General features: G+C 69.3%; 45 protein-coding genes (2 of these 45 running past the window's edge). 21 read left to right on the top strand and 24 right to left on the bottom strand.

Annotated features, from left to right (window positions below):
* On the top strand, nt 1–1428 hold the 3' portion of the coding sequence (locus tag PZE19_RS21550; RefSeq protein ID WP_277862665.1) for a hypothetical protein. 141 nt of this gene lie to the left of the window's left edge; the window shows 1428 of its 1569 coding nt (coding positions 142–1569); its start codon lies off the left edge, out of view; it ends in the stop codon at nt 1426–1428.
* A 33-nt stretch (nt 1429–1461) separates the two neighbouring features.
* On the opposite strand, the gene PZE19_RS21545 is transcribed toward PZE19_RS21550, so the two are convergent.
* The 3 genes from PZE19_RS21545 to PZE19_RS21535 form a co-directional block, all read right to left on the bottom strand.
* Nucleotides 1462–1680, bottom strand: a complete 219-nt coding sequence (locus PZE19_RS21545) for a hypothetical protein (RefSeq protein WP_277862664.1) — start codon at nt 1678–1680, stop codon at nt 1462–1464.
* Nucleotides 1681–1835: 155 nt separating this feature from the next.
* Nucleotides 1836–2513 carry a DUF4253 domain-containing protein gene (locus tag PZE19_RS21540; protein ID WP_277862663.1) on the bottom strand — a complete coding sequence of 226 codons (678 nt, stop codon included), beginning with the start codon at nt 2511–2513 and terminating at the stop codon, nt 1836–1838.
* A 112-nt stretch (nt 2514–2625) separates the two neighbouring features.
* Complete coding sequence (locus PZE19_RS21535; protein WP_277862662.1) at nt 2626–2898, bottom strand: hypothetical protein; 273 nt, start codon at nt 2896–2898, stop codon at nt 2626–2628.
* A gap of 174 nt (nt 2899–3072) precedes the next feature.
* Between PZE19_RS21535 and ybaK the strand changes: the two genes are divergently transcribed.
* Nucleotides 3073–3555, top strand: a complete 483-nt coding sequence (gene ybaK, locus PZE19_RS21530; RefSeq protein ID WP_277862661.1) for a Cys-tRNA(Pro) deacylase — start codon at nt 3073–3075, stop codon at nt 3553–3555.
* 8 nt (nt 3556–3563) lie between these two features.
* Here ybaK and PZE19_RS21525 read toward each other — a convergent pair whose 3' ends face one another.
* The 3 genes from PZE19_RS21525 to PZE19_RS21515 are packed head-to-tail and all read right to left on the bottom strand — an operon-like array spanning nt 3564 to nt 6694.
* Nucleotides 3564–4808: an NAD(P)/FAD-dependent oxidoreductase gene (locus tag PZE19_RS21525; protein WP_277862660.1), complete on the bottom strand. Its 1245-nt coding sequence runs from the start codon at nt 4806–4808 to the stop codon at nt 3564–3566.
* Nucleotides 4805–5761: a 4-hydroxyproline epimerase gene (locus PZE19_RS21520; RefSeq protein ID WP_277862659.1), complete on the bottom strand. Its 957-nt coding sequence runs from the start codon at nt 5759–5761 to the stop codon at nt 4805–4807. Before PZE19_RS21520 ends, PZE19_RS21525 begins: the two co-directional genes overlap by 4 nt.
* Before the next feature lie 24 nt (nt 5762–5785).
* Complete coding sequence (locus tag PZE19_RS21515; RefSeq protein WP_277862658.1) at nt 5786–6694, bottom strand: dihydrodipicolinate synthase family protein; 909 nt, start codon at nt 6692–6694, stop codon at nt 5786–5788.
* A 142-nt stretch (nt 6695–6836) separates the two neighbouring features.
* Here PZE19_RS21515 and PZE19_RS21510 point away from each other — a divergent pair, with 142 nt between their 5' ends.
* Nucleotides 6837–9113 carry a S9 family peptidase gene (locus tag PZE19_RS21510; protein ID WP_277862657.1) on the top strand — a complete coding sequence of 759 codons (2277 nt, stop codon included), beginning with the start codon at nt 6837–6839 and terminating at the stop codon, nt 9111–9113.
* A gap of 9 nt (nt 9114–9122) precedes the next feature.
* Here PZE19_RS21510 and PZE19_RS21505 read toward each other — a convergent pair whose 3' ends face one another.
* From PZE19_RS21505 to PZE19_RS21445, 13 genes are all read right to left on the bottom strand, one after another.
* On the bottom strand, nt 9123–9812 hold the full coding sequence (locus tag PZE19_RS21505) for a hypothetical protein (protein ID WP_277862656.1): 690 nt from the start codon (nt 9810–9812) through the stop codon (nt 9123–9125).
* A 30-nt stretch (nt 9813–9842) separates the two neighbouring features.
* Entirely contained in the window at nt 9843–10646 is an 804-nt protein-coding gene (locus PZE19_RS21500; RefSeq protein ID WP_277862655.1) for a hypothetical protein, read from the bottom strand.
* Between the two features lie 121 nt (nt 10647–10767).
* Complete coding sequence (locus PZE19_RS21495) at nt 10768–14904, bottom strand: HEAT repeat domain-containing protein (RefSeq protein WP_277862654.1); 4137 nt, start codon at nt 14902–14904, stop codon at nt 10768–10770.
* A 55-nt stretch (nt 14905–14959) separates the two neighbouring features.
* A complete protein-coding gene (locus tag PZE19_RS21490; RefSeq protein ID WP_277862653.1) occupies nt 14960–16471 on the bottom strand; it encodes an amino acid permease in 1512 nt (503 codons plus the stop codon).
* Nucleotides 16472–16618: 147 nt separating this feature from the next.
* Nucleotides 16619–17695 (bottom strand): lysylphosphatidylglycerol synthase transmembrane domain-containing protein, encoded by a 1077-nt coding sequence (locus tag PZE19_RS21485; protein WP_277862652.1) that lies wholly within the window; start codon nt 17693–17695, stop codon nt 16619–16621.
* 48 nt (nt 17696–17743) lie between these two features.
* Complete coding sequence (gene hisB / locus PZE19_RS21480) at nt 17744–18340, bottom strand: imidazoleglycerol-phosphate dehydratase HisB (protein WP_277862651.1); 597 nt, start codon at nt 18338–18340, stop codon at nt 17744–17746.
* 75 nt (nt 18341–18415) lie between these two features.
* On the bottom strand, nt 18416–19477 hold the full coding sequence (gene hisC, locus PZE19_RS21475) for a histidinol-phosphate transaminase (protein ID WP_277862650.1): 1062 nt from the start codon (nt 19475–19477) through the stop codon (nt 18416–18418).
* Between the two features lie 23 nt (nt 19478–19500).
* Nucleotides 19501–20025 carry a GNAT family N-acetyltransferase gene (locus PZE19_RS21470; RefSeq protein WP_277862649.1) on the bottom strand — a complete coding sequence of 175 codons (525 nt, stop codon included), beginning with the start codon at nt 20023–20025 and terminating at the stop codon, nt 19501–19503.
* Nucleotides 20026–20100: 75 nt separating this feature from the next.
* Nucleotides 20101–21468 carry a histidinol dehydrogenase gene (gene hisD, locus PZE19_RS21465; RefSeq protein ID WP_277862648.1) on the bottom strand — a complete coding sequence of 456 codons (1368 nt, stop codon included), beginning with the start codon at nt 21466–21468 and terminating at the stop codon, nt 20101–20103.
* Between the two features lie 104 nt (nt 21469–21572).
* Nucleotides 21573–22448, bottom strand: coding sequence for a hypothetical protein (locus PZE19_RS21460; protein ID WP_277862647.1), 876 nt, complete (start codon nt 22446–22448; stop codon nt 21573–21575).
* Nucleotides 22426–23871, bottom strand: coding sequence for a multiheme c-type cytochrome (locus tag PZE19_RS21455; protein WP_277862646.1), 1446 nt, complete (start codon nt 23869–23871; stop codon nt 22426–22428). The genes PZE19_RS21460 and PZE19_RS21455 overlap by 23 nt, the downstream gene beginning before the upstream one ends.
* Nucleotides 23872–24208: 337 nt before the next feature.
* Nucleotides 24209–25252, bottom strand: a complete 1044-nt coding sequence (locus PZE19_RS21450) for a collagen-binding domain-containing protein (protein ID WP_277862645.1) — start codon at nt 25250–25252, stop codon at nt 24209–24211.
* Nucleotides 25253–25593: 341 nt separating this feature from the next.
* The gene (locus PZE19_RS21445; RefSeq protein ID WP_277862644.1) at nt 25594–26598 is read right to left on the bottom strand and encodes a choice-of-anchor A family protein; all 1005 of its coding nucleotides are present in this window, start codon (nt 26596–26598) and stop codon (nt 25594–25596) included.
* Nucleotides 26599–26968: 370 nt separating this feature from the next.
* Here PZE19_RS21445 and PZE19_RS21440 point away from each other — a divergent pair, with 370 nt between their 5' ends.
* From PZE19_RS21440 to PZE19_RS21410, 7 genes are all read left to right on the top strand, one after another.
* Nucleotides 26969–29821 carry a TPM domain-containing protein gene (locus tag PZE19_RS21440; RefSeq protein WP_277862643.1) on the top strand — a complete coding sequence of 951 codons (2853 nt, stop codon included), beginning with the start codon at nt 26969–26971 and terminating at the stop codon, nt 29819–29821.
* Nucleotides 29822–29940: 119 nt separating this feature from the next.
* Nucleotides 29941–30705: a PspA/IM30 family protein gene (locus PZE19_RS21435; RefSeq protein WP_277862642.1), complete on the top strand. Its 765-nt coding sequence runs from the start codon at nt 29941–29943 to the stop codon at nt 30703–30705.
* Between the two features lie 63 nt (nt 30706–30768).
* On the top strand, nt 30769–32574 hold the full coding sequence (locus PZE19_RS33150) for an ATP-binding protein (protein WP_277862641.1): 1806 nt from the start codon (nt 30769–30771) through the stop codon (nt 32572–32574).
* Between the two features lie 20 nt (nt 32575–32594).
* The gene (locus PZE19_RS21425) at nt 32595–32900 is read left to right on the top strand and encodes a hypothetical protein (RefSeq protein WP_277862640.1); all 306 of its coding nucleotides are present in this window, start codon (nt 32595–32597) and stop codon (nt 32898–32900) included.
* A 792-nt stretch (nt 32901–33692) separates the two neighbouring features.
* Nucleotides 33693–33914 carry a hypothetical protein gene (locus PZE19_RS21420; RefSeq protein ID WP_277862639.1) on the top strand — a complete coding sequence of 74 codons (222 nt, stop codon included), beginning with the start codon at nt 33693–33695 and terminating at the stop codon, nt 33912–33914.
* Nucleotides 33915–34099: 185 nt separating this feature from the next.
* Nucleotides 34100–35149 (top strand): DUF1559 family PulG-like putative transporter, encoded by a 1050-nt coding sequence (locus PZE19_RS21415; protein ID WP_277862638.1) that lies wholly within the window; start codon nt 34100–34102, stop codon nt 35147–35149.
* Between the two features lie 130 nt (nt 35150–35279).
* Nucleotides 35280–36179 (top strand): SGNH/GDSL hydrolase family protein, encoded by a 900-nt coding sequence (locus tag PZE19_RS21410; protein ID WP_277862637.1) that lies wholly within the window; start codon nt 35280–35282, stop codon nt 36177–36179.
* A gap of 16 nt (nt 36180–36195) precedes the next feature.
* Here the strand turns inward: PZE19_RS21410 and PZE19_RS21405 are convergent, their stop codons facing one another.
* Nucleotides 36196–38181, bottom strand: a complete 1986-nt coding sequence (locus PZE19_RS21405; RefSeq protein ID WP_277862636.1) for an alpha/beta hydrolase — start codon at nt 38179–38181, stop codon at nt 36196–36198.
* A gap of 14 nt (nt 38182–38195) precedes the next feature.
* Nucleotides 38196–40370, bottom strand: a complete 2175-nt coding sequence (locus tag PZE19_RS21400) for a beta-galactosidase trimerization domain-containing protein (RefSeq protein WP_277862635.1) — start codon at nt 40368–40370, stop codon at nt 38196–38198.
* A 386-nt stretch (nt 40371–40756) separates the two neighbouring features.
* Between PZE19_RS21400 and PZE19_RS21395 the strand changes: the two genes are divergently transcribed.
* From PZE19_RS21395 to PZE19_RS21370, 7 genes are all read left to right on the top strand, one after another.
* Nucleotides 40757–41755, top strand: a complete 999-nt coding sequence (locus tag PZE19_RS21395; RefSeq protein WP_277862634.1) for a heme-binding protein — start codon at nt 40757–40759, stop codon at nt 41753–41755.
* A gap of 64 nt (nt 41756–41819) precedes the next feature.
* On the top strand, nt 41820–42056 hold the full coding sequence (locus tag PZE19_RS21390; protein ID WP_277862633.1) for a hypothetical protein: 237 nt from the start codon (nt 41820–41822) through the stop codon (nt 42054–42056).
* Nucleotides 42057–42117: 61 nt separating this feature from the next.
* Nucleotides 42118–43545, top strand: a complete 1428-nt coding sequence (locus PZE19_RS21385) for an L-lactate MFS transporter (protein ID WP_277862632.1) — start codon at nt 42118–42120, stop codon at nt 43543–43545.
* Between the two features lie 34 nt (nt 43546–43579).
* On the top strand, nt 43580–43690 hold the full coding sequence (locus tag PZE19_RS33375; RefSeq protein WP_438269982.1) for an MFS transporter small subunit: 111 nt from the start codon (nt 43580–43582) through the stop codon (nt 43688–43690).
* Nucleotides 43691–43857: 167 nt separating this feature from the next.
* The gene (locus PZE19_RS21380) at nt 43858–45555 is read left to right on the top strand and encodes a M28 family metallopeptidase (protein ID WP_277862631.1); all 1698 of its coding nucleotides are present in this window, start codon (nt 43858–43860) and stop codon (nt 45553–45555) included.
* On the top strand, nt 45555–47426 hold the full coding sequence (locus PZE19_RS21375) for an ArnT family glycosyltransferase (RefSeq protein WP_277862630.1): 1872 nt from the start codon (nt 45555–45557) through the stop codon (nt 47424–47426). The genes PZE19_RS21380 and PZE19_RS21375 overlap by 1 nt, the downstream gene beginning before the upstream one ends.
* 13 nt (nt 47427–47439) lie before the next feature.
* Nucleotides 47440–49137, top strand: coding sequence for an ArnT family glycosyltransferase (locus PZE19_RS21370; RefSeq protein WP_277862629.1), 1698 nt, complete (start codon nt 47440–47442; stop codon nt 49135–49137).
* Here PZE19_RS21370 and PZE19_RS21365 read toward each other — a convergent pair.
* The gene (locus PZE19_RS21365) at nt 49088–50248 is read right to left on the bottom strand and encodes a glycosyltransferase family 4 protein (protein WP_277862628.1); all 1161 of its coding nucleotides are present in this window, start codon (nt 50246–50248) and stop codon (nt 49088–49090) included. The two genes, PZE19_RS21370 and PZE19_RS21365, sit on opposite strands and share 50 nt — an antisense overlap.
* A gap of 67 nt (nt 50249–50315) precedes the next feature.
* Nucleotides 50316–51614: an NADP-dependent isocitrate dehydrogenase gene (gene icd, locus PZE19_RS21360; RefSeq protein ID WP_277862627.1), complete on the bottom strand. Its 1299-nt coding sequence runs from the start codon at nt 51612–51614 to the stop codon at nt 50316–50318.
* 258 nt (nt 51615–51872) lie between these two features.
* Between icd and PZE19_RS21355 the strand changes: the two genes are divergently transcribed.
* Entirely contained in the window at nt 51873–52214 is a 342-nt protein-coding gene (locus tag PZE19_RS21355) for a hypothetical protein (RefSeq protein ID WP_277862626.1), read from the top strand.
* A gap of 18 nt (nt 52215–52232) precedes the next feature.
* On the opposite strand, the gene PZE19_RS21350 is transcribed toward PZE19_RS21355, so the two are convergent.
* A complete protein-coding gene (locus PZE19_RS21350) occupies nt 52233–53411 on the bottom strand; it encodes an FIST signal transduction protein (RefSeq protein ID WP_277862625.1) in 1179 nt (392 codons plus the stop codon).
* A gap of 356 nt (nt 53412–53767) precedes the next feature.
* Between PZE19_RS21350 and lepA the strand changes: the two genes are divergently transcribed.
* The 3 genes from lepA to lepB (PZE19_RS21335) form a co-directional block, all read left to right on the top strand.
* Nucleotides 53768–55573 (top strand): translation elongation factor 4, encoded by a 1806-nt coding sequence (lepA, locus tag PZE19_RS21345; protein ID WP_277862624.1) that lies wholly within the window; start codon nt 53768–53770, stop codon nt 55571–55573.
* 81 nt (nt 55574–55654) lie between these two features.
* Nucleotides 55655–57115 (top strand): signal peptidase I, encoded by a 1461-nt coding sequence (gene lepB / locus PZE19_RS21340; protein WP_277862623.1) that lies wholly within the window; start codon nt 55655–55657, stop codon nt 57113–57115.
* A gap of 66 nt (nt 57116–57181) precedes the next feature.
* A protein-coding gene (gene lepB / locus PZE19_RS21335; RefSeq protein ID WP_277862622.1) for a signal peptidase I crosses the window boundary here: on the top strand, nt 57182–57671 show its 5' portion. The gene runs 1256 nt beyond the window's last position; the window shows 490 of its 1746 coding nt (coding positions 1–490); it begins with the start codon at nt 57182–57184; the stop codon falls past the right edge of the window.

Genomic DNA, 57671 nt, shown 5'->3' with positions numbered 1-57671 from the left:
TTCGGCGATCTGGAACCCCTCGTCGGCTTGATGCAGGACACGTCGATCGACCGGATCTTGCCGGCCCTCGTCGAGAAGCTCAACGCCGGGACCGACCTGAAGCAGCTCGTGGCGGCCGCGGCGCTCGCCAACGCGCGGACGTTCGGCGGCGAGGACTACATCGGCTTTCATACTTTGATGGCCCTGGCACCCGCCTATCACATGGCGCGCGAGCTTCCCGAGGACCGTCGCGCGCTGCCCGTGCTCAAGGTGCTCTACCGCAACACGAACCGCATCCAGGAGCACGGCGGCCGGGCGTCCGAGGTCCTGCACGCCGTCAAGCCGGGCGTCCTGTCGGCGGGTCACGACCCGGCCGAGGCCCTGCGCGACGCGGTCCGTCGCCGCGACGTGGACGAGGCCGAGGGGACCTTCGCCGCGATCGCCGCCGGCTCGCCCGACGACGCGTTCAACAGCCTGCTCATGACTGTCGAGGACCATACCGAGGTGCACCGCGTCGTCCTCCCCTATCGCGCGTGGGAGCTGCTCGACGTCGTCGGCCGGGAGCAGGCCCACACGATGCTCCGGCAGTCGGTCCGCTACTGCGTCAAGAACGAGCGTGACGCCGCCCACGCCGCGCAGAGCGACGAGTCCCGCGTTCTGCTGCCGGCGCTCTTCGACCGGCACCACCTGCCGCGGACGTCCCCCGGGACGAAGCGGCCCGGCGACGAATGGGTCGCCGCAATGTGCAAGACGATCTTCGAATCGAGCCCGCCGACCGCCGCCGAGGCCGTGGCCGCGGCGCTGGCCGAGGGGATCGACCCGGCGGACGTCGGCGAGGCGATCGCGCTGGCCGCGAATCAGCTCGTCCTGCGCGACGGCGGCCGCCTGGAACGCTGGGCGCAGCCGGGCAAGCCTCCGGGGAGCGTCCACGGCGACTCGATCGGCGTCCACGCCAGCGACGCGGTCAACGCCTGGCGAAACATGGCGCGCGTGGTCAACCCCCGCAACGCCGCCGCCTGCCTGATCCTCGCCGGCTTCGAGGTCGCCCGCGACCGCCAGTCTCGCGAGGCAGAGTTCCGCACGTGGGCCCCCCGCCCGCTCGCCGAGTACCTCGACGGAATCACGGCGACCGACGCGAAAGTCCTGCTGGCCGAGACCGAATCCGCAATCAAGGCGAATAAGCAGGAGATCGCGTCCGCGTTCGTGGGCCGATACGGCGGCCTCGGCCTCGACCCCGCGCCGGTCTTCGCGCTCATGCTGAAATACGCGGTGAGCGAGGACGGCGCCCTGCACGCCGAGAAGTATTACAACACGGTCCGCGAGGAGTTCGCCTCGACCCGGCCCGCCTTCCGCTGGCGGCAGCTCGTCGCCCTCGCCCGCGTCACCGCCAGCGAATGCGGCCGCCCCGCGCCCGGCATGGCCCAGGCGAGGGACCTGCTCAAGGTCTGATCGACGCCGGCTCGGGACCGCCGGCCTCGCGCCTCACTCGTGCAACCGGCTGAGGCGTTTGACGTCGGTCCCGAGCAAGCCCGCGATGCGCGGGGAGACGGCGTGAAACTTGGCGCAGACCTCGTTGCCCGTGATCGGGTAGGCGTGGTAGCCGCCCGTTCCGTCGTCTCGGAAGGCATAGATCTTGCCCTCGCGGACCCCGATGAAGACCCCCTTGTCCGGGACTTCCAGGCAATGGACCGGATCGTTCAACAGGCGTTCCGCCTCGATCGGCGTCAGGTCGAGGCGGGAGTCTTTCCGCCCGGGCTCGCCAGGGGATTTATGCTTCGGGTTCGGATTGTACTATCGAATGGATCGAAGCCCTTCCGGAGTTGGACGGGATCGGCCCCGCGTGGTCAAGGCCTCGGTCAGTCCCACCAGAAGTACCAGACCGGCGCGTCGAGTAGGGTCGCGGCCAGGTTGGCGATGGTCCCGCAGCCCTGGTCGACGATGTCCGAGCAATACCAGTACTGTTCCCAGGCCAGGTCCATCGCCGCGTCCTGGGTCTGAGGCGGCCGGGCGACCAGGCATTCCACGACGTCGTGGGACGCGCCGACGATCTCCGCGCCGTACCGCCGGAACCACGCGCGGTGGAACGCAGCGTGGACTTCCGGGAACGGACAGTCGTTCCAGCCGCCGTAATTCAGGACCGCCGGGAGCTGCCAGGGCTCGTCGATCGTGACGAGGCCCAGGTAGACCTCGGGCTTGATCTTGCCGGTCATGAGGTCGATGTGGAGGCCGATCCCCGACTTCTCGATCTCGCCTTCCGGCCATTCCCCGATCAGTTCGTCGTCGAGCGCGACGCCGTCGTCTTCGACCTGACCCTTGCGCCCGGCGATCCAGGCGGCGGGATCGACGTCGAGCGACGCCCGGATGATCGCGGCCGGGTCGCGGCCGTCGGATTCAGCGGCTTCCTCGAGGTATTCCAGCTCCTCGGCGCCCCCGATCAGGAACGGATATACGCGACTCGTCGGATACTTCGCGCGGTACTCTTCGAGGCGCCGCAACGCGTCGACCCCGGCGACCTTGAACGTGGTGAACTCCATCCGTCGTCTCCGCCGCCCGGTGGGCCCGAGGTCGCAGCGCCAGCCGCGCGACCTCGACCCCCAATCGTACCACCGCGGCGACCGAGCGGGAGCCGGTCTGGGCGTTTCGACCTCAAGTGCGGGACGGCTCCAGGCAGACGAGCACGTTCGCGGCGGCGACGGTCAACGTGCAGAGGGCTCCGTAGAAGGCGCGGAAGAGCCAGGCGCCGGGGGCGTCGGTCGGATGGATGAAGCCCAGGGCGAAGAAGACCGCCCCCAGGGCCAGGGCGACGACGGCCGGCGTGCGGTAGCTGCGGGTCGAGCGGCCCTCCTCGGGCGACGCGAGCAGCACGCTCAGCGGGAGGATCAGGGCGATCAGCAGGGCGTAGACGAAAATCGTTCCCATCGGTCGATCTCCCGGGCGTAACGACGTGACCCCTTCCGCCCGATGGATGAGCGACGGCCCTCGCGGCGTGCCACGGATTTCCGAGAGGCCTCGGTTGGCCGGGACGCGGGCTTCCCGGTAAGCTCGCAAACCGTAAATTCGATACAATTTTCCACGCGGCGGAGGGCCGATGAGGTGGCGATCGCGAAGACCAACGCCGTCCGGCTGCTGGATCGGCTGGGGGTGGCGTACGAGCTGCGGGAGTACGAGGTCGACCCCGACGACCTCGTGGCCGAATCGGTCGCGCGGAAGATCGGCCTGCCCCCCGAGCAGGTCTTCAAGACGCTGGTGGCGCGAGGCGATAAGCACGGCGTCTGCCTGGCCGTCGTCCCCGCCGACTGCGAGCTGGATCTCAAGGCGATGGCGAAGGCGACGGGCGACAAGAAGGTCGACACCGTCGCCCTGAAGGAGGTCGAGCCGCTCACGGGCTACATCCGCGGCGGCGTGACGGCGATGGCCTGCAAGAAGGCGTACCCCGTCTATCTGGAAGAGACGGCCGAGCTGTTCGAGGTGATCTCGGTCTCGGCCGGCGTGCGGGGCGTCCAGGTGCTCCTGGCGCCCGACGACTACGTCCGGGCCGTCGACGCCCGGGTTGCGGGCATCGCCAAGGCCAGGTAGAGCCGAGGTCAGAATCGGGTCGCTCGGTAGGGGCGGGGATCGAGCGAGGGCGGCTCGCCGTCGAGCAATTCGGCGACGAGCTTGCCGGTGCCGGTGGCCATGGACAGGCCCAGCATGTTGTGACCGGCGGCGATCATCACGTTGCCGAGCGCCGGGGCGCGGTCGATGATCGGCAGGCCGTCGTAGGTCATCGGCCGCCAGCCGAACCAGGTCTGCTGGATGGGCTCGGCCTCGGGCTCCTGCAAAAACGGCGCTGCGCCGTCGCGGAGGAGCTGGAGCCGGGCGGGGGCGATGGTCTCGTCGTAGCCGGCGAACTCCATCGTCGAGCCCAGCCGGTAGCCCGCGTCGAACGGGGTGACGGCCACGCGGGTCTCGGGGAAGATCATCGGCACGCTCGGGCAGATCGACGGCCGGGGCATGGTGAGGCTGTAGCCCTTGCCGGGCTGGATCGGGATCTTGCAGCCCAGGTCGTCGTTGAGCCTCGGCGTCCAGGCGCCGGCCGCCAGGACGAAGGCGTCGGCCTGGATCGGGCCCTGGACCGTCTTGACCGCCGTCGCCGAGCCGTTGCGGCGCTCGAAGCCTTCGAAGGCGCAATTCTCTCGGAACGATCCGCCCGACGCCTCGACGTTCGAACGCCAGGCTCGCATCAACTTGTCCGGTCGGAGGTGGGCGTCTTCGCGGTAGTGCCAGCCGCCCGCGAGGCCCGGCTTGAGGGCCGGCTCGACATCCAGCACGGCGTCGCCGTCGTGGCGTTCGGCCCGGCAGTGGAACGCGCCGCCGAGCAATTCGTCGGTCGGGGCGTAGGCCTCGAACGCCTTCCGGTCCTTGTAGACGAAGAAGAGCCCGCGCTCGCGCCACTCGCAATCGAGACCCTCGTCGCGGATCAACTGCTGGTACAGGGCCAGCGAGGCGTCGAGGATCGGCTGGATCCCGCGGGCGGCTTCGAGCATGTCGCGCTCGTTGCAGCGACGGGCGAAATGGAGCAGCCACGACCAGAGGGCCGGGTCGAGGCGCGGCTTGATCTTGAACGCCGAGTTCGGCCTGAAGAGCGACGCCAGCCCCTTGGCGACCATGCCCGGCTCGGTGAGCGGCAGGACGTGGCTGGGGCAGACGAACCCGCAGTTGCCCGCCGAGCTGCCGCCGCCGATCGCTCCCCGGTCGATGACCGTGACGTCCCAGCCGGCCCTGTTCAGGTAATACGCGCACGAGGTCCCCACGACCCCGCCGCCGATCACGACCACGCGCTTGCTCATGTGCGGATGCCCGAACCGAAGGGATCGCGGGGGTCGACCAGCAGCGTCGACTCGGCCGTGATATAAGCCTTGCCGCGGATCCGGGGGCGGACGCCCCCCTCGATGATCCGCGCGGAGCCCTCGAAGACGCTGCCGACGATGCTCTCCTGCCGCCAGACGCGGCCCTCGGCGAGCTTGCCGTCGGCGACCAGGCAGGCGAGCTTGGCGCTCGTGCCGGTGCCGCAGGGCGAGCGGTCGTAGGCCTTGCCGGGGCAGAGGACGAAGTTGCGGCTGTCGGCGACCTCCGGCGACGACGGCGGGCCGAACAGCTCGACGTGATCGATCTCGCGACCGTCGTCGGTGTGCACGCCCTGCGCCTCGAGGGCCTGGCGGATCCGCCACGAGACCTCGGTCAGCCGCTCGACGTTCGCCAGGTCCAGCCGCTCGCCGTGGTCCTGCACGAGGAAGAACCAGTTGCCGCCCCAGGCGAGGTCGCCCGTGACGCGGCCCAGGCCCGGGACGTCGACCTCGACGTCCTTGAGGGCGCGGCGGCTGACGACGTTCTCGACGGCCACCGTGCCGTCAGGATCGAGTTCCATGGTGACGTCGCCGACCGGCGTTTCGACCCGGTGGACGCCGGGGCCGATCCGGCCCATGTGGGCGAGCGTCGCCCCCAGTCCGATCGTGCCGTGGCCGCACATTCCGATATAGCCGACGTTGTTGAAGTAGATCACGCCCGCCGCCGACTCGGGGTTCACCGGCTCGCAGAGCAGGGCGCCCACCACGACGTCGGACCCGCGGGGCTCGTTGACCACGCACGACCGGAAGTCGTCGAAGCGGTCGCGGAAGATCTCCACCCGCTCCGACATCGGCCCCCGACCCAGGTCGGGTCCGCCGGACACCACCACGCGGGTCGGCTCGCCGCCGGTATGCGAATCGATCACCTGGATCCGCCGCATCGTGACCTGCGACATGGCCCAACCTCCTTTCCGATCGAGTCAGGCCGTCGCCGGGATCCGGGGCCGATCGGCGATCCCCTTGCGGATGATCGCCAGGATCCGCTCGCGTTCCTCGCCTTCGAGCGTCAGCCGGGGGGCGCGGACCATCTCCGAGCCGTAGCCGCACTCCTGGACCGCCAGCTTGATGTACTGCACGAGCTTGGGGAAGGTGTCGAGGTGCAGCAAAGGCATGTACCAGCGGTAGACCTCGAGCGCCTCGTCCCAGCGGCCGGCCTCGGCCAGGTCCCAGAGCAGCCGGTTCTCGGCCGGGAAGGCGTTGACCAGCCCCGAGACCCAGCCCTCGGCGCCGAGCATCAGGCTCTCCAGCACCAGGTCGTCGACGCCGGCGAGCAGCGTGTAGCGGTCGCCGCAGGCGTTCTTCAGGTCGGTGATCCGGCGCACGTTCTCGGACGACTCCTTGATCGCGACCAGCGTGGGCTGGTCGGCCAGCTCCTGGAACATCTCGGGCGTGAGGTCGACGCCGTAGGTCACCGGGTTGTTGTAGACCATGATCGGCAGGTCGGTGGCCGACGCGACCGTCCGGAAGTGGGCGATCGTCTCCCGGGGCGCGGTCTTGTAGACCATCGGCGGAAGGACCATCAGGCCGTCGACGCCGATCGCCTTGGCGTCGGCCGCGTACCGGCAGGCCAGCTTCGTCGTATACTCGGCCACGCCGGTGAGGACCGGCACCCGGCCGGCGACGTGGTCCACCGTCGCCCGCAGGACTTCGAGCTTCTCCGGCTGCTCCAGGGAATAATTCTCGCCGACCGTCCCCAGCATGATCAGGCCGTGCAGCCCGGCGTCGATCATGACGTCGACGTGGGCCAGCGTGGACTTGAGGTTGAGCGACTGATCCTTGTTGAACTGCGTCGTCGCCGCGGCGAAGACGCCCCGCCATGAACTCGACATCCTCTGAACCTCTCGCGTGTCGGAATCGTCCGCGACGGCCTGTTCCCCCGGGCCGTCGATCAACGTCATACTATCCGATCATTCGACTTTCCACGACCGCCCACCGGTCTGGATTCGAGAGTCCCGGAGCCGCGACCCGCCCATGCACCCCACCCAATCCCGACCGATGCGTCTACCCGCCGCCGCCTTCGCCGCCCTGCTACTCGCCCTGGGAGGCCCCTCGCTCGCGGGGGACGAGGGCTCGAAAGCCGCCTATGCGCGGGCCGACGGCCTGGCGAAAGCGACACGCGACAAGGTCTTCAAGGCCAGGGTCCGCGCCAACTGGCTGGGGAAGAGTCATCGGTTCTGGTACCGCAACGACCTCGCCGACGCCGCCCGAGAGTACATCCTCGTGGACGCCGAGAAGTCGGAGCGCCGGCCGGCGTTCGACCACGCCAAGCTGGCCGAGGCCCTGGAGAAGGCCGTCGGCAAGCCCCAGAAGGCGACGCACCTGGCGCTCGACCAGTTCACGGTCGCCGACGACGGCGCCGTCCATTTCGGGTTCGAAGGCAAAACCTACCGCTTCGACCCGGCCGGCGAGCTGAAGGAAGCCCCGTCGCCGCCCGTCGAGAACCTCGCCCCGAGCGAGCGCGAGCGGCGTCGGCCCACCGAAGAGGGGACCCGCGAGTCGCCCCGAGGCGAGGATTCGCCCGACGGCAAGTTCTCGGTCGTCGTCCGCGACCACAACCTCATCCTGCACGAGAAGGCCGGCGACAAGGATACGGTCCTGAGCTTCGAAGGCTCCGACGTCGACGGCTATGAAGCGGGCGTCTTCTGGGCGCCCGACTCGAAGCGCTTCATCGCCCTCCGTCGCGTCAGGGGGTCCGAGCGCAAGGTGAACATGGTCGCGTCGGCCCCGAAGGACCAGCTCCAGCCGAAGCTGGTCACGCACGACTATCTCAAGCCGGGCGACCAGGTTCCCGTCTCGCGCCCGCACCTGTTCGACGTCGACGGTCGCAAGGAGGTCCCGATCGAGCCGGACCTGGCGCCGAACCCCTGGAGCGTCGACCAGTTCCGCTGGGCGCCCGATTCGGGCCGGTTCACGTTCCTGTACAACCAGCGCGGGCATCAGGTGATGCGGCTGGTCGCGGTCGACGCGAAGACCGGGAAAGCCTCGGCGATCGTCGACGAGCGGCCCGAGACCTTCTTCTGCTATTCCAGCAAGCTCTTCGAGCGCCGGATGGACGGCTCGAACGAGGTGATCTGGATGTCCGAGCGCGACGGCTGGAACCACCTGTATTTGATCGACCTGGTCGACGGGCAGGTGAAGAACCCGATCACGCGCGGGACGTGGGTCGTCCGGGGCGTCGACCGGGTCGACGAGGAGAAACGCCAGGTCTGGTTCCGGGCGGGGGGCGTCCACGCCGACCAGGATCCCTACCACGTCCACCACGCCCGCGTGAACTTCGACGGCACCGGCCTCGTCGTCTTGACGGCCGGCGACGGGACGCACGAGGTCGAGTATTCGCCCGATCGCGAGTTTCTCGTCGACGCCTACTCGCGCGTCGACGCGCCCCCCGTCGTCGAACTGCGGCGAACGAAGGACGGCGGCCTCGTCTGCGAGCTGGAGCGCGCCGACGTCTCGCGGCTGGAGGCCACGGGCTGGAAGCCTCCGCAGCGGTTCGTCGCCAAGGGCCGCGACGGCAAGACGGACATCTACGGGATCATCTGCCGCCCGCGCGACTTCAACCCGGACGCGAAGTACCCTGTGATCGAGAACATCTACGCCGGGCCGCAGGGCTATTTCGTGCCCAAGCGGTTCGCCCCCTTCTACGGCCACCAGGCGCTCGCTGAGCTGGGCTTCATCGTCGTCCAGATCGACGGCATGGGGACGAACGAGCGTTCCAAGGCGTTTCACGACGTCTGCTGGAAGAACCTCCTGGATTCCGGCTTCCCCGACCGCATCGCCTGGCTGAAGGCCGCCGCCGAGAAGGAGAAGGCGATGGACCTGTCGCGGGTGGGGATCTTCGGCGGCTCGGCCGGCGGCCAGAACGCCCTGGCGGGGCTGCTGACCCACGGCGACTTCTACAAGGTGGGCGTCGCCGATTGCGGCTGCCACGACAATCGCATGGACAAGATCTGGTGGAACGAGCAGTGGATGGGATGGCCGATCGGTCCCCACTACGCCGAACAGTCGAACGTGACGCTCGCTCCCAGGCTGACGGGCAAGCTGCTGCTGACCGTCGGCGAGCTGGACCGCAACGTCGACCCGGCCTCGACCATGCAGGTCGTCGACGCCCTCATCAAGGCCGACAAGGACTTCGACCTCGTCGTCTTCCCGGGCGCCGACCACGGGGCCGGCGGCAGCCCCTACGGCGAGCGGCGGCGCCGCGACTTCTTCGTCCGCCACCTGCTCGGCGTCGAGCCCCGGGGTCGATGAGCCGGGGAATCAGCGGGCCCCGAAGAGGACTTCCCAGATCATGGCGATCACGACGACGTAGGCGTTGCTCAGCCCTTCCTCGCGGAAGAACTGCGTCGGACGGGTCGGGTCTCCGATGAAGGGGCGGAGGATCCAGCCCATCTGGATCCCGACGAAGGCGTAGACGACCAGCCAGGCCCGGAGCATCGTCGCGTGGACCGGGTTGCGCGCGATCAGGTCGCGGTAGCTCCGGCGCAGGATGGCCTGGGCGCCGAAGCTCGCCGTCGCAAACATCAGGCCGTTGAGGAGGATCGCCGGCCGATAGCCGATGCCCGAGACGTAGGCGAAGGCCGTGACGGGCGCGAGCGAAGACAGGATCACCGTGAGCCCGGCCTGCGTGGCCGACAACGCCGCGACCGAGCGCGGGAAGTCGTCGCGCAGGCCGAAGAGCGTGTTGAACACGAAGAACGTCGGCAGGCTGATCGCGAACGAGACCGTCAGCAGGACCGGGACCTTGAGCGCGGAGTAGAGCATCTGCAGCGGCCGATCCCCAAGGGAATCGCCGTACGCCCCCATCACGGCCCCATAGACCATCCCGAAGGCGATCAGGATCGCCAGCCGCGAACGCCATGAGACCACGGCGGTCGGCGGCGCGTCCGGCTCGGCCGCGGAGCCCTCGCGGAGCACGGCGTCCGCACGAGACAACAAGGTGAGGCTCATCGTCGGATCCCTCCCGCCAGGCGGACCGCCTCAGGAAAAGAGGGAATGGAGGGCCTGGAGGACGGCCTCGAAGAAATTGGACTGACGGGCGCGGAACCAGGTGAACGGCACGTCGGGGTTGCCGATGAAGGGCCGCAGCACCCAGCCCATCTGGGCCCCGACGAGGCCGAAGAGGAGCAGCCAGATCCGGAAGATCGTCTTCACGTGGCGTCCCAGAAACTGGTCCGAGATCGGCCGGAGGGCGGCCGGGGTCGGGCCGTCGCCTTCCGGGATCGTCGTCTCCTCCAGCACCTGCGCCATGCTCAGGCGCTGAAGGGTCTGGAGCAGGAACATCTGGGCGAGGAACCCGGCCGTCGCGAACACCGCGACGTTGAACAGGACCATGAAGGGATAGCTCGTGGTGCAGGCCGAGAAGAACGCGACGATCGGCCCCAGCGAGCAGAGCACCGCCACGTTCACCCCCAGCGTCGCCGTCAACAGCCGGAGCACCGACGACGGCGACAGCCGCGAGCCCACCAGGGCGTTGAAGACGTAGAGCGACGGCAGGGTCACCAGCAGCGTCAGGTAGAACAGCAGCGGCACCTTGATCATCGTCGCCACGACCTGGCCGAGCGCGGGGCCGTTCTTCGAGAACATCGCGAAGGCCCCCATGCAAAGCCCGTGGGCCATGCACAGGACGATGATCACGCGCGAGAGCCGGCCCGCGGAGATCCGCACGCCGCCGTCCCGCAACGACGAGAGCTGCGTCCGGTCGCCCCGCAGGATCAGGTCAAGCTCGCGAAAGCCCTGGCCCCACCCCGATCGCCCGTCACCCCTCGATTCGACGATGGCCATGCCGAAATCCTCCTGCATCTGGATGCTGCGACCTAATCTTTGTGTTGTAAAGTCGATTTACTTTGTCAGGCAAAGATTTTGCCGTCAACCGGAATTCAGGGTCGTTCGTCGAGATTTTCCACTAACGAGGAGGGGCGACGGAGAGGTCCTCGATCTCGCCGGGGTCGATCGGGGGGACGTCCTCGGTCTGCGCGGCGGCCGCGCGGATCCAGGCGAGGACGGCGCGGTGGGCGGGGTCGTCCAGGCCTCCCCAGCGCGGGCCGCCGACGTGAGTCAGGCCGGTCGGGCTCGTCGCATCGGCCTCGCCCTGGCCGACGGGGCTGCGGGGCTTGCGGAGGAGGAGGCTCGCCTCGGGGCGGCCGAGGTCGACGACCTTCGAGGCCGAGGCGAAATTCGCGGCGACGTCCTCCTCCGTCGGCCCGCCTTCGCGGGCCTCGGCGACCCTGAGGATCGCGTGGTTCGCGTGGCAGTCGACGCAGGCGTGGCCGTCGGGGCCGGCCTTGTAGAGCAGGGAGTTCACGGATCGCCGGAACGACTCCAGGCTCAGGAAGACGGGCCGATCGACGGCGACGTCGGCGGCCGTCGTGGCCGGGTCGAGGCCCGAGGCCCGGAACAGGGCCTCGACGCGAGCGGTCAATGCCGGCTCGGCGATGAGGACCTTCAGGCGGTGGGCCAGGACGGGGAATCGGACGAGCAGGCGATGATGCTTGACGATGGCGAGCGCGTCCGAGCGGACGCCGGCGTCGGGGTCGATGAGCAATCGGGCGAGACGTTCGAGGACGTCGGCGCGGTCCCAGAACGACGCTCGCTGCGAGGTGGCCGCCAGGCCCAGGCGGCGGATCTTCGGCGAGGCGTCGGCCAGCGCGAGGAGGATCGTCGGGGAGGCTTCTACCGACGTCGCGGGTACTCTGACGACGAATGCGGAGAAGGCCTGTTCGCGGATCGTCTCCGACGGGTCGCCCGCGGCGAGCCGGAGCAGGTCGAGCAGCGGCCTGGACGCCGCGGCGTCGCCCCCCACATCCGGACGTCGAAGCACCATCCGAATTGCTTCGGCCTTGCGGGCGGGGTCGTAACCCGCCCACCCCCGATTAATCGCGGCGACCACGTCGGCGTCGGCGACGCCGGGACGGTCGAGCAAAGGCAGTAGCTCGGGCTCGCCGTCGAGCCGCGTCGCGAGCGCGGCCGTCGCCCGGGCGATCTCGGGACGTCCGGCTAGCCGCGGGTTCCGGCCGATCGCGGCGATCAGCGCGGGGCGCGACTCCGCCGATTCGGTGACGCCCCGGGCGATCGCCCGCGTCCGAGCCGGGTCGTCCTCGGCCCCTTCGAAGCTCATCCCCGATGCGATCCGCCGCGCCTCGACGCGGATCTCGGCGTCGCCGTCGTCGAGCGCCCGCAGCACGGCGGCCTGGATCGAGGCGTTCCGGGTCCGCTCCGGGACCTTGAAAAAGCTCGCGAGCTGGAGCGCCTGGCGACCGCCCGATCCGGCCCGGGGAGCGTCGAGGAGCACGGCGAAGACGGCCTCCAACTCGTCCAGCGGGACCTCGTACAGGAAACCGAACTCGCGGTCGTTGCCGACGTCCACCGCACCCTCGGGCTGGCGGGCGTACGTCCGGCCGCGGAAGAACGAGCCGTCGAACGCCCGGAGGATCCCCTCGCGCCGCGGCTCGCCGCCCGATCGGAGGGCCGCCAGGATCGGGGCCAGAAGGACGTCGCGCTCGACCTTCCGGCGCCCTTCGAGGATCGGGCCGCGCATGGACTCCGGCAGCGCCGCGAGGTTCCGCTGGAGGCTCACGCCCCCGCCGAGATTCTCGTCGAGCATGATGTAGAGGTTCTCGCTCAGGTTCGTCCTATGAAGCGGAACCTCTTCGACGGCCATCCTCGCCAGGACGGCCTCCACGATCCGCCTCCTCAGCGCCGGGTCGGGCGTGCGGTAGAACCAGCGGCGGAGGGCCCGGGCCGCCTCGAACCGCGTGAGCAGGTCCGGGTCGTCCGCACGAGCAATGAGGCGGTTCACAAGCTCGCGGCGGTCGTCCAGGCCGTGGATCGGCCCGGTGAACAGGCTCACGGCGGCTCGTCGCACGCGAGGGTCGGTGGCGTCGAGGGCGGACGCGATCGCCTCGACGCCGATCCCCCGGTTGCCGAGCTGGCGGAATGCGAAGGCTGCGGCCCGCCGGACGACCTTCGAGGGGTCGCCGAGAGCCTTCGCCAGGGGCTTTACTCCTTCGACGCAATTGAGCCGGCCCAGGCAGGCGGCGGCCGAGGCCCGCACGAGGGGCGACGGATGGTCCAGGAGCGGGCCGACCGCCGAGGCGAACCGCGGCCGCTCCGCGGGGGGGACGTCCCAGAGGGCCTCCAGGTCGTCGATCGCATGGACGACCGAACTCGTCCGAGGCGGCGACGGCGGCCCGTGGCCTCGATTTGCCCATCCCAACCTCGGGCCGTCCGCGCGGGGGAAGGCTCGGGCGAGGGCCATGACGGCGTATCGCGTCTCGCGCATGGGGGTGCGGAAGTTCTCGTGCGTGTCGGCCTGGAACCAGCCGCCGAATTCCTGCTGCTGCGACAGCAAGTACTTCAAAGCCCGATCGACGGCCGGGTTCTCGCGGGTGAGTCCGGCTTCGAGGAGGGCGTCGACGATCTGGCCGGTGGTGTAGACCGCGCTCGGGCCGGGTTTGGAGTCGGACTCGTGCCAGCCGCCGTCGGCGTTCTGGAGGGTCAGCAGGGCGCCCGTCTCGCGGCGGATCTTGTTCGCATGGGCCTGGCGGTCGATCAGGCTCCACGCGACCAGGCGATGGATGCGGTCCTGAAGCGTCTCGACCTGCTTGTCGGCCTGTCGACTGCCGAGGATGGCGGCGATGTTCGCGGCGGCCCGGGCGTCCTCGGCGCGGCCGGTGCGGCGGGCGACCTCGGTGAGCGTCTTCCAGCCCCTCCAGGCGAGGCCGAACTTGCTCTCGGCCGGCACGACGTTGTGCTCGTCCTCGGGGAGCGTCGTACGCGATGCCCAGGCGGCCCTCAGGAACGGCCCGAAGCGGGCGAGGGCCGCGGTGTCCGCGCCGGCGACCTCGCGGTCGAAGTCGACGAGCACGCCGCCCTGCGCCCCCTGGGCTTCGAGGGGCGTCGCGATGTAGCGCTGCCAGAACAGGCCGGCGTCGCCGTAAAGGGGGGCCGGCGAGTCGGCGATTCGCTCCACGAGATAGCTTAGCGCGTCTTTGGCATGAATCGGATAACCCGCCCGATGCGCGGCCAGGGCCGCCTCGGCGGGGAAGCTCGTGGCGTGGCAGCCGGTGCAGCGCAGGCTCGTCTCGTGCAGGTTCGCCGCCCGCACGAAGCGGTTCCCCTCGCGCGGGACCTGCGCCAGCCAGGCGTCGCCCGCGTTCAGGATGTAGTGCAGGCCGGCCTCGACGGCCTTCGCCGGATCGTCATACGGCGGGACCTCGGCCATGCGCGTCCGCAGGATGTAGGCCGGATGGTTCGCGTTGACCCGCAGGTAGTAGACGCCCTTCGTGAACGTCCGCACGAGATTCTTCGAATACCGCTCTCGCTCGCGATCGTGGACGATCTCCATCGGGTCCTTGCCGGCCGAGTAGACCTTGGGCCGACCGTCTTCGACGGTGAAGATCCTGAGGTCGGCCGAGACGTCGCGGTCGATGAGGTCGAGCGTGAACGTCACCAGCACGGGCTTCTCGGATTCGACCTCGAAGCGGAACCAGTCGAGGCCGCTCCGGCCCTCCTCGCGGTTGTCCAGGAACTCGACGTCGTCGGCCGAGCCGTAAACGGTGCGGCCCAGGACCAGGCGGTTCGCGCTCCCCCATTCGTCGTTGGGCTCCGATTCGAGGGCGGCGTGGTCGTCCTCGGAGAGGCCGTCGCCGCGCCAGGAGAGGGAGACCTGGAGGGCCGGGGCGGTCGCGACGGCCTTCGATCGCGTGAGCCGGAGTGTGGCGAGGCCGTCTTGCGTCGGTCGGTAGGCGAGGTACACGTCGGGGTCGCCGGAGTGCAGGTCCTTGCGAAGGACAGGGCCGTCGGGGCCGATCAGTTCGACGGCCAGGCGGTCGTCGCTCGCGGGGGCGGCGAGCGAGACGACCAGCTCGTAGCGTCGGCCGTGCGTCAAGTCGCCGAGCGGCCGGGTCCGGATCTCTCCCGACGCGATCGAGGCGTCCGCTCGCACAGCGTCGTCGCCGCGGACGGGCCGTCGCGCGGCGAAGAGGACGAGCGCGGACAGCGTGGCGACGATGAGACCCCGAAGGACGGACGGAGGAAGCATGGCGAACGGCCCTCGAAACGGGTCGTGGTCGGACTTCCTACCATTGTACGGGACGTCACGCGGCCGGGGGAGCGGTGGTCGAGCCGACGGCCTCGGGGATTCGGTTCAGCAGGGAGTGTCGGCGGCTGTAGCCGAAGTAGATGATCATGCCGACGGCCAGCCAGGCGAGCAGCCGGATCCAGTTGTCCCGGCCCAGCCAGAACATGAGGCCGCCGTTGACGAGGACGCCCATCGTCGAGACGAATTGCACGAACGGGGCGCGGAACGGGCGGGGCAGGTCGGGGTCGGTGATCCGCAGGATCCAGACGGCGGCCGAGACGATCACGAAGGCGAAGAGGGTGCCGATGCTGACCAGCTCGGCCAGGAAGCTGAGCGGGGCCAGCGCGCCTCCCATGGCCACGACGAAGCCGACCAGGAGGGTCGACTTCCAGGGGGTCTTGAATAGGGGATGGACCGCGCCGAAGAACCGGATCGGCAGCAAACCGTCGCGGGCCATCGCCAGCAGGACGCGGGGCTGGCTCAGGTTGCCGACGAGCAGCGAACTGGTCATCCCGGCCAGGATGCCCAGCGTGATCATCGTGCCGGCGAACGTCAGGCCCTTCGCCTGCATGGCGGCGGCCAGCGGCGCGGAGACGTCGAGTTGGCGGTAGGGGATCATCCCCGTCAGCACGGCGGCCGTGGAGACGTACAGGACCGTGCAGACGATCAGGGCCCCGATGATGCCGATGGGCATGTCCTTGCTGGGGTTCCGGGCCTCCTCGGCGTGGGTCGAGATCGAGTCGAAGCCGATGTAGGCGATGAAGATCTTGGCCGCCCCCATCGCGACGCCCCGCCAGCCGTGGTCCTCGTGCAGGAACGGCGACCAGTTCTTGGGGTCGACGTAGGCGGCCCCCGCGCCGATGAGGGTCAGGATGACGGCGACGTTCATCAGGACCATCGCCGCGTTGAGCCCGGCGCTCTCGCGGATGCCGATCACCAAGACGGCCGTGATGAGCACGGTGATCAGCACGGCCGGCAGGTTGAACCAGGCGATCGCCTCGACGCCGTTCGGCAGAGTGACTCGGTTGAGGAAGAACCCGACGTCGTCGGAGAAGTCCCACGGCGATCGCAAAAGACGCGGGTCCATGTGGACGCCGAAGAGGTTGCGCAGCATCGAGTCGAAATAGCCCGACCAGCCGTTGGCGACGAAGCACGAGCCCACGGCGTATTCCAGGATCAGGTCCCAGCCGATGATCCAGGCCAGCATCTCGCCGAGCGTCGCGTAGGCGTAGGTGTAGGCGCTGCCGGCCACGGGCACCATGCTCGCCAGCTCGGAATAGCAGAGCGCCGCGAACCCGCAGCCGACGGCCGCGACCAGGAACGAGAGCATGATCGACGGCCCCGCGACGTCGCGCGCGACGAGTCCCGTCGAGACGTACAGGCCGGAGCCGATGGTGGCGCCGACGCCCAGGCCGATGAGCGCGAGCGGGCCCAGCCGGCGATGCAGGCGGTCGCCTTCCTCGTTCATCTCTTCGATCAGCAGGGACACCGGCTTCCGGCGGAACCAGGGGCTGGAGAACCATCGCATGCGTCGAGCCTGCCTTCTGAATCGCGTCGTCGCTCCTGGCGAGCGGGCCGGTCGAGGAAGTAGGCCAGACTACGGCATGGGCCCGTCCTCGGTAAAGGCTGGGATCCGGCCGCGGGGCGATTCGCGCGGACGTCGGCCGCGGCGCGGTCAGGCCGGCGCCGGGGCCTCGTCTTCCAGGTCGCCCTCGATCAGCTCGTGCTCGATCTCGTGGGCGGCGGCCGTCAGCCCGCGCACCTCCTTCAGGTTCGCCAGGTAGACGAGCGCCCCGGTCAGGCCGCACGAGTACATGAGGATGCGGAAGGCCATCATCGCCAGCGCCCCGCTGGGGTGGCCGACGAGCCCGAGGAGCTGGTCGGCGACGCCCTCGCTCAGGCCGAGCGCGCCGAAGGGGAGGGGGACGGCCATCGTGAACAGGGTGAGCGGGCCCATCAGGAAGTGCTGGCCCAGGGTCGTGGTCATCTCGGGGAAGAGCATCCGGCCCATCAAGTAGAACGCGAAGACGTTGATCGAATGGCCGACGACCGACATCCCCAGCGCCAGCAGCACGACGCCGAGCCGCGAGCGGTAGGTCGACGCCATCGTGTTCAGCTCCGAGAAGATCGTCCCGAGCTTGCCGTGGTGCGGCTGCATCGAGGCCGGCAGCAGCCGGGTGAAGAGCCGGCCGAAGATGGCCGCCAGCAGCAGGAGCCCCGCGGCGGTCGCGACCCAGGCCGCCAGGATCAGCCGCTGGACGGCGGGCGTCGCCATCCCCCAGGCCGCGACGCCGGCGATCGACGCCAGCACGAACAGCCCCAGCAGCCCGAGGATCCGGTCGATGACCATCGAGGCGACCGCCTGGGTCTTGCGGATGTGCATCCGCACGAGGTACGCCGCCTTGATCAGGTCGCCGCCCACCGCGCCTGGGATCACCAGGTTGAACACGTAGCCGATGAAGCCCAGCAGGAACGTCGAGCGGAGCGTGAACCGGGGCTCGATGACCCGCACCAGCGCGTACCAGCGGACGAACGTCAGCATCACGCTGAGCTGGAAGATCGCGATCCCGACCAGCAGCAACCGCAGGTCGAGCTTCCGCGAGAAGACCTCCAGGATCTTGGCCCGGTTCTGGTTGACGACCACGGCCAGCAGCCCGAACGCCAACGCGATCAGGCCGAGGTTGACCAGCGTGCCGATAGGGGACTTCTTGGCGGGTTCCGGCGTCGATCCCAGGCTGTCGACCGTGCTCACGAGGGGCCTCCGATGCGTCGTCGTTCCGAATCCGTTCGTCCGATCAGGTCAGATCGCGCCCTTGGTCGAGGGGACCTCGTTGCTGCGCGGGTCGCCCTCGGCGGCGTCGCGGATCGCGCGGGCCATGCCCTTGAAGATCGCCTCGGAGACGTGGTGGGTGTTGCGGCCGTAGTGGAGCAGGACGTGCATGTTCATCCGGCCGTGCGTCGCCACGGCGTGCCAGAAGTCGGCCACCAGTTCGCTGTCGAACCCGCCGATCTTGGGCGAGGGCATGGGGGCGTTCCAGACCCAGTAGGGCCGGCCGCCCAGGTCCACCGCGCAGGTGACGAGCGTCTCGTCCATCGGCAGGATGCAGTGGCCGTACCGGCGGATCCCGGCCTTCCGGCCGAGCGCCTGGTCGAGCGCCTGGCCCAGGCAGATGCCGATGTCCTCGGTCGTGTGGTGGTCGTCGACGTGGAGGTCGCCGTGGCAGGTCACGGCGAGGTCCATCAGCGAATGCCGGGCGAACAGCTCCAGCATGTGGTCGAGGAATCCGATCCCCGTGGCCAGGTCGGCGCGGCCCTGGCCGTCGACCGCCAGGGACAGGCGGATGTCGGTCTCGCGGGTCTTGCGGGCGATCTCGGCGATGCGCGGGGGTTCGCTCAAGGTTCTCGATCCGGGGCGGAGAGGTTCGTGGTCCGACGCCGCGCGGGCGATTGTAGCCGATCGCCGGGCCCTTGATCAGGGGAGATCGCGTAGGACTTCCAGCAGCCGGTCGATCTCGGCGTCGGTCCCCACGCTGATCCGAAGCCCGGCGGGGTAGCCGGGATACCGCATCAGCCGGACGAAGATGCTCCGCCGCTTCAGCTCCTGGAACGTCGCCTCGGGGGCCGGCCCGCCGGTGGCCCAGACGAAGTTCGCCTGGCTGTCGGTCACCGTGCGGCCGGACTGGCGCAGGGCGTCGGCCAGGCGGGAACGGGTGGCCAGGATCTTCGAGCGGGTCTCGGCCAGGTACGCCTGGTCCTCGAGCGCGGCCTTGCCGGCGGCGAGGCTGAGGGCGTCGCAGTTGTACGAGTCCTTGACCTTGTTCAGCTCGGCGACGATCCCCGCGTCGGCGACGAGATAGCCGAGCCGCAGGCCGGCCAGGCTGTAGCCCTTGCTGAACGACCGGGTCACGATGACGTTGGGGTGGTCTTTCAACAGGGCGATGCAGTTCTCGCGGGCGAAGTCGCCGTAGGCCTCGTCGACCACCAGCGGGCAGTCGAGCCGCTCGGCCAGGGCGGCGACCTCGGCCGGGGCGATCGCGGTCCCGGAGGGGCTGTTGGGGTTCGCCAGGTAGACGAGCCTCACGCCCGGCGCCCGGAAGGCGTCGAGGTCGAGCCGCCAGTCGGCGTCGAACGGGACGACGTGCGCGCGGCCGTCCTGCAGGCTGATGAGGGTCGAGTAGAGCAGGTAGCTGGGCGTCGGGAAGGCGGCGAGGTCCCCCGGTCCGACGAAGGTCCGGGTCAGGATCGTCAGGACGTCGTCCGAGCCGTTGCCGGCGAGGATCATGTCGGGCTCGACCCCGTGGAGCGCCGCGGCCGTCTTGCGGAAGGCCAGGCCGGAAGGGTCGGGATACAACCGCAGGCCGTCGGTCACGGCCTCGACCAGGGCCTGCTTGACGCGCGACGAGGGGGGGTAGGGGTTCTCGTTGGTGTTGAGCTTGATGAACGTCCCGCCCTGGGGCTGCTCGCCGGGGACGTAGCCCTCCATCCTGGCGATGTGGGGCAGGACGTAACGACGAGTCTCCGCGGGACTTTCCACCTTCCGGGGCTCCTTGGTCGCGTTCAGGCTTCGGGGGCTTCGTTCGCGAGGCGGTCGAGGGCCTCGTCGGCGATCCGGTACGTGATCCACTCGTCGAGCGGGCCCGCGCCCAGCGACTTGTAGAAGCCGATCGCCGGCTCGTTCCAGTCGAGGACCGCCCACTCCAGGCGGCCGCAGCCGCGCTCGCGGGCGAGCTTCGCCAGCGAGCCCAGCAGCGCCTTGCCGATCCCCTTGCCGCGGTGCTCGGGCTGGACGAACAGGTCCTCCAGGTAGATCCCCGGCTGGCCCCGGAACGTCGAGAACGTGTGGAAGAAGAGGGCGAGGCCGACAGGCTGGCCGCCGACCTCGGCGATCAGGACCTCGGCGAACGGGCGGGGGCCGAACAGGTTCCGGTGGAAGTCCGCGGCCGTCGCCTTGGCGAACTGGTCCAGCTTCTCGTAGATCGCCAGCTCGCGGATCAGGTTCGCGATCGTCGTCGTGTCGCCCGGCACGGCCGGGCGGATCGTGAACGAGGCCTTCGGCAGGGGAGAGGGGTCGGGCTGGCTCAAGGTCTGGGGCTCCTCCGGGCCGGTCGTCGATGCGGCGACGACGGCGGACGTGGTTCGGGGTCGCGACGGCCGGCGTCAGGGTCGGCCGGCCTTCTCCAGGCGGACGTCGACGCTCCAGCGGTGCGCGGTCAGCCCTTCGACGTCGGCCAGGCGGCGGACGTCGGGGGCGAGCTCGGCCAGGCCCCGCTCGTCGACGGCGATGAGGCTCGAACGCCGCAGGAAGTCGTTCGCCGAGAGGCCCGACGCCCATCGCGCAGTGCCGCTCGTCGGCAGGACGTGCGAGGGCCCGGCCGCGTAGTCGCCGAGCGCGACGGGCGTGAGATTCCCCAGGAAGATGGCCCCGGCGACGGTCAACGCGGGAACCAGGCGTTCCGGGTCGGCCGTCGAGACGTGCAGGTGCTCGGGCGCGAACAGGTTCGAGAGCGTCACGGCCTGCTCCTCGTCGCGGCAGTCGATCAACGCGCCGAACCGCTCCAGGCTGTCGCGCGCCAGGTCGCCCCGGCTGAGCTTCGCGAGCTGATCTTCGAGAGCGGCCTGCACCCGCTCGACGAGCCCCGGGATCCAGGTCAACAGGATGCTCGCCCCGGGCGAGTGCTCGGCCTGGCTGATGAGGTCGGCGGCGATGAAGCGGGGGTCGGCCGACGCGTCGGCGATGAGGACGACCTCGCTCGGGCCGGCGATGCTGTCGATGTCGACCTCGCCGTAGACGTGCTTCTTGGCCAGGGCGACGAACAGGTTCCCCGGGCCGACGATCTTGTCGACGGCCGCGATCCCTTCGACGCCGTAGGCCAGCGCGGCGACGGCCTGCGCGCCGCCGACCCGGTGGACCTCGGTCACGCCCAGCTCGCGGCAGGCGGCCAGCAGCTCGGGGTTGTAGCCGCCGAACTTCGTGGGAGGGACGACGACCGCGATCTCGCGGACGCCGGCGGCCTGGGCGGGGACGACGGTCATCAGCAGCGTCGACGGGTAGGCCGCCGCGCCGCCGGGGATGCAGACGCCCACGCGTCGCAGCGGCGTGTAACGCAGGCCGAGTTTCAGGCCCGGCTTCGGCTCGATGTGGACGTCGCGGTTGAGAATCGCCCGCTGATAGGTCAGGACGTTCTCGCGGATACGGGCGATCGTCGCCAGGTACTCGGGGGCGGCGCCGCGGTGGGCCGCGTCCAGCTCGTCGGCGGAGACCCGGACCTCGCCCGGCTTCAGGGCGACCTGGTCCAGTTTCCGGGTGTAGTCGAGGACCGCTTCGAGCCCGCGGGTCGCGACGTGGTCGCAGATCCTCTCCACCACCTGGAGGGGCGAGAGCGGCTCGCCGAACACGGCGACCGTCCGGGCGCGGCTCTCGGGGCTGACGACGTTTCCCCGGGGGCTCAGCTCGCGGCGCAGGGCGGCGATCGCCTCCCGGGCGTCGTCGCGGGTGCAGTCGATTCGGCGGATTTTCAGGCTCAAGGTGCTCGCTCGCGATGACCAGGCAGGCGGGACGACTCGCGGCCTCCATTATCGCGCATCGCCGCGATCCTGCAACCGGAGCGGCCGCGAAACGGCGGGCGGGATCATCCCTCGGACGTCGTCGCCGCGTTCGCCGCCAGCCCCCAGAGCCCCAGCAGGCCGAGGATCGCCAGGTCGTCGAACAGGAGTGGAGCGAACGCCGGCGCGCCGAAGAGGAAGGAGTTCCAGACGGACGCCGTCGGCCGCCCCAGGTTCGCGACCACGTGGAAATAGGACCCGGCCGCGCCGACGACCAGTTGCACGACCATCACCCCGACGGCCGCCCTCCGGAGGGGCCGGTTGTCGGGGACGCTCAGCACGGCGCAAAGGAAGCTGAAGGCGATCGCCGAGGCGACGACGCTGGCCCACTCGCTGGAGAAGTAGAACCCGTTCTGAGCATGGTCGGCGAGGCTCAGGACGAAGTTGCCGGCCCATCCCCCCGCCGCCAGGAGGACGACCCACTCGGCCCAGTCCCGCGAACGCGCGTCGACCATGCGGTTGAGCAGGACCAGGAAGCCCAGCCCGGCATAGGCCAGGGGCGCTGCGAAAGGGGCCGTGTAGACGAGGTTCTTGAGGGTCATCGCCTCGAAGAAGTCGCCCCGCAGGTGGTAGATCAGGCCCGCCACGCCGACGATCAGCGAGGCCCCGCCGACGAGCACGCCGATCCCCCAGGACAGGCCCGCCCGCCGCCGCGAGACGCCCTCTTTCGGGCGCCGGCGCAAGCTCGGCTCGGCCCCGCCCAGCAGCATGGCCAGCAGGAGCAGGGGGGGGCAGGCCATCGAGAAGACCACGGGGATGAACTCGGCCGGGTGCTCGAAGGCGTTCACGGCGTGCGCGACGGCGACGTCGACCGCGAGGAACCCGATGTTGCCGATCGCGAACAGCTCGACCCAGAACGAAGGGCGGCTCGGCCATCCCCTACTCTGCAGCGCGCGAAGCATGGGCCCCGCCTCCCGGCTTGTCAGGTGTGGCCGGCGCGTCTTCCGGCTTGAAGACGTCCGCGGGAAGCTCGTCGACCTTCGTGGGTTCGACGGCCGGGGCCGGCGCGGCCGGCGGCTCCGCGGCCGGGGCCGCGGGAGCGGCCGGCCGCGATCGTCGGGCTGCGCGGGCGGACTTCGGGGCGGCCTCGCCCACCTTCGCCCCCGCGGCGCGGATCTCCTCGGCGGACTTGGTCAGCTCGGCCATCTTCTGGACGATCTCGTAGTAGCCGTGCCACTGGACGAAGTCGGCCCCGCCCATGTAGGCCCCGTGCTTGGCGGTCCGGCCGCCGTAGTGCCAGAGGTCGAAGTGGATGTATTCGATCGGCTCGTCGAACGGCTGGGGGGTGAGCAGGCCGTCCTTGCGGAGGTCGGCGATGATCTTATCGGCGTCTTTCACCAGCTTGTTGGTCGAACGGACGACGCCCTCGGCCTCGCCGTAGAACTGGAGGATTTTGGGGTTGGTGTGGCACTTGAGGCAGATCGCCTTCATGTTCCGCCGACCTTCCTCGAACTTGGGCCGGCGGTCCGACACGCTGGCGAAGAGGAAGTACGAGAGCCGCTCGGTGACGTCGTGCGTGAACTTCTCCCCCTCCAGCCCGCTCATGTGGCAGGTCGCGCACGTGGGGACGGGCATGTCCTCGGTGGTGAGCTTCTCGGGCCGGGCGGAAAGGTTCATGATCGGCCGCTGGGCGTTGAACAGGACGCCGTGCTTCGACTCGTGGTAGATCTCGAGTTGCGAGTGGTCCGGGCCCATGTGGCACTGGCCGCAGGTCTCGGGGAGCCGCGCCAGCTCGACCGACGCGACGTGACGCGCGTGGCAGGCGGTGCACGAGCCGATCGAGCCGTCGGCGTTGGGCCGGCCGATGTCGTGGCACTGGCGGCAGCCCTTGTTGATCGCCGCCATCCCTTCGACGGCCGTCAACGGATGCGCCGGGCGATCGACGGCCCCCTTGTGGATGCCCTCGCTGAAGGCGATCTGCTCGGCGTTGAAGTCGCCCGCGCCGGCGACCGCGGCCCAGGCGGGGGCGGCGTGACGGCTGCGCATGTACTCGTCGACCTGCTTCTGGTGGCAGGCCTGGCAGTTGGACGAGGTGAGCTTCTTGGTGATCGTGAAGCCCTTGTGGTCGTAGGGCTCCTGGCCCTTCGTCGGCTGATGGCAGTCGAGGCAGTTCACGCCCGCCTTGCTGTGGCGGCTCATCTCGTACTCGTGCACGACGGCCGAGGTCTCGTGGCGATGGCAGTCGGCGCACTTGCCGGTGGCCTTGACAAGGTCGGCCGAGGCCCGCGCGACCTCGATCCGGGGCCGCTTCGCCTGCACGATGAAAGCGGCGACGATCATCGCCGTGCTGAGCACGACGGCGAGGAATAATCCGCGAAACGACATGGTCGTCTCCCGTCGGAATCCTGAGCTGTGTGGCGTCCGGCGGGCCGACCCGGCTCGTCGTCGCGCCCTCGGCCGCTTTCGATGCTCCCGACGGGGCCGTCGAATCGCGAGGGCATGCCGCCGCTCCGCCCGTGACGGGGCTTCGGCGGCGATGCGGGGTGAGGCCCGCCTGTCACCAGGATCGAACCTGAACCACGTCATCGTTCAGTTTTTCCAGTCTACACCGACGGCCGGGAAGGACCAAGGGCCTGGCGGGATTCCTTCGCTCGGCGCGCACGGAAAGACCCCCGCGTCGCCGTGGGGGCCGGTTTCGGGACCGAACGGCGAGGCGTCGCCGTCAGCTCGCGCGACGTCGCCGGGCCCGGGTCGCCACGCCCGCCATGACGGCGAGGCCGGCCATCGCCAGGCTCGACGGCTCGGGCGTCGACGCCGAGGCGATCTTCGCGGGCGGATTCGAGGGGTCGTATCCCAGGTACATCGGCGCTTGCACCTCTGCCCCCATTCCGTTGCCGTAAGTCGTGCCGAACGACCCGACGAAGACCGAGCCCGCCATCACGTTGGCGTCCGTCAGCACGGCCTCCGAGGCGAGCAACGCGCCCGCGAAGTTGTTCCGGTTCAGGTCGATCTGCTTCGCGTCGTAGAAATTCCAGATGATGTTGGAGACCGACGTCCGGAAGGCCCCGTCGAAGTTCAGGCCGCTGTGGAAATCGATCTGGGAACCGCCGACGTTGAATACGACCGACTGCCCCTCGCCGAACTTGAAGCCGTTCAAGTCCAGGGCGAACCCGCGTATGTTCGAGTCGTTGAACAGCTTCGCGTCGTCGATGTTGAAGACCGCGTTGCCGTCGGCGTTCACGGAGAGGACCGTGAAGACGGCGGTGTCGACCTGGGCGGTCGGGATGTAGATCGCCTGCTTCGTCGCCTCCATCGCGTGAAAGGCGAGCGAGTCGGCCTGCAACTCCTTGGCGTCGGCCGCGCCGATGCCGGACACGGACGAGTCCATCTTGACCGCGCCCCCGTCGCGCGTGGAGACGATCCGGGCCTTGTCGTTGGACGCCCCGTTGATCGTGCCGCCGATGACGGCGTCGCCCTGGAGGACCTTCACGGTCTCGGCATTGTTACGCTTGGTTTTCACGTCTCCGCCGACGACCAGCGACGGGTTGGAAGAGGTCGGCGAGCCTTGTTTCGCCGCGACCTCGAAGCTGTTCTGCACGTAGAGATTCCCGCCGACCCGTACTGGGCCTTGCGCATCGGAGGCGGCGTAGAGATCCCCCGTGGTGACGACGTTCCAGTTCGTGAGCAAATCCGCCCGGGCCGGCAGCGCCGTCGACGCCAGGCCCAGGACGCAGAAGAACCAGCGCTGCTTCGCGAAGTTCGCCATGAAATCTCCAAGAATTTCGCGACGGGTCTTACGCGCGGACTTCCTGCCCAAGCCGCGCGGGGGTCCGTCACTCCCGGCGCGGCGTCGCCTGCTTGCATGAAACCGATAGGTCGCGGACCTCGACCTTACAAATGGTCGATCGCCGGCCCGCTCGGAAAGGGCGCGATGAGGGGCCGGATGCGACGAGACGTGGAAAAATCGGGACGTGCGGCCGACCGGTCGGGACGGGGTCGGTCCGGAGGCCGGCGGATCTCCATGAGGCTCGCCTCGCGGAGAAGGGCGCAAAGAAAAACCCCCGCAGCGTCGCGGGGGCGATGGGGGCGCTCGTCGGGCGCCGCCGATCAGGCCGCGCGAAGCCGCTTCAGACGCCATGCGGCGCCGGCCGCCGCGGCGAGGCCCAACATCGTCACGCTCGCGGGTTCGGGGACCGCGGGATGGGAGGCGGGATCGAAGCCCTTGAACAGCGGGAGGTGGATCTCACCGGTCTGGCCCACACCATTCGGCCCCAGGAATTCCTTGACGAAGACCGAGCCCTGGATCGGGGCCGAGCCGCTCTGGAGCGAGGCCTGGTAGGCGAGGATCGCACCGTCGAACTCGTGGTTCGTGAAGTCGAGCGAGGTCGCGTCCGTGAAGTTCCAGATGACGTGCGAGCGGGCCCAATCGCTCGTGAAGAAGCCGACGAAATTGCCCATGCCGTTGTTCATGGAGAACGACGCGCCCGTCACGTTGATGACCACGGTGCCGACGGAGGACTCCGTCATGCCGTTCGCCAGCTTCAGGTCGATCTGCTGCGTCTTGCTGCTGAAAAGATCCGCTCCGTTGATGTTGAAGACGGCGATCTTGTTGGCGTCGACCGCCGCGACGGTGAACAGGGCCCCGCTCGGCTGGCCCGAGGGCAGGGTCGCCACATTGGCCGCCAGCGTGGCCATCGCCGCGAAGGCCTGCGAATCGGCCTTCAGCTCCAACGCGTCCTGGACGCCGATGTTCTGGACCGCGCCGACGTTCGTGTGGACGCCGGTCGTGCCGTCGACCGCCGTCACCTGGGCCCCGGCGCCGCCGATCTGGGCGTTGCCGGTCTGCACCCGGACCTCGCCCGTCACGCTGCCGCCGACCACCAGCGTGTCCTGGCTACGGTACGGCGAGCCCAGGTGGATGCCCACGTTGTACTTGTCGACGCTCATCGCGCCGCCGATGCGGACGTTGCCGTCGATCTCGGTGGAGGAGTGGGAGTAGAAATTCCCCGTCGTCACAAGGTTCCAGTTGTTGATCAGGTCGGCGCGGGCCGCGACCGACGAGGCGGCGAACAGCATGCAAAAGGTCAGGGCTTTTCGAGAAACACGCGACATGGTTGCTCCCAAACCGGGTTCTAACGTCATGAGGTCTCGCCGGGCACTCCAGGAGGGCAGCTTCGCCTTCGCAGAAGCCGATCGCCGTGGATCGTGCTTGCATGGAATTGATATCCCTGGCCCCGAAGGAAACAAGACTGGTGGGCGTAATATCGACGCGACTTGAGGGCATGTCGCGCGATGTCACCGGAATGTTGATCGCGGAGGACGTCGGGCGGCCTGGCCCATTTGCCGCGATAGCCTCTTGACAGGTTGAACGCGCGTGGCCGCGGGGATACGCTGGCCGAGTGCATCCCGGGTCTGCGACCGTCGCGAGCCGCGACGGCGGCGTCCGGTCAGGGTCCCCAAGTCCGCCCAGGTAGGCTGATACATGAGCACGATCTTCGCGGCGAAACGCCGCCCGTTCTTCCTGCTGTGGGTCGCCGCCATGGTGGGCGCGGTCCGTGCGGAGGAGGCGAGTCCCATGCCCGCCTTCACGGGCGAGCGCCTGTACGTCCAGGGCGCGGCCGATCGTTACGCGCCGGTGGCCGACGCGATCCGATCGCTGGAGTCGCGTTCGCCGCAGTCGTACTACGTGGTCGTGGTCAAGTCCTCGGGCGAGGGGCAATCGGCGACCCGGGCCTTCGCCGAACGGCTCCGCGACGCCTGGCGGGGCGAGGCCGCGACCAGGGGGGAGAAGCTGGACCTCGACCGCGCGGTGATCGTGGTGACGGCCCTCGACAACCACCAGGTGAGCGTGCTGCCCGGGGCGACGCTCGCGGGCCGGATCGGGCTGAAGGGGGCCGTGATCGATCGCGAGATCGTCGAGCCCAGGTTCATCCCGCTCGCCCGCGCGGGCGACTATCCGGGGGCCCTCGTCGCCCTGTTGAACGGCGTCGACGAATACGTCACCGCCCATGAGGCCGCGCAGGCGCCCGTGGCCGGCACGGGGGAGGTCAAGACGACGACCGCGGCGCCGTCCGCGCCGCCGACGCGGCTTCATGGGCCGGCCGGCAGCGACCTGGCCTGGTCGCTCGCCGGCTCCTTCGCCGCCATCGCCCTGATGATCGCCGGCCTCGTCTGGCTGGGCCGGCGGCGGGCCCGCGGAAGCTTCAACGCCAAGCTGAAGGACTACAAGGGCAAGGCCGTCGCCATGATGGACCGGCTCGACGGCCTCAAGGCCCGGCTCAAGTCGCTCCCCGTCGAGGACCCCGACTTCACCGAGCCGATGACGGGCGACACGCTGGCCCTCTATCAGAAGGCCCAGGAGGACCTGAAGGGGCTCTGGGACCGCTGGCTGGAGGTCATGGACGTCGTCGACCGGGCCCAGAAGCAGGGGGCCAAGGGGTCGAAGGCGATGGCCGAGGCCGAGGCCCTCGTCTCCGAAGCCAAGGTGTTCGACGAGGTCGAGCAGGGGGCGCAGGCGTGCGCCCAGACGATGGACCGCCTCAACGCCGCCCACGACGAGGCCCGGGTGACGGTGCAGGCCGTCGTCGAGATCCGCGAGCAGGCGGCCGCGCGGGTCAAGGCGGTCCACTCCGCCGGCCTGCCGACCGTCCCCTACCAGCCCGAGGTCGATCGGCTGGAGGCCCAGGCCGGACAGGCCGCCGCGATCCTGGCGCGCGACCCCCTGGGGGCGAAATCGATCCTCGAACGCACGAAGGCCGAGGGGGACGCGCTCGTCCTGCGCGCGTCCGACGTCGTCGCCCGACTGGGCGACGGCAAGAAGGTGCAGGAGGCGATCGCCAAGCTGCGGGCCGAAGTCGCCGAGCATCGCCGCGGCGGACTCCGACTCGCCGAGGAGGGGGGCGACCCCGACCCGCCGTCCTCCCAGTCCGAACAGGCCCTGGCCCGCCTGCAGGCGGCGCTCGAGGCGGGCGACCCCGCCCTGGCCGGCCAGGAATTGGCCGCGGGGCGGACGCTGCTCGATCAGGCCAGAGGCGTGCTCCACGCCGTGGTGAAGGCGAAGGCGTTCGTCGAGCGCGGGCTCGACGAGAGCCGTCGCGAGACCCGCCGGCTCCGCGAGGCCGTGAATCAGTACGCGGCCTTCGAGCAGGAGCTGAAGAGTGATTTCGCCCCGGCCTCGTGGCAGGCGGTCTCGGGCAATCTCCATCAGGCCCGGACGCTGTTGGAGACCTTCGAGCGCAAGGCCGACGAGGTCGAGGAGGCCGCCGACCCCAAGACGCAGAAGTACCTCCTTGCGGCCCGACTCCTCGGGCGGCTGGGCCTGGAGCAGAAGGCCGTCTTCCAGCTCATGAACGCCGTGGGCGAGCAGCTCACCGGGCTGAAGGGCGTGCGCGAGGAGTCGAAGCGGCTCGCCGACGACCTCGCCACGCGAGATCGCGACGTCCGACGCTTCTTCGCCCAGTACGACCACGTCGTCGGCGGCCAGGCCCGCGAGAGCCTGCAGGCCGCTGCGAAGGCTCGCGAAAAGGCGATCCGAACGACCTCCACGTCCCAGCCCGACTGGCCCTCGGCGCGGCGGGCCCTCGCCGAGGCGCGCGAGGAGTACGGCATCGCGCTGTCGCAGGCCCAGTCGGACCTGGACGTCTATCAGCTCTTGACCACCGAGTACGACCAGGCGCGTCAGCTCGCCTCGCGGGTGGAGGCGTTCCTCGCCGGCCATAGCGAGGACCGGCTGGCCGCCAACCAGCACTTCCGCCACGCACAGGAGGTCCTGGACCTGGTCGGCAACGACAGCACCCGCGTCGGCAACGAGTGGCCGATGCTGCTCGACCAGGTTCGCGGGGCCAAGAGCGACCTGGAGCATTCCGAGCGCCTGGCCCACGAGGACGTCCGGCTCGCCCGCCAGGCCGAGTCCGAGATCTCCGAGGCCGTGAGGACGCTCCGCGAAGGCCGCACTTACCTCTCGATGGGGGTCGCGCTCGACACGTCGCCGGCCGAATCGTCGCTCGACCAGGCCCAGGGGCTCTATCATTCGCAGGAATACGAGCAAGCCATACGCGCGGCCGGTTCGTCGATCCAGCAGGTCCGCCAGGCCCATCAGTCCGCCGTCCAGCAGGCGTACGTCCGCCAGATGCAGATCGCGGCCGAGCAGCGGCGGCGGTCGGTCGCGATGCAGAATTTCGGCATGGGAGCTGCAATAGGTGCGGCCGGGGCCATGATGGGAGGGGCCGCCATGGCCGGCGAGCCCGACGACCGGGAGCAGCCGGTCGCGGACGCCGTGGAGTCGGACGCCTCCTCCAGCTCATGGTCGACCGAGGCCAGCGAATCGACCTGGTGATCGCCCGGCCGCGAGGAACCTCGCGCCGCCGGCCGCGGGCTCGTGGCGTGTCCGGTCCGCCTGATCTAAGATGTTACGTCACGTACCCTATCGCATCATGTCTCAGCACGGGTGACGCCATGATCCTCGGGAAACTCTGGAACGCCATCTCCGCCCAGTTCAACAAGCTCGCCAACGCGATCCGGGGGTACGACCCGATCGCCGAGATGCAGCTCGAGTACGACCGCTCCGTCGCGCAGCTGAAGGAAGGCCGCGAGGGCCTGGCCCAGTATCGCGCGCTGGTCGAGCGGGTTCAGAGGCAGGTCGACAACCAGACCAAGGTGGTCTCCACGCTCGAGGCCAAGGTCAAGGCCTTCCTCAACGCCGGCGACCGCGAAGGGGCCGCCAAGTTCGCCCTCGACCTCCGCCGCGCCAAGGAGGACATGGCCGAGAACGAGAAGCAGCTCCAGCTCCACGAGCAGGCGTATCAGAACAACCTGCTGAAGATCAAGAACGCGGTCGAGAAGCTCGAGAGCGTCAAGCACAAGATCACCAAGTACGACGCCGACCTCAAGATGAGCCGGGCCGAGGCCGAGCTGTCGCAGATCGCGACCCAGTTCAACTTCAACGTCACGACCGATTTCGGCCAGGCCGAGCAGGTCATCCAGGACCAGATCGACCGCAACCGGGGCCGGGTCCGCGTGGCCGCCGACCTCTCGGGCGAGGGCGTCGAGGACATCAAGCGCGAGATGGCCATCGAGAAGAACCTCGCCGAGGACGCGCTCAAGGACTTCGAGAAGGAGCAGGGGCTGGCGACGCCCGAGACCGTCGGCGCGGGACCGGCCGACAAGCAGCTCGGCCCCGCGCGGACCAAGCAACTCGAACCGCTCCCCGAGCTTCCCTGACTCGTACGGCGGTCGGGCGACGGGACCTTGGAGACCGAGACCCTAACGGGGCGTGGTGATTCCGTGAGCATCGATCCATCGGCCGTCGAGGCCGTCGCGCCGGCCTTGCTGAACGTCGAGAAGTCCGCGGCGGTCCCGGCCTGGTTCCCGGGCTGGGCCCGCGACTTCGCCGAGCAGTTCTACGCCGGCGCGAGCTGCCTGTTCGTCCTCCACGGCAACGTCCACGACCTGGTCCGCCAGTCCGACGACCCGCCCGTGACCTACGGCAGCGTCGCCGATTTCCTGACGTCCCAACTCTTCGGCAACTGGGACGTCGTCCTGCGTCACGACCTCAGCCACGGCCTCCGCGTCTTCGCCGGCAGCGACGGCGACCGCCTGCGCAAGATGGTCTCACGCCTCTCCGAGCGGATCGGCGAGCCCAAGGCCTGGCCCCGCGACCCGGACGCGATCCTCGACCTGCTCGACCGCCTGATCCAGTCCAACCTGATGGAGACCGACCCCGCCAAGCGGCTGAGCATCGCCGTCGTCTTCGACCACGCGCAGTATCTGGCGCCGTCGAGCGACCTGGCCCAGCTCTCCGGGCCGCTGGGGTCGCGCCTGGTTCGGCTGCTCTCCTGGGCGCAGAACCCGTACATCAAGCGCAACAACATGTCCTTCTGCCTGCTGTCCGATCAGCTCAGCGAGGTCAACGAGCGGCTGGTCGGCAGCCCCCACGTCTCGGCGCTCGCCGTGCCGATGCCCGACGTCGTCCAGCGCAAGGCCTTCGCCGAGTGGTTCGACGGCCGCGACGGCAAGCTCGGGAACCTGACCGACTTCACGCCCGAGCAGCTCGCCGACCTCACCAGCGGGTTGAACCTGGTCAGCCTGGAACGGCTGCTGGTGCTCGCCGAGCGCGCCCACGTCAAGCTCGACGCCGACAGCCTCAAGAAGCTCAAAAAAGGCCTCATCGAGCGCCAGGCCCGCGGCCTGGTCGAGTTCGTCGAGCCCCCCACGACGATGGACGACTTCGTCGGCAACGAAGGGGTCAAGCAACGCCTCATCGAGGACGCGAAGCTCCTGGCGAAGGGCCGGCTCGACGCCGCGCCGATGGGCTATCTGATCTGCGGCCCCGTGGGGACCGGCAAGACCTACCTGGCCGAGTGCTTCGCGGGATCGGTGGGCGTCCCCTGCGTCAAACTCCGCAACTTCCGCTCGAAGTACGTCGGCGAGACCGAGGGGAACCTGGAACAGCTCCTGAACGTCCTCCGCGCGATGGGGCCGGTCGTCGTCGTCATCGACGAGGCCGACGCCGCGCTCGGCAACCGCGAAGGGGGCGGCGACTCGGGGACGTCCAGCCGCGTCTTCTCGATGATCGCCAGCCAGATGGGCGACACCCGCTATCGCGGCAAGCTCATCTGGATGCTGCTCACCAGCCGGCCCGACCTGCTGCCGATCGACCTGAAACGCCAGGGCCGCGCCGAGGTCCACCTTCCGCTGTTCAACCCGCCCGACGACGAGGAGGTGCGCACCATGTTCCTCGCCATGGCGCGCAAGAACAAGTTCCGCCTCGACCCCGCGTTGCTGCCCGAGGGCCTCTCGAAGCACGGCTTCAGCGGGGCCGACATCGAGAGCATCGTCCTGTCGGCCAAGCGGCTGGCCCTCACCCAGAGCCGCGAGCAGGCGACGGCCGACGACCTCGCGCACGCGCTCGACGATTTCGTGCCCTCCGCCCAGGGGCTCGAGAAGGAGAAGCAGGAGCTGGCGGCGGTGCTCGAGTGCACGTCGAAGTCGTTCCTTCCCACCGAGTGGAAGGACCGCTTGAACCAGCCCGACGCCCGGGCCAAACTCCAGGAACGCATGGCCGCCATCCGGCGCGTCATCGAAGAATGAACCGAACGGGGAGACACGCGATGTCGAACGCGAAGAAGCACCGGACGCCCTGGCTGGACGACGAAGGCGAGGCGCCGCTGGTCCACGAATACGCCGAGAAGCTCGGCGGCTTCATGTCCGCCATGGCCGACGGCAAGATCGAGAAGCACGAGCTCGAGCACCAGGAGGAGCGCGTCGTCGCCCTCATGAAGAAGATCGAGCCCGAGCTCGACCCGGCGCTTCACGAGCAGGTCACCCGACTCCTCTGCGAGCTGACGGCCTACAACATCATGCACACCCTGCACGGCCTCCTCGAAGCCGCCCCCAAGACCAAGTTCCGGGGCTGAGGACGAGAGCCGCGAATCGCTCCCGAGAAGCGAGCCGTCGAGCGGATGGAGCCGCCGACGACTCGTCTCGGTCCCCCTCCCCGCCCCTGGAAATCGCGGCGCGGCCCGGCAATCGACCCCGCCCGACTCGCCTTCCATCCTCTCCCTTCTTCATCCGTCGCCCCACGTCCTTGGGCGATTCCCTGCGGCCCGATCTCACGTCCCTCGTCGGGCCGAAGACCCTCCTCGTCGCGAGCCTTCACTCTTTTATGGATGATCGCAGGCGTCGAGGCGACTGCGTCAGGGCCTCGGTTCTTCGCGGTCTGGACTTGAGAGACGATTCGACGAGTCGCGATGCCGCATGGGCGTTTCGCCCGCATGACCGGCCGGCATATCGACCATACCATGATCCATCCATCTTTCGACCCGGGTCACATTCTGTCGGGATTTTCCGTTGGACTCGGGGCGAGTCGCCCTTTACCCTTTTGGGAATTACCCTTCAGCCTTCCCGAAGTGCCGGGGCCGCGAGCGATTGGCACCGTCGACCGCGACGCCGCTGCTCCGGACGAGCCAAGCCTTCTTTGAGCCTCCTTGCTTCAGTCGCCTCGCCTTTCGTGACGAGAATGGACTCCGACAGGATTCTTCTCGTGCCACGGCCCGCAGAACGATGGTGGGGGTGCATCGCCCCCTCCTCTGGAAGTCTCCCTCATGGTTCGCCCTGCGCGCCGGCGGTCGGCGTATCGGGGGTGTCGAGTCTCGCGAGCGTGAGACCGGATTTCGTGGTCCGTCCTTCTCTCTCAGGAGTGATGCTGCATGTCTTCGACGCATTCGTTCATCCTTAAGGCCTCGTTCGGGGTCCTCTTCCTCGGGGCGGCCTGCCTGCTCTTCGGCTGCGGCGATTCGACCCCGAAAACCGGGACCACGGTCTACTCGAGTCCCGAGGAGGTCTCCGCGAAGAACCAGGGGCTGAAGGACGCCATGAAGGGCGGGGCCTACGGGTCGGCGGGCAAGAAGGCCGCGAACAGCATCCAGTGAGCCGCACTTCGGAGGGGGGTGGGATCATCCCCTCTCCCGCCGAAGTGAGGCCGAGCCAGGGAATTACGGGCGCCTCGCGAGGTTCTCATCGCTACTCTCCTAAACCGACTTCGCGAGGTAGCGGGAAGCGGCGTTTCGTCCGGTCGTATCGTATTTTCCCCATATTTCGTCGAGAGGAGTCGCCCTTGCAATCTCGTCGTGGATTCACGCTCATCGAACTGCTGGTTGTGATCGCCATCATCGCCGTCCTGATCGCCCTGCTCCTGCCCGCCGTCCAGTCGGCGCGCGAGGCGGCCCGGCGGTCGCAATGCATCAACAACCTGAAGCAGATCGGCCTGGCGGCGCACAACTATCACAGCTCGGTCGGGTGCTTCCCGCTCGCCGGTTCGAAGAACGCGTTCGGCGGCCCCGGGGACTTCCATCCCTGGAGCAGCTGGAGCGCCCAGGCCATGTTGCTGGGCTACATGGAGCAGGCGCCGCTCTACAACGCCGCCAATTTCAGCTGGTCGCCCACGATCGGCGGTGCGGGATACGTCATGAACACCACCGTCTCCGACGCCGTCATCAACGCCTTCCTCTGCCCCTCGGACGGATTCGCCGGCAAGGCCAACATCAACAGCTACTACGCCTCATACGGGACGACCGTCGAGCAGGGCGGCTTCGAGTCGAACCAGCCCTCGCAGAGCAGCGGACTCTACTGCCAGTACACGATCTACACGGTCGCGGACTGCACGGACGGATCGTCGAACACCGTCGCCTTCGGCGAGTCGCTCACGGGCGACAACGCGGGCACGACCAGCGCGTATCGGGGGAACATGGAGCTGGGCGCCAGCGGTGCGAAGGTGACGGGGTACGTGCTCGACGGCTCGTCGCGCATGGCGGACGTCATCGCCGACCTCCAGACCTGCGCCATCGCGTCCAGGAACACGACGAACGGCAGCATCTCGAGCGCCCGCGGCTTTCGCTGGGGCTACTCGGCGACGGGATACTCGATGTTCAACGTCCTCCAGACGCCGAACGAGCTGAAGTTCAACGGCTGCCGCTTCGGCTGCGGCGGCGGTTGCGACCCGAGCTATGGCTATTCGTACGGCCTGTCCAGCAACCACGCCGGCGGCGTCAACGTCGCGTTCGGCGACGGCAGCGTCCGGTTCATCAAGGACTCGATCAGCCGACCGACCTGGTGGGCGCTCGGCACTCGGAGCGGCGGCGAGGTCGTCAGCTCGGACAGCTTCTGATCCCGACCGGGTAAGGTCCATCCCGATCGCTCCGGGGACGAGTCGCGGCCGGCGGGCATCCACGCCGGCCGCACTCGAGCCGGAGCGATGTTTCGCGCGCGGCCCGGCCGCGTCCTGAGGATGAACAGCCATGCGACCCCGGCTCTCCGCCTGCCTGATCCTCGGCCTGGTCGTCTCGACTCGTGCCGCCGCCGGGGACCTCAAGGCCGACTCGCCCGTGACCTTCCCCAAGCAAGGGGCCTTGCCCGCGAAATATCCGGCCGATGAACCGGCCCGGGACGGCTCCCAGCCGGAAGAGGGATATCACCTCTCCTCCACCCCCGAGCGCTCGCTCTCCCAGATCGTCAAGATCCAGGCCGAGATGCCCTCGGGCCGCTTCGCCCCGCCAACGCACGACTGGGGTCCGTTGAGCCGCACGCGCCGGATCCTGGCCGAGGGGGGCTCGCTCCGTTTGCTGGCGGTCGGCGACAGCATCGTGAACGACACCATGCGCTCGGCGTGGGTGGCGAAGCTCCGCGAGGCCTACCCGAAGGCCAGTATCGAGGCCAGAGTCTATGTTCGGGGCGGCGGGGGCTGCCAGCATTACAAGGAAGAGAGTCGCGTCGCCCGATTCATCGGCCCGCTCAAGCCCGACCTGGTCCTGATCGGCGGCATCAGCCAGAAGGACGTCGCCAGCATCCGCGAGGTCGTCCACCAGCTCCGCGCGATCCGTCCCGACGTGGAGATCTTGCTCTTCACCGGCGCCTTCGGCACTGCTGACCCCCGCGTTCCCGACGAGCTGGCCCGCGCCGCCCACTCGGGGACCGGCGAATACGGAAAGGCCCTCAAGCCCCTGGCCGTCGAGGAGCGTTGCGCCTACCTGGACATGACGACCCCCTGGGCCGAATACATCCGCTCGGCGGGCGTCCATCCCCACCTTTTCTACCGCGACGAGGTCCACGCCAACGAATACGGCGAGCAGGTCCTGTCGAAGATCCTCATATCCTTCTTCGAAGGGGCCGGGAATCCTGTGACAGCTGGCGGCAAATAGCCGTTCGCGGCTCCTTTCACTTCCATTGCTCGTCGAAGAATCCTTCCGCGACGACCTGTTCCGAAGGGCCGATGCGGAAGACCGCGAAGTCGGGAAGATGGGGGTACAAAAGGGCGTTCGTCCCCTGGAACTCGCGTGCGCCGAAGGTGGGGCCCGTGTTGATCACGACGTAGCGGAGTGGATTGCGCGGGTTGGCCTGGATCAGGACGGGGGCGTGATCCTGGGCCGGGTAGACGCCGCCGCGGAGCTGGCACTCGTCGGCGTTCCAGGTGAGGCCGATCTCCGGCGCGAGGTCCCTGATCCAGGAGTTCGCCCCCGTGTCGCCGAACAGGATCAGGTTGTGGTTTGCGACGTCCTGTGCGGTGACGTCGACGTCGTTCTTGATGGTCAAAGTCCCGCGCATCCAGCGCTCCCATTCGGCGGCGAAGCGGACGAGCCGCGCCTCGGCCCACTCGCAGACCCGAGGGTTGGCCGGGCGTCCGGTGCCGCGGATGCAGAGGAACGCGTCCGTGAACGCGTCGTCGATCGGCCCCTGGACGCCCGGATGCTTCACGCGTGCGATGTTCGTCTTGACGCCCCGCACCTGCTCGGCGTCGAGCGGACGCCAGCCGTCACGCCCCCGGCGAAAGACGGCTTCGGCTGATTCGCCGGCCTCGCCGGGGAGCGGGAATTCTCGGCCGTCCAGGCGGACCGTCTCCGCGGGGCGACGCACCACCGACAGGACGGCGACGTTCTTGGTCTTGACGTCCGCCACGTCGCCCTGAAGGTCGGCGTCCAGCGTGGCGGGGACGTAGTGCTGGCCCAGGCGAAGGATCTTGAGCCAGCCGACCTCCGGGTATTTCAGGGTGTACGTGACGAACCGGATCCGGCGGGGAAGGCGGTCGGATCCCCGTGCGGCGCGCTCGTCGTGGAAGGCCTTCAACTGCGCCGCACTGTCCTTGTCGACGGCGTGCCCCATGCCCTTGCCCACGATCCGTCGGAAGTCTGGACCGACGGCCGTCGTCACCAACCCCTTCGTCTCCATCGCGACCCCCTGGGCCTGGAGCGCTTCGAGGATATTCAGGGAGGCCTGGGCCTGGGGATCGACCTCGCCGCCGTAGCCCGCGACGGGGACGTTGTAGGCGTTGCGGGCGTAGTCGACGGCGTCGTAGATCCTCAGGAGCTTGCGGGTGGTCTCGGAAGGGTCGACGAGCTTGGCGTAGCGGATCGTCTCGGTGAACCCCGCGCCGGCCTCCACCGACGACCAGCGGCTGGGATGGTGCAACCCCAGGTGCCAGGCCCCTGCGCCGCCCATCGAGAAGCCGCGGAGTACGATCCGGCGACTGTCGACCCGGTAGATGATGCGAACTGCCCTGATGGCCTCGAGCACGTCGGTCTCGCCGGCCCAGCGAAAGGCGTTGTTGCCCCGCCCGTAGACGTGCAGGACCATGCTGGTCTGCCCGTCGGCGGCCGGCTCGCCGTCGTGGGCGTCGAAGAACCGGACCTCGCTGAGCCGCGCGTCGCGGCCGTGGAGCACCACGTCGAGCCGCGACGGCCCGCCGTCGGGCTCTTGCACCTTCGGGAGGACGACCGCATAAGGCTGGACCGAGCCGTCGATCCGCGATCGATAGCCCCGGACCGTCCCTCCTTCCGCCCAGGCCCAGGGCCTCCGACCTTCGGCGAGCGCCCGGGCGCGATCGAGCCCCTTGTCGAGGACCCTGAGCGTCCGGCCGACGTCGCGAGCGTCGAAGAACTCCTGGAACTTCAAGGCCCAGACGGCCACCTTGTGCGCGATCTCGGCGTCGGCCACGGCGTCGGCGCCGTCAAACCCCGCGGCCTCCCTCCTCGCCCTGGCCACATCCAGGGCCCGGCCCAGCTCGGCGATCTTCTCCTCGATCGTCGCACGCTCGGCCTGCGTCGGCGTGTACAGCCGCGCGCTCTCGGGCACCTGCCAGGCGTGGGCCGTCGACCCGATGGCGAGGAGCATGACCAATCCCGCGGCGATCGTCGTCCAACTCGTCATCGTGGAAGGCCCTCTCAATATTCGATGATGACGACGTCGTGGACGTCGTCGACGAGGGCGGAGACGCCCGTCGCGTCGAACGTCACCACCGAGGTCGGGTTCGCGACGCGGGCTTTCAAGGGGGGCGTCGCCAGGCTGATCCGGGCCCGGAACGTGGGCGCGTCTTCGATCAGGCCGGGGATGACGTAGGGCCGGTTCGAGCCCGGCGTCGTCGTCGGGCTCGGCACGGCGGCGATCAGGTGGACGCGGATCGTCCGCGAGCCTGGGTCGTCGGTCACGACCGACTCGACGTAGGTCGGGGCCTGAACCCGCACGCGGGGCGAGGGCTGGAGCAGGCGGACCGCGTTCGCGAGCAGCTTTCGGGCCTCGACGATCGGGTGCTCGCTCGCGAACGCGGCGTCGGGCGAACCGGCGAACGTCAGGACGCGGCCCTTGCCGACGTCGTGGAGCAGGACGGCGGGGCCGACCACCTCGCCCGCGCTCATCGGCCAGCCGGTCCCCTCCTTGCCCTGCTTCTGACGGACCGTACGATGGGGCGATAGCAGCTCGCCGATCGGCGTCGCCGTCGTCGGCTCGTAGACCGCGGCCGGGCCTTCCACCAGGAACGACCAGCCGGCCTCGATGCCCTCGCCCAGCGGCGAAGGGGCGTCGGCCGGCAGACGGACGTGGTTGTCCTCGCCGTCGAGCCGGCGCACGAGCCGGGCGCCGATCAGGTCTTCGAGCGACGACCGTTCCTGCGACTCGCCGCGCCAGCCGAGCAGGCCGCTCCAACCAGTGACGATCAGCCGGCCTCCCGATTCGACGTGGCGCTGCAGGCTGACGACCTCGTCCTTCGAGAGGATCGCCGCGTTGGGCAGGATCACGACGGGGAACTTCGCCAACGATTCGGCCGTCGCGTTTTCGTCGAGCGCGACGCCCCAGGGGATGTGCTCCATCACCATCGCGCGATGGGCCCCCTGGAACGCGCGGAAGGCGCGTGCGGGCTGCTCGCGGCCGTACCAGTCGCGCGTCCGGGACGAGAAGTAGATCGCGACGTCCTGGATCGGGGCGCCCGCCAGGCTCGCCCGGCCGCCCTTGGCCTCGCGGAACGCGGCGCCGATGCGGCGGTAGGCGACGGGGTCGAGGCCGCCGTCGTATCCGGTCTTGTCGACCATGGTCACGAAGGCCCCGTGGGCCAGGAGCGTCGCCAGCTCCCAGCGGATGTCGTTGAGCGGCCGGGTCGTCTGGTCGTGGTACATCCGCACCCCGCGCTGGATGGCGACCTGGAACGGCTGCCCCGGCGTTGCGGCTCGGTAGAACTCGGCGTTCAGGCCGACCCCGAGGCTGCTGAAGCCCCAGACGCCGGTCTCGCCCGTCAAGAAGTCGCTGTTGCCGCCGTGCTGCACCGGGCGCTGGCCGACCTCGAAGGAGAAGGGCGGGTTGCCGTGATAGTTGAAGTCGACCGTCGCGGCGGGCCTCTGATCCTTGACGTGGCGGTAGAGGGCCCTCATGAACCGCCGGCTCGTGTCGTACCGGAAGGCGAGCATGCGGTCCCAAGACTCGTCCCAGGTCGCGCCGGCGGGTTGGGCGACGTGGTACTCGGCCTCGAAGAGCTTGCGGCAGGCGTCGCACCAGCAGCCGTACGGGGCCCCGAACCCCTGGTCGAGCATGTCGACGTGGAAGCCGTCGATCCCGTAGGCGAGCATCTCGGATGTCAGGGCCTTGAGCGTTTCGAGGTAGCCCGAGTTGAGGCAGAAGCGACCCGGGATGATCGCGCCGTCGGCCCCGCGCATGGCGAACTCGGGGTGCGACGCCAGGTAGGCGCCGCCTTGCTGCACGACGCAGTAGGCGATGACGGGGAGGCCGTGCTTCGCCGCCTCGCCGACGGTCTCGCGGAGCACGTCGCGCCCGCCCAGGCCGGGGCATTTGGCGACGACCTTCGAATCGTAATAGGCGTACTCGCCGTCTCGGGCCCAGATCACGACGTACTCGGCCCCCGCCTCCACGCAGCGGCGGACGACGTCGCGGCCGTTGAATCGGGCCGCATAGCCGACGTCGGACGGGTCCGAGCCGAACTGGGCCCCGGTCGGGCCGACCTCCATGCCGACCAGAAGACGACGATACCAGGGAAGCTCGTCGCCGCCGAGCGCCGTCGCGCCCGTCGCCAGGAGGCCGATCAGGGCCGTGAGCCGCAGGAAACGCGTCGTCATCGGGGCGTCCCAGAGAGGAAGGAGAGGCGAGGCGTCGAGCGAAACCGTTTCGCGGATGGAGCGATTAAATCCCCTCGCCGCCCCACATACAAGCGGCCCGAGGCGACGCCGGTCGGGCTCGGATCCTCGCGGAAGAACCATCTCCGCGAGGTCCGGGACCGCGTTCACTCTCGCTCGCCTCGGCCGCGAAGCCCCTCGCCAGGGCCTTTGACGTCGGCCTGCCAACGTTTACCATGCAGTGCAAGGTCGGGTGGCCGGGGAGGCTCGCGCGGAGCCTTTCGCCGGCTCGAAACCGAGGGGCGCGGGGTGAAGCGGTCGCGTCCGCCTCGTCGGGCCTTCCGCAACCGCAGCCGACGGGATCCGGCCCTGCGGAGGAGATGACGACGATGCGTATGCGAGCCCTGCTGCCGGCGCTGGCCGCCGCAGCGGTCATGAACGCGATGAACGCGCGCGGCGACGACGCCGAAGGCGACCTCAAGAAGCTGGAAGGGACCTGGACCACGACCGCCGCCGGCGGCGAGGCCGCGACCTACGTCTTCGAGGGCAAGACCCTCAAGATCAAGGCCCCGTCCCGGTCCTACACGATGGAGGTCTCGCTCGACCCCGCGGCCAAGCCGTCGAAGACCATCGACCTGAAGATCGTCGAGGGACCCGACGACGCCAAGGACAAGACGTCGAAGGGGATCTACAAGTTCGAGAACGACGATACGTTCGTCTTCTGCTTCCGGCCCGAAGGCGACCGTCCCGACGCGTTCGAGCAGGTCGGCTTCGAGCAGTTCCTGACCACGCTGAAGCGCAAGCCCTCGGACGCCAAGCCCAAGCCCAAGGCCGACGAGCCCACCGCCGACGCCCCGCTGCCCGAAGGCTGGCCGAGCGGCACCAAGGTCGGGGCGATCGAGGTCAAGCGTTACCCGGCCTACCGGAGCGCCGTGAATCGGACCAAGGACGTCGACATGGACGGCATGGGCCGGCTGTTCTGGCCGCTCTTCCTGCACATCACCCAGAAGAAGATCGCCATGACCGCGCCGGTCGTCATGACCTTCGACCCCAAGGCGGCCCCGGCCGCCGAGGCCCAGGGCGACGTCTCGATGGAGTTCCTCTACCGACAACCGACCCAGGGCGAAGCCGGCCAGGGATTCGGCCCGGTGGCCGTCGAGGATCGGCCGGCGGCGACCGTCGTCAGCCTGGGACTCCTGGGCCGGCCCGGCGACGCGGGCTTCCGCGAGTCGATCGCCAAACTGCGGGCCTGGCTCGACGAGCACAAGGCCGAATGGGTCGAGTCGGGGGCGCCCCGAATGCTCGGCTATCACGGCCCGATGACCCCGGCCGATCGCCAGTTCTTCGAAGTCCAGATCCCGATCCGGCCTGTCGACAAGGCGAAATGATCGAGCCGTGCGCACGGAAGGCGTCGTTGCGACGTCCTCGCGTCCCTCCGGCTGGAGAAGAGCCGTGTTTTACTCGACATACCTCTTCCTGATCCTCGCGGCCGCCGGGCTGGTAACATGGGGAGCCCTGCAATGGGTCTGCCTCGGCTGGGTCGTCCGCATCTATCGGCGGGCGGACGGCCCGGGCTCCTACGCCTGGACGATCCTCGGCGCCCTCGGGTGCATGGCGTCGATCCCGATCTTCGGCACGGCGTTCTTGCTCTGGGTCAACGTCCTGTGGCTTTTTCTCGGCCGGAACTGAACGATTTCCCCGACGTCCCTGCGAAGAGCGACGGTCGTTCCCACCCACCAGGAAATGGTTCATGCCTCCCGAGGAAACCACGACGGCCGCCGAGGGTTTCGTCGAGACCCTATCTGAACGCCCGCCCGCGACGCCGCCCAGCCTCCTCGATCGTCGGCGCACGATCGCGCCGGCCGGGTTCAACCGCTGGCTGATTCCGCCCGCGGCGATGGCCGTCCACCTGTGCATCGGCGAGGTCTACGGCTTCAGCGTCTTCAACGTGCCGCTGACCCGCGTCGTCGGCGTGACGAGTTCCGTCGAAGGCCGCGACTGGACCATCCCGCAGGTGGGCTGGTGCTATTCGATCGCCCTCATCATGCTCGGGCTGTCGGCCGCCTTCCTCGGTCGCTGGGTCGAGCGGATCGGGCCGAGGAAGACCATCTGCGCGGGGGCCTGCTGCTTCTGCGGCGGCCTGCTGCTGGCGAGCCTGGCCGTCTCGTTGCACAGCTTGGTGCTGCTCTACCTGGGATACGGCGTGCTCGGGGGCGTCGGACTGGGTCTAGGCTACATCGCGCCGGTGTCGACCCTCGTCAGGTGGTTCCCCGACCGGCCGGGCCTGGCGACCGGCCTGGCGATCATGGGCTTCGGCGGCGGCGCGCTCATCGGCGCTCCGCTGGGCGTCGAGCTGATGGGCGCGTTCAAGTCGGCCGCGTCGGTCGGCGTGCAGGAGGCGTTCGTCGTCATGGCTCTCGCCTACTTCGCCATGATGATGTTCGGCGCGTTCACGATTCGCGTCCCCGTCCCGGGCTGGCGTCCCGAGGGGTTCGTCCCCGCCGCGAAGCCGAAGGGCCTGGTCACGCACGCGGACGTCTCGCTCGACCACGCCTGGAAGACGCCCCAGTTCTGGCTGCTCTGGGTCGTGCTCTGCATGAACGTCACGGCCGGGATCGGGATCCTGGGCCAGGCCTCGCTGATCTGTCAGGACATGTTCGGCGTCCCGGCGGCGGTGGGCGGCGGATTCGCGGGGCTGCTCAGCCTGGCGAACATGTCCGGCCGGCTCGTCTGGTCGTCGGCGTCGGACTACATCGGGCGGAAGGGGATCTACTGCGTCTTCTTCCTGCTGGGAGCCGTCCTGTACGCCCTGGTGCCGATTGCCCAGGCCCGCCAGAGCGTGCCGCTCTTCGTGCTGCTGACGGCGCTCATCATCTCCATGTACGGCGGCGGCTTCGCGACGACCCCCGCCTACCTCCGCGACCTGTTCGGCACGATGCACCTGGGGGCCATCCACGGCCGCCTCATCACCGCCTGGTCGATGGCCGCGGTCCTGGGCCCCCAGCTCGTCAACTACATCTCGACCTACCGGATCGAGCACGGCGTCCCCCGCGCCGAGGCGTACAACGCGACGATGTACCTGATGGCCGCGCTCCTGCTGGTCGGCCTGGCCTGCAACCTGCTCATCCGGCCCGTCGAGGAGCGCCTCCACCACCGCGAAGCCCCCTCGGCGGCCTGACCTCGTCCCGACGTTCGACGAAGGAGCCTGAGTCGTGAAGTCCTCGCCGTTCCGCCTCGCCCTCGCGTGGGGCCTCGTGCTGATCCCCTTGGGTTGGGGCGTCTTCCAGAGCCTGACCAAGTCGCTGCCGCTCTTTCAACGCTGAGGCGCGAGCCACGGGGCCGCCGAAGCCGGGCAACTCTCCGACGAAAATCTCGCGGAAGGCGGGGCATCGCCAGCCGGCCCTTCGCCGCGTATCATGGTCGTTTTGCGGCCTGGCCAGGGCGGCGGCCGCGACGGGTCGGGACGGGGTTCGGGCGAGGAGCGAGGTCCATGAGATTCCACGTCGGGGGGGCGCTCGCGATAGCGGCGGTCGTTCTAGGGCTTTCGGTCGCCGCGGCGGCCGACGATCGGCTGAAGCCGGCGCTGGAAGCGATCCAGCCGGACGGGATCCTCAAGCGGATCGGCGTCCTGGCCTCCGACGAGTTCGAGGGCCGCGGACCCGGGACGCCGGGCGAGGAGAAGACGGCCGCCTACCTCGTCGAGCAGCTCAAGGCGATGGGGCTCAAGCCGGGCAATCCCGACGGCACCTATGAGCAGGCCGTGCCGCTCGTCGGCTTCCAGGCGACCGAGGTCCGGGGCGCGTTCCACGCGCCCAACGGCGAGCTGGGGCTGGAGTTCCCCAAGAACTTCGTCGCGGTCTCGCGGCGGCTCGCCCCCGAGGTGAAGGTCGAGAACTCGGACGCCGTCTTCGTCGGCTACGGCGTCGTCGCGCCCGAGTACGGCTGGGACGACTACAAGGGGGTCGACCTCAGGGGCAAGACGCTGATCATGCTCGTCAACGACCCGGCCGTCCCCGACCCAAAAGACCCGAACGCGCTCGACCCGGCGATGTTCAAGGGCAAGGCGATGACGTACTACGGGCGCTGGACGTACAAGTACGAGATCGCCGCCGAGAAGGGCGCCGCCGCCGCGATCCTGATCCACGAGGAAGGCCCGGCCGGCTACCCGTTCTCGGTGGTCCAGGGGAGCTGGAGCCGCGAGAACTTCGGCATCGACGAGCCCCCGCAGGAGGGCGTCCCGCCCCGATCGGCGGTCGAGGGCTGGGTCGACGTCGAGACGGCCGGCAAGCTGCTGCAGGCCTGCGGCCAGGACCTCGCGGCGCTCAAGAAGGCCGCGCTCGACCGGGCGTTCCAGCCCGTCCCGCTCAACGCCAAGGCCGAGTTCACCATCAAGACGAGCCTGCGCAAGGTCCAGTCGCGGAACCTCGTCGCCAAGGTCGAGGGCGCCGACCCGGCGCTCAAGGACCAGTACGTCGTCTACACGGCCCACTGGGACCACCTCGGCCGCGACGCCAAGGCCGAGGGCGACCCGATCTACAACGGCGCGATCGACAACGCCTCGGGGGTGGCGACCGTGCTGGAGATCGCCGAGGGCATCACCAAACTCGCCCCGCCGCCCAGGCGGTCGACCCTCTTCCTGTTCGTCACCGCCGAGGAGAAGGGCCTACTAGGCTCGAAGTACTACGCGGGCCATCCGCTCTATCCTCTCGACAAGACGCTGGCGAACATCAACATCGACGGCATCAACGCCTGGGGCCCGACCAAGGACGTGATCAGCATCGGCATGGGCCAGTCGAACCTCGACGACCTGCTGATCGAGCTGGCCGGGGCGAAAGGCCGGGTCGTCAAGCCCGACGCCGAGCCCGAGAAGGGGGCGTACTACCGCTCCGACCACTTCGAGTTCGCCAAGAAGGGGGTCCCCGCGCTCGATCCCGAGGGGGGCCGCGACTACATCGGCAAGGCGCCGGGCTACGGCCAGCAGAAGCAGGACGAGTACACCAAGAACGACTACCACAAGCCCAGCGACCAGATCAAACCCGACTGGGACCTCACCGGGGCCGTCGAGGACGCCCGGCTGATGCTGGAGGTCGGCGTCCGCGTGGCCGACGGCGACCGCTGGCCCGAATGGAAGCCCGACAGCGAGTTCAAGGCCCGGCGTGAAGCCATGCTCAAGGCGGCCAAGCCTTGATGGACGGCTCATCGACCCGCCGCGTCGGGGCGGGGTTCGGGCTGATCGCCCTGATCGTCGTGGGAGCCTGGGCCGACCGGTCGTTCGGCTGGGTCGAGCCCGCGTTCGACTTCGTCGCCCACCAGTTCTACGAGGTCCCGATGCTGGCCCGCGTCCGGCGGCCGTCGCAGCTCGTCCTCGTGCGCTGGCACCTGGCGATCGCGACCGCCGCGGCGGCGCTCGGGCTGATCGCGTCCCCCCGGCTGGGGCGCGAGGCGCGCTGGGCGCTGGCGATCTTCTGGGTCGGATACGTCATCCGCGCGGCGGCCTGGATCTGCGGCGGCAACGTCCCGCTCGTGCCGGGCGACAGCAGCCATTACCTGGAGGTCGCGACGTCGGTCTACCGCGGCGAGGGGCCGGTCAAGCACTACGTCGAGAGCTTCTTCAACGACTATCCGCGGATCCGCAGCAATCAGGGGGTCCTCGACGACTGGGCCACGCCGCTCGACGCCTACGTCCGCGCGGCGGTCTATCGGCTGGTCGGCGTCGCGCCGGGGGCGTCGTTCGACGCGACGGTCGCGGCGGCCAAAGGGACGAGCTTCGTCGTCAACCTGCTCGCCTTCCCGGCGCTCTACGGCCTGGCCCGCCGTCGGTTCGGGCCTGAGGTCGCGCTCGCGTCGATCGCGATCCTCGCCGTTCTCCCGGTCCACGCGATCTATGCGGGCTTCGTGCTCCGCGAGAGCCTCGTCGCGCTCACGGCGATCCTGGCCGTCTGGACGATCGCCGAGGTCTGGAACAGCGCGAGGACCGGGGCGACGCTCGGCTGGACGCTCGCGGCCGGCGTCTGCGGCGGGCTCGCCATCCTGGCGCGGAACACGGGGCTCGCGCTGGCGCTGGCCTCGGGGTTGAACGCGCTGGTCCGGTTGCGTCGGCGACCGCTTTACATCGTGCTATGGGCGGGCCTCCTCCTGTCCGTGATCGCGCCCTGGGCGCTGGCGACGATGCGCGAGTACGGGCGGCCGTTCTACTCGTACACGAACCTGTTCGAGTACAACTTCTCGTGGACCGTGCACCACTACGAGCAGGGGAACACGAGGCCCGAGCAGTTCTACACTCGCGCGAACGCGCCCGAGATCGTCCGCGTGAAGGTCAAGTCGCTGATCATCATCGCCGTCTACTCGACGATGATCGTCGGCCTGCCGGTCGCGGCGGGCTACCTCTACCGGCTGCGGAAGGGCGGTCGCGACGAGCCGGGCAGGGACGTCGACTGGCTCTCGGCGACGATCTTCGTCGTCTTCGTCGCGGCGACGATCAAGAGCATCGCCGACGTCACGCAGGTCGCGCAGCTCGGTCGGTATTACCTGCCCGCCTACCTGGTGATGATCCCGACGGCCGCGGCGGGCGTCCTGGCATGCGTCGACCGCTGGAAGGTCGACCGTCGGGCCTACATCTGGTTGGCCGCGACCTACGTCGCGCTCCTCTGGGCCGATCCGACGTGGGCTTACGACGCCTCGTGGTTCGCCAGGCCCTATCAGCTCCACTGGCCCGCGCTCCGCGAGGCGGGCGACTGGATCAAGGGCCATCCGGACGCCGTCCCTCCCGACGCGCGCGTCATGACCTGGTTCCCATGGGAGATGCGCGTCGCCTCCGACCGGCCCACGGTCTTGATGCCCCGCAACTACAGCGCGGCGAGGATCGAGGAGGTCGCGCGGCAGTACGGGGTGACGCACATCCTCTGGGGCTCGTTCGAACCGCCCGAGCACGTCGACCCCGAGACCTGGGGCCCGTACCTGGAGCAAGTCCGGACGTCGCTCGGGCTGTCGCAGGCCAAGGAGCTGTATCGATCGCCGCGAGGCTCGCTGTATCCCGTCCGCCTCTTCCGCGTCCGGTAGGGACCCCCGCGCGATGCGCAAATCGATCCTGCTCCTGATCGCCGTCCTGATCTTCGACGTCTGGTATCGCGCCTACACCTTCGCGCCGACGGTCGTCGAGGCGACCGGGCTGCGGGCCTGGCCGACGGCGACGGGTCCGTCGGAGCCGCTCGACTGCGACGAGGCGATCTACGCCCACATGGGGCGGCGGATCCTGGCGGGAGACGTCCTGTATCGCGACTTGACCGAGAACAAGCCGCCGCTCGGTTACTGGCTGTACGCGACGCCGATCGCCCTATTCGGCTACTCCGAAACGGCGATCCGCCTCTTCCCGATCCCCTACATCCTGGCGACGATCGCGATCGTCTGGTGGATCGGCGTGAGTCTCTCCGGGCCCGTCGCCGGCGGGCTGGCGGCCTTCCTGTATGCGATCCTCAGCACCGATCCCTACCTGTTCGGCAACGGCTCGAACCTCGAACACCTCATGAACTTCTTCTCGGTCGCCTCGCTCGGGCTGATGGTCCTGGGCTGGGATCGGGGGAATGCCTGGCCTTTCGCGCTCGCAGGGGCGGCGCTGGGGGCGGCGACGCTGGTGAAGCAGGTGGCGGTCCTGCCGTTGGCCGTGTACGTCGCGGCGCTGGCGATCCGGCCGACACGGGATCGGATCAAGGCCGTCGGCTGGCTGGGGCTCGGCCTCGGCTTCACGCTGGCGGCGGCGGCGGGGGTGCTGCTGGTGCAGGGGGCGGGGACGTCGGCCTACGACGACATCGTCCGCTTCGGTCGGGCGATGGCGACGGACGTCGCGCCCGAGCCGGGCGCCCCCACGGCCTGGATCCGCTGGCTCACCGGGAACGCCGACCCCCAGGGGACGCTCCCCTGGCCATTCGGCAAGACCGACTACCTGGTCTGGTGGGGGCGGGGGAGCTGGCCCCTCTGGCTGATGACGCCTGCCTGCCTGGCGCACGTCGCCTTCGCGCCGACGACCTCGCCGAAGCGCCGGCTGGTCGCGGGATGGACCGTCGCGGCGATCGCCGAGGTCGTCCTCCCCGGCATGTACTGGCCGCACTACTACCTGCTGCCGACGCCCGGCCTGGCGCTCGTCCTGGCGATCACGGCGGGGGACAGCTTCGCGGCCCTGGGCGGCAGGGGCCGGATCGTCGAGCTGGCCGGGGCCGTCGCGATCGTCGCGGCGACGCTCGGGACGACGTTCCTGCAGGTCCGCGACTACCTGCTCCGTCCGCCGCAGGATTTGACGGTCCGCTACAAGGGGGGGGGCCAGTGGGTCGTCCTGCGGGCGCTCGGCAAGGAGCTGGGCCGTCGCAAGGGGGTGTTCGACGACCCGAGGCTCTACATCTGGGGATGGCAGAGTCCGCTCTTCTTCTACGGCCAGCTCGACGGAGCGAGCCGGCACCTGTTCACGGACAACCTCTTGCGCGATTACGCCGACCGCGATCATCCCCTGATCACGCCACGGGTGGCCGAGATCATGGCCGACCTGCGTGCGAAGCGGCCGGCCCTGATTTTCGCCGGCTACCCGCCGTTCCCCGCGCTGCGGTCGTTCCTGTTCGAGAACTACCTGCCCTCGCGGCTCGTCCCGAGCGCGAACGGCCTGGGACTGTGGGTGGCGAAAGATCGCTACGCCGCGTTCGAGAACTTCGACGGCCCCGGGACGGCCGGTCCGCTCAGGGAGCTGTCGGGGCCGGCTCGCGGAGGTCCCGGCCCTGGGCGATGACGCCCGCGTAGCGATCGCGGAGGCCGTCCATGATCGCGTCCCAGCTCTGGGATTCGGCGTACGACCGGGCGGACCGGGCCAGCCGGCCGCGAAGCTGGTCCTGGTCGACGAGTTTGATCAGCGCCTCGGCGAAGACCTGCGGCGGCGCCTCGGGGTCGACGAGCAGGCCGGTGTCGTCGTCGCGGACGATCTCGCCCACGCCCCCCGCGCGGAGCGCGACGACGGGGAGGCCCGAGGCCATCGCCTCCAGGACCACGTTGCCGAACGTCTCGGTCGTGCTGGTGAACGCGAAGACGTCGCCGGCCGCGTAGTGGTCGGCCAGCTCGTCGCCCACGCGGTAGCCGGCGAAACGGGCGATGCCGCCCATTCGCGCCTCCAGGTCCCCGCGCGAGGGGCCGTCGCCGACGAACAGGATGCGGACGTCCGGGCGGCGGGCCGCGACGAGGGCGAAGGCCTCGGCGAGGTAAGCGACGTTTTTCTCGGGCGCGATCCGGCTGACGTAGGTCAGGACGACGTCGTCGGGGCTCCAACCGTAAGTCTCGCGCACGGCGGTCCGGCCCGGCCGGTCGGGACGAAAGAACGTGCAATCGACGCCGCGGGGCCAGAGCACGAGGCGATCGAAGCCCCGGCCTTCGAGCTGGGCGATGGTCGTGCGCGAGGGGACGTAGGTTTCCAGCGTCCGGTTGTGGAACCAGCGGAGATAGCGCCAGATCAGCGAGCGCGCCCAGCCGACGCCGTAATGATGGCTGTACTGGTCGAAGTTGGTGTGGAAGCTGGAGACGATCGGGATCGAGCGGCGGGAGGCGTGGCGGAGCACGCTGAGGCCCAGGAAGGCCTCGGTCGCGACGTGGACGACGTCGGGCCGGAAGGCGTCGATCGCGCGGTGGGTCCGGCCGAAGGGGGGCAGGGGGAGCCGCAGCTCCTTGTAGAAAGGAAGGCTGATCGACCCCACCCGGCAGGCGTGGGGCGGGTCGGGGCGGTCGCCGTAGTCGGGGTAGACGAGCTGGACGGCGTCGCCGCGCTCGCCCAGTCGCCTCGCCAGCTCGCCGAGGGTGCGCGAGACGCCGTTGACCTGGGGCGGGAAGGTTTCGGTGACGAGGGTCACGCGCATGATCGCCGGCGTCTCCGAGTCGGGCCGGGGGGCGCCCGTCGCCGCACGCCCCCGCCCTGGCCGAGGCTCACATCTTGGAGATGACCGCCGTGGCGAACTCGCTGCACTTGACCTGCTTCGCGCCGTCCATGAGGCGGGCGAAGTCGTAGGTGACGGTCTTCTGGTCGATCGCGCCGTCCATGCCCTTGATGATCAGGTCGGCCGCCTCGGTCCAGCCCATGTAGCGGAACATCATCTCGCCCGAGAGGACGACCGAGCCGGGATTCACCTGGTCGAGGTCGGCGTACTTGGGGGCCGTGCCGTGGGTGGCCTCGAACACGGCGTGGCCGGTGAGGTAGTTGATGTTGCCGCCCGGAGCGATGCCGATGCCGCCGACCTGGGCGGCCAGGGCGTCGGAGAGGTAGTCGCCGTTGAGGTTCATCGTGGCGATGACGTCGAAGTCGGTCGGCCGGGTGAGGACCTGCTGGAGCACGATGTCGGCGATGGCGTCCTTGATCAGGATCTTGCCCGAGTCGAGCGCCGCCTTCTGCTCGGCGTTGGCCGCGGCCTCGCCCTGGGCGGCCTTGGTCCGCTCCCACTGGTCCCAGGTGTAGGTCTGCCCGGCGAACTCTCGCTCGGCGAGGGCGTATCCGTAGTTGCGGAACGCCCCCTCGGTGAACTTCATGATGTTCCCCTTGTGGACGAGCGTGAGGCTCTTTCGGCCGTTGGCGATCGCGTATTCGATGGCCGACCGGATGAGCCGCTCGCTCCCCTCGCTGGAGACCGGCTTGATGCCGACGCCCGAGGTCTCGGGGAAGCGGATCTTCTTGTACGCGGAGGGGAACTCCGCCTTGATGAAGTCGAGGAGCTTCTTGACGTCGGCCGAGCCGGCCTCGAACTCGACCCCGGAGTACACGTCCTCGGTGTTCTCGCGGAAGATCACCATGTCGACCTTCTCGGGGTGCTTCACGGGCGAGGGGACGCCCTTGAACCAGCGCACCGGGCGGAGGCAGACGTAGAGGTCGAGGAGCTGCCGGAGGGCCACGTTGAGCGAGCGGATGCCGCCGCCGATGGGCGTGGTGAGCGGCCCCTTGATGCCGACCAGGTACTCGCGGAAGGCCTCGACGGTCTCGTCGGGGAGCCAGGTGTTGAGCAGGGAGTGGGCCTTGCCGCCGGCGTAGACCTCCATCCACTTGATCTGCTTCTTGCCGCCGTACGCCTTCTCCACCGCCGCGTCGAAGACGCGGACGCTGGCGCGCCAGATGTCCGGGCCGGTGCCGTCGCCCTCGATGAACGGGATGATCGGGGAGTCCGGGACGGTCAGCTTTCCGTCCCGGATCGTGATCTTCTCTCCACCCGCCGGAGCCTCGGCTTTCGGGCTCGCCATGAAACTCTCTCCTGACGTGGACTCGTGGTGACCGCCCGCCGCGGCGACTTGGGGTCGCGCGCCCGGGACGCTGGATCTCGGCCGGGGGCCGCGTCGCCCCGGGTCGCGGGGCGGGGCCGCCAGGCCGGTCGATCATGGCAGAATCGACCGGGGTCGGCAAGGGCCGGCGCGGTCCGCCGGTGGCGCAGAGGCCCGTCCGAGGGTACGATCGGATGGCTACGCTTACGCCTCCGTTCGGACTTCGCGAGGGGGGGATGGATGCGCCGGATTCGCGTTCGGATCACCGTTTTTCGCATGGTCCTCGCCGTCGAGGTGGCGGCCATCGTCATCTTCGTCGCCACCGATCGGTGGAAGCGAATTACCGCGGGGCGATCCGCCAATTACCGTGCGGTCGCCGGGGGCCATGCGGTCCTCGCGAAGGGGTTTCGGGAAGAAGCCGAGTGGAATCCTGCGAGTTTGAGGATGGCGCGATGGCACGAATTCCTGTCGCGCGAATTCGAGCAGGCTGCGGCGCATCCCTGGGGCCCGGTACCGCTGAGTCCGCTTTCCCCCCCTGCGGGGTGGACCCCGCCGATCGTCGAGGGTTCTCGTCCGCGATGACGAATCGCCAGGACGGGTTCAGGCGACGGGCTGCTCGAACACGGCGACGCTGGCGGTGAAGCCGTGCATGAAGTTCTGGCCGCCGATCGGGCCCAGCTCGCCCATGGCGAAGAAGCCCGCGACCGGGATCGGGCCGAGGACCTCGCGGATCGTCGCGACGTCGTGGTTCGGCACGTCGAACAGCCGCGTGCCCCGGCCGTTGCACGAGAAGAGCAGGGCCCCCACCGGGACCGTCCCCCCCTCGTCCCCCTTGGGCCGGCGGGCGAGGCTCTCGCGCAGGTCCTCGTCGGCGGTCTCGGCGTCGCGGACGTGGAACTGGACGGTCTGGCCGACGCGGATCAGGTCGTTGATCTGGATCGCTCCCGACTCCTCCGCCCCCACGACGTTGCGGACGAGGAAGTCGCCGCGGTGGAACGACTCCTGGTACTCGTTGATGACCCGGCCGATGTGCAGGCCTTCCTTCACCTTGTCGACGTCCTCCTCGGGCAGGTCGCGGAAGATTTCGCGGAGCGCCTCCAGGGCCGGACGGCGGCCCAGCTCGCGGATGATGTTCTGCTCGGCCTTGGTGACGAGCAGGGTGCGGCCGATGGGCCGGCAGCCCTGGCTGACGACCGTCCGGACGGCGATCGGCCCCGAGATCCTCAGCGCGACGGCGCCGTCGGTGAACGCCTCGCCGTCGAGCAGGAGCCGGTTCGAGCCGGGCTCGTTGCCCGCGCTGGCCATCCCGCCCAGGATCTTCAGCCCGACGAGGTCCTCGTTGGCGATCTTGAGGAGGTCGTTGACGCCGAACGTGAAGGGGTCGGCTAAGAGGATCAGGGTCGACTCGGAAGGCTTTTCAAGCGACGCCAGCGACTGCCTGAGCGAGCCGCCGCCGGGGTCGAACCGCACGGCCTGGATCTCGGCGGCCGAGTGGTGCAGCGACCAGACGGCGAGCGCCGGCTTGTTTTCGACCTCCTGCTCGTCGCCGACGATCGACTCGCCGGTGCAGCCCAGGACGTGCCGGGTGCGGCCCTGCTCGAGGAACGCCTGCGAGAGCTTGCCAAGCACGGCGGCGTGGTGCCGCGAGCTGAAGATCAGGGTCAGGTCGGCCGGATCGGGGTCGGCGTCCGAGCCCGGCTCGGCGTCCAGGCGCTCGAGGATCTGGTGGAACGCCGTGCTGGCGCTCCGGGCCGTGGAGAGGGCCGAGACGCATTTCATGGCCGCACCTGCTAGAGAAATGGCCCCCGGCGGCCCGCCCGATTCGACGGAGAGCAGGCCTGACGGGCGCCGGAACCGGGGCGACGTTCCGGGGGAGTCCGCATAAGCCGACTTCTCGCCACGCCGTCCACCCAATATAATCATTCACGAGAGGGCCCTCTACCGGAACGATCCACGTCGCAAGGGGTCGAGACTCCGAAACCACCCCCGGACGCGGCGAGGGCCGCTCGCCGAAACCTCCTCGAACGGCCGCGAAGGCGCTCCGCCGCGACGACCCCCTCTCCGCTCCGCATGGACGACGAAGACCGACGCACATCGCGTTCGGGACGACCGATCCACGTCATCGGACCTGACCTATGGCCTTCGATCCCAAGTACATCCGCAATTTCTCCATCGTCGCCCACATCGACCACGGCAAGAGCACCCTGGCCGACCAGCTCCTTTTGCAGTCGGGGGCCATCAGCCAGCGCGAGTTCCGCGAGCAACTCCTCGACGACATGGACCTGGAGCGGGAGCGGGGGATCACCATCAAGGCCCGCGCCGTGGCGATCAACTACGTCCTCGACGGCCGCAACTACGAGCTGAACCTGATCGACACCCCCGGGCACGTCGACTTCCACTACGAGGTCTCGCGGAGCCTCGCCGCCTGCGAGGGCGCCATCCTCCTCGTCGACGCCACCCAGGGCGTCCAGGCCCAGACGGTCGCCAACGCCTACCTCGCGGTGGGCAACGACCTGACGATCGTCCCCGCGCTCAACAAGATCGACATGCAGGCGGCCCGGCCCGACGAGATCAAGGAAGAGATCATGACCACGCTGGGGATCGACCCCAGCGAGGTCCTCTCGGTCAGCGGCAAGACCGGGGCCGGCGTCCCCGACCTCTTCCGGGCCATCATCGAGCGCGTGCCGCCGCCCTCGGGCGATCCGTCCAAGCCCCTGCGGGCCCTCATCTTCGACTCGAAGTTCAGCGACTTCCAGGGCGTCGTCGTCTACGTCCGGGTCGTCGACGGCGTGCTCAAGGTGGGCCAGAAGATCCGCCTGATGGCCGAGGGGACCGACTTCGAGGTCATCGGCCTGGGCCGGTTCCGACCCCGCGAGATCGCCTGCGACGAGCTGGGGGTCGGCCAGGTCGGCTACGTCGTCGCCAACATCAAGAAGCTCTCCGACGTCCGCGTCGGCGACACCGTCACCCAGGTCCCCAACCCGGCGACGGAGAGCCTCCCGGGCTACCAGGAGCCCGTGCAGGTCGTCTTCTGCGGCCTCTTCCCGGCCTCGCACAACCAGTTCGACGACCTCCGCACCGCGCTCCAGAAGCTCGCCCTCAACGACAGCAGCTTCACGTTCGAGCCCGAGACGTCGGACGCCCTCGGCTTCGGCTTCCGCTGCGGCTTCCTGGGCATGCTCCACATGGAGATCGTCCAGCAGCGGCTGGAACGCGAGAGCAACCTCGCCCTCGTCCAGACCGCGCCCAACGTGACCTACGAGATCCTGACCAAGAAGGGCGAGACGCTCCACATCTCGAACCCGACCCGGATCCCGGACCCCGGCGAGATCGAGGAGTTCCGCGAGCCCATCGCCAAGATCAACTTCATCCTGCCGACCGACGCCATCGGCGCGATCATGCAGCTATGCGAGGATCGCCGCGGCACCTACATCAAGACCGAATATCTCTCGAGCGCGCGGGCGATCCTGACGTACGAGCTGCCGCTCGCCGAGATGATCTACGACCTCTACGACAAGCTCAAGAGCGCGACCCGCGGCTACGGGACGATGGACTACGAGTTGATCGGCTTCCACGCCGACGACCTCTGCCGGCTCGACATTCTGGTCGCCGGCCAGAAGGTCGACGCCCTCTCGATCGTCGTCCACCGGGCGCACGCCGACCGTCGCGGCCGGAAGCTGGTCAAGAAGCTGCGGGCCGAGATCGACCGCCACCAGTTCGAGGTGGCCATCCAGGCCGCCATCGGCAGCCGGGTCGTGGCCCGCGAGACCATCTCGGCGCTGCGGAAGAACGTCACCGCCAAGTGCTACGGCGGCGACATTTCGCGAAAGCGGAAGCTCCTGGAAAAGCAAAAAGAGGGCAAGAAGCGTATGAAGCAGGTGGGGAACGTCGAGATCTCGCAGGAAGCCTTCCTGTCGGTCCTCGACGATTCCGAGGATTGAGCCCCGGACCGAGCGTGCTCCGCGTCCCCTCGGCGCCCGCGGTCGAGCCCGGCGCCCGAACCCGATAGCGGACGATCAGCCATGGACACGCTCCCGCCGTCGCCGATGCCCGAGCCCGCCGAGGGCGACGACCCGCCCGCGGCCGGGGTCGCCCGCCAGACGGTGGAGCTGCTGGTGGCCCTCTGCATCGGCGTCCTGCTCTTCCGGACCTTCTCGGCCGAGGCCTACGTCGTCCCCACCGGGTCGATGGCGCCCACCCTGCTGGGCCATCACCGCGAGCTGACCTGCCCGAACTGCAAGTATCCCTTCGACGTCGGCCTCGACGAGGAGGCCCCGCCCGCCCGGCCCGTCTGCCCCAACTGCGGCCGCGCCGGCTTCGACGACGAGCCGGTCGTCCCCTGCAACGGCGACCGCGTGCTGGTCCAGAAGTTCCTGTACGACTTCCGCGCCCCCGAGCGCTGGGAGGTCGCCGTCTTCCACTACCCCGGCGACCCGTCGCAGGCGTACGTCAAGCGCGTGGTGGGCCTTCCCGGCGAGTCGATCCGGGTGGCCAAGGGGGACGTCTGGGTCGACGGCGTGGTCGCGCGCAAGAACCTGGAGGACGTCCGCGGCATGCGGATGCTCGTCCACGACGGCCGCTATCCGCCGGCCGACTCCGAGCGCTTCCCGCGCTGGGCGTTCCGACGGGGCGCTTCGCTGCACGCCGAGCCCAGCGGCTGGAGTCAGGGGCCGGACGGCTTCCGCCACGAGCCCGTCGCCGGCGCGGCTGACGCCGACGACTGGCTGGTCTACCGCAACTGGGACCCGTCCCTCAACCGCTACGCCCCGATCCGCGACTACTATGGCTACAACGGCGGTGAGGGCCGTTCCGACAACGCCGTGCGCGACGTCGGCCTGGAGGCCCGCGTTCGGGTGGGGCCGGGCGTCGACTCGTTGGCCCTGAGCCTCCGCTCGGGCGGCGATCGTTTCATCGTCCGTATCCCGACCCGCACGGAAGATCCCGTCGAAGTCCTGCGCAACGGCATGCCCCGGAAGACCTTCCTGCTCGCCAATCCCCTGGCCGCCGCCGCGGGAGGCGACGGCCTGCGGACGATCGAGGCGTCGTTGTTCGACGGCCGGCTGCTGGTCGCGATCGACGGTTCGCTCCTGTTCGAGCCGCTCGATTACGACGACCCCACGGACTCGCCCTGGAACGACGAGTCGCCCGTATCGATCGGCGTACGCGGGGGCGCGGTGGCCGTCCCCGAGCTGCGGATCTACCGCGACGTCCACTACACCAGCTCGCTGGGCGTCGCCCATCACCGCCCCAACGGGATTCTCGAGCCGTACCGGCTGGGCGAGGGCGAGTACTTCGTCCTGGGCGACAACAGCCCGGTGTCGAACGACTCGCGATTCTGGACGCAGGGCCCGGTCGTGCCCCGGGAGCTGTTCCTGGGCAAGCCGTTCCTGGTCCACCTGCCCGGCCGGGTCGTCGCCCTGGAGGTGTTCGGCCGGTCCCTATACTGGATTCCCGATCCGCGGCGGATTCGTTACATTCACTGACTGGCCCGCCCGGACCGCGGCCTGCCAGGGAACCCGCCCTCCACCGGTTGAAGAGACCCAATCATCATGGGACGGACCGCCGCCACGAACCCCCCGGGCCATTCCCTGCGACCGGCCGTGTCCGACCCGCGCGGCCGGACGGCCGCGCCCCGGACCGGCGACGGATTGCGCGAGACGCTCGAAGCCCTCGTCGTCGCCGCGGTCGCCGCCCTGGTCGTGCGCGGCTTCGAGGCCCAGGCGTTCGTCATCCCGACCGGCTCCATGGCCCCCACCCTCATGGGGCGCCACAAGGAGGTCGTCTGCCCCCAGTGCGGGTTCACCTTCTCGGTCAACGCCTCCGAGGAGGTCGAGGGAGGCTTCCCGCTCCGGCCGGTCTACTCGGGCGTCTGCGTGAACTGCCGCCACCAGGCCACCCGGCTCGACGACGCGCCGAGCTACAAGGGGGACCGGATCCTGGTCTCGATGTTCCCCTACGACCTGCCGTTCCTGCCCGGCGCCTCGCCCCCCGAGCGGTACGACGTCGTCGTCTTCCGCTACCCCGAGGAGCCCGAGGTCA

It is taken from the genome of Paludisphaera mucosa (assembly GCF_029589435.1).
Lineage (GTDB): Bacteria > Planctomycetota > Planctomycetia > Isosphaerales > Isosphaeraceae > Paludisphaera > Paludisphaera mucosa.
The sequence above is the reverse complement of the archived record's forward strand: the minus strand, read 5'-3'. Positions and strand labels throughout refer to the sequence as shown.

What these genes read in the sequence shown, in the direction of transcription:
- PZE19_RS21410 (WP_277862637.1), top strand. Translation starts at nt 35,280, where the DNA reads ATGCGACCCCGGCTCTCCGCCTGCCTGATCCTCGGCCTGGTCGTCTCG.
- PZE19_RS21385 (WP_277862632.1), top strand. Translation starts at nt 42,118, where the DNA reads ATGCCTCCCGAGGAAACCACGACGGCCGCCGAGGGTTTCGTCGAGACC.
- PZE19_RS21435 (WP_277862642.1), top strand. Translation starts at nt 29,941, where the DNA reads ATGATCCTCGGGAAACTCTGGAACGCCATCTCCGCCCAGTTCAACAAG.
- PZE19_RS21400 (WP_277862635.1), bottom strand. Translation starts at nt 40,370, where the DNA reads ATGACGACGCGTTTCCTGCGGCTCACGGCCCTGATCGGCCTCCTGGCG.
- icd (WP_277862627.1), bottom strand. Translation starts at nt 51,614, where the DNA reads ATGGCGAGCCCGAAAGCCGAGGCTCCGGCGGGTGGAGAGAAGATCACG.
- PZE19_RS21505 (WP_277862656.1), bottom strand. Translation starts at nt 9,812, where the DNA reads ATGAGCCTCACCTTGTTGTCTCGTGCGGACGCCGTGCTCCGCGAGGGC.
- PZE19_RS21515 (WP_277862658.1), bottom strand. Translation starts at nt 6,694, where the DNA reads ATGTCGAGTTCATGGCGGGGCGTCTTCGCCGCGGCGACGACGCAGTTC.
- PZE19_RS21450 (WP_277862645.1), bottom strand. Translation starts at nt 25,252, where the DNA reads ATGGCGAACTTCGCGAAGCAGCGCTGGTTCTTCTGCGTCCTGGGCCTG.
- PZE19_RS21350 (WP_277862625.1), bottom strand. Translation starts at nt 53,411, where the DNA reads ATGAAATGCGTCTCGGCCCTCTCCACGGCCCGGAGCGCCAGCACGGCG.
- lepB (WP_277862623.1), top strand. Translation starts at nt 55,655, where the DNA reads ATGGACACGCTCCCGCCGTCGCCGATGCCCGAGCCCGCCGAGGGCGAC.
- PZE19_RS21490 (WP_277862653.1), bottom strand. Translation starts at nt 16,471, where the DNA reads ATGCGATGGTTCTCCAGCCCCTGGTTCCGCCGGAAGCCGGTGTCCCTG.
- PZE19_RS21535 (WP_277862662.1), bottom strand. Translation starts at nt 2,898, where the DNA reads ATGGGAACGATTTTCGTCTACGCCCTGCTGATCGCCCTGATCCTCCCG.
- PZE19_RS21500 (WP_277862655.1), bottom strand. Translation starts at nt 10,646, where the DNA reads ATGGCCATCGTCGAATCGAGGGGTGACGGGCGATCGGGGTGGGGCCAG.
- PZE19_RS21425 (WP_277862640.1), top strand. Translation starts at nt 32,595, where the DNA reads ATGTCGAACGCGAAGAAGCACCGGACGCCCTGGCTGGACGACGAAGGC.
- PZE19_RS21520 (WP_277862659.1), bottom strand. Translation starts at nt 5,761, where the DNA reads ATGTCGCAGGTCACGATGCGGCGGATCCAGGTGATCGATTCGCATACC.
- PZE19_RS21395 (WP_277862634.1), top strand. Translation starts at nt 40,757, where the DNA reads ATGCGTATGCGAGCCCTGCTGCCGGCGCTGGCCGCCGCAGCGGTCATG.
- lepA (WP_277862624.1), top strand. Translation starts at nt 53,768, where the DNA reads ATGGCCTTCGATCCCAAGTACATCCGCAATTTCTCCATCGTCGCCCAC.
- PZE19_RS21375 (WP_277862630.1), top strand. Translation starts at nt 45,555, where the DNA reads ATGGACGGCTCATCGACCCGCCGCGTCGGGGCGGGGTTCGGGCTGATC.
- PZE19_RS21405 (WP_277862636.1), bottom strand. Translation starts at nt 38,181, where the DNA reads ATGACGAGTTGGACGACGATCGCCGCGGGATTGGTCATGCTCCTCGCC.
- PZE19_RS21540 (WP_277862663.1), bottom strand. Translation starts at nt 2,513, where the DNA reads ATGGAGTTCACCACGTTCAAGGTCGCCGGGGTCGACGCGTTGCGGCGC.
- PZE19_RS21370 (WP_277862629.1), top strand. Translation starts at nt 47,440, where the DNA reads ATGCGCAAATCGATCCTGCTCCTGATCGCCGTCCTGATCTTCGACGTC.
- PZE19_RS21455 (WP_277862646.1), bottom strand. Translation starts at nt 23,871, where the DNA reads ATGTCGTTTCGCGGATTATTCCTCGCCGTCGTGCTCAGCACGGCGATG.
- PZE19_RS21445 (WP_277862644.1), bottom strand. Translation starts at nt 26,598, where the DNA reads ATGTCGCGTGTTTCTCGAAAAGCCCTGACCTTTTGCATGCTGTTCGCC.
- PZE19_RS21510 (WP_277862657.1), top strand. Translation starts at nt 6,837, where the DNA reads ATGCACCCCACCCAATCCCGACCGATGCGTCTACCCGCCGCCGCCTTC.
- PZE19_RS21460 (WP_277862647.1), bottom strand. Translation starts at nt 22,448, where the DNA reads ATGCTTCGCGCGCTGCAGAGTAGGGGATGGCCGAGCCGCCCTTCGTTC.
- PZE19_RS21440 (WP_277862643.1), top strand. Translation starts at nt 26,969, where the DNA reads ATGAGCACGATCTTCGCGGCGAAACGCCGCCCGTTCTTCCTGCTGTGG.
- PZE19_RS21380 (WP_277862631.1), top strand. Translation starts at nt 43,858, where the DNA reads ATGAGATTCCACGTCGGGGGGGCGCTCGCGATAGCGGCGGTCGTTCTA.
- PZE19_RS21420 (WP_277862639.1), top strand. Translation starts at nt 33,693, where the DNA reads ATGTCTTCGACGCATTCGTTCATCCTTAAGGCCTCGTTCGGGGTCCTC.
- PZE19_RS21365 (WP_277862628.1), bottom strand. Translation starts at nt 50,248, where the DNA reads ATGCGCGTGACCCTCGTCACCGAAACCTTCCCGCCCCAGGTCAACGGC.
- PZE19_RS21355 (WP_277862626.1), top strand. Translation starts at nt 51,873, where the DNA reads ATGCGCCGGATTCGCGTTCGGATCACCGTTTTTCGCATGGTCCTCGCC.
- PZE19_RS21525 (WP_277862660.1), bottom strand. Translation starts at nt 4,808, where the DNA reads ATGAGCAAGCGCGTGGTCGTGATCGGCGGCGGGGTCGTGGGGACCTCG.
- PZE19_RS21495 (WP_277862654.1), bottom strand. Translation starts at nt 14,904, where the DNA reads ATGCTTCCTCCGTCCGTCCTTCGGGGTCTCATCGTCGCCACGCTGTCC.